We start from the raw sequence: 57671 nt of genomic DNA, 5'->3' as shown, positions 1-57671 counted from the left end.
TTCCAGTAGTCGGTACTTCGAAAGAGTTGGGTGAATCTATCCTAACACAGCTTTCGAAAGGCGATGTGAAAGCTAATTTGATTATTCATACACATACAAATCAAACATCTCAAAATGTAATTGCTGTAAAGAAGCCAGAGAATGTTGTCAATCCTGAAATAGTGTACATCACATCTCATTATGACAGTGTTGCCTATTCTCCAGGAGCAAATGATGACGGATCAGGGACTAGTACAATTCTTGAATTGGCGAGAATTTTAAAAAACTTCCCAACTGATAAGGAACTACGATTTGTTGCCTTTGGTGCAGAAGAGAGTGGTTTAGTCGGTTCAAATTACTACGTTCGCAATCTTCCTAAGGAGGATCTGGACAGGAGTTTGATTAACTTCCAGATGGAAATGCTGGGAGCGAAATATGAGCCTGCTTCATATCTTGCGGTCAATACGGTTGATGGAAAAGCAAATACTGCTTGGGATTACACAAATAATGCCTTTGATAAATTAGGCAAGGACAAAGAAAAGCTAATCCTTTTCAAAAGGGGATCATCTGATCACGTTCCATTCCATAATGCGGGTATTACTGCGGCTTGCTTTAATATGGGGACTGCAACCGGCGGATTGGAACCGGAATATCACACCTATCACGATACAATCGAAAATGTTAGTCCTGAAAGACTTCAATTTGCCGGAGACATCGTCAGCACAGCCATATTTGACTTCCTGATAGATCATAACAATCAGGAAAGAAATCTGGAAGAAGCATCTTAAGTCTTCAGACTTTGTTTGGTAAGGAAGGAGGAGTGAATGGTGCATATGATGAAAGGCTTTAGGGTCGGCGTAATGTCCATCCTTCTTGGAGTCGCTCTATTAAGTGGCGGAACCTATGCCTATTTCAGCGATAATAAAGTGTCGGATAATACATTTGCATCGGGAACATTGGACTTGTCTGTGAATCCAAATACACTGATCAATGTAAAAAACATGAAGCCAGGGGACTCCTTTCTTCGGAGTTTCACACTTAAAAACAATGGCACACTGGACATCAGCAAAGTGCTGATAGAAACAAACTACACTGTGATTGATGCAAAGGGAGACAACACGGAAGATTTCGGTGAGCATATTTCAGTCGAATTTTTACTGAACATGGACAAACAAAATCAACCAATCTATAAAACTACTCTGGCAAGCTTGAAAAGTATGTCACCAGATGCAGTAGCAAAAAACATCACCATTCCCGCAATTGGCAAAGGGGGACTTCCAATCGGGGCCAGTGACCGTCTTGTTGTAAAGTTTTCCTTTGTTGACAATGGAGAAGATCAAAACCAATTCCAAGGAGATGCACTTAATTTGGAGTGGAAATTCGTTGCCATACAGGCATTTGATGAGTAAAAGGGGCAGGGGATTCCTGCTCTTTTTTATGGTATAGGAAGTTATAAAATTCTATGCTTGTGTATAACTTATTTATCAGATTATGCTACGTCCAGCGCCTATCGACTAGCAGACATCGTGCCTCCTCCTACGATAAGTCAACATCGGCTCCGACGGACAGGAATCCTAGTGCCACCGAAGCCACAGGACGTGGCGGCTTGAGGCGGCCTTCGTCGCCGTGTTTCCTTTATCTCGTTGGAGTCACTCCAGTTTGTACGTCGATAAACAGGCGCCTGCGCTTTTGTTCTTTTTGGCAGACTTGAATTTTTTTAGTATTCCAAATGCAATTATTCGAATGGTTTTAAACTTTGTTCTAAACTTATGGTGAACATTATTAAGATAATATAGGATTCTTCAATATTTGTGAGTCTATCTCCAAATATTTATAGTCAATGAAAGGATTGGTGAAATTGCAGCTCGGGAGTGAAAAGATGACTAGCAATGTTATGAGCATATACAAGGCAAATAAGCTTTTGGAAATTAATAAGATATTAACCCAATCTTTAAAGTTAGAGGACATTCTTCAAAATGTGATTGATGCAGCAAGGGAGTTGATAGATGTTTCTGATGTACTCATTATTTACATGTACGATCCTGAAACGAATACGTTAAGATTTGCCAAGGGAGAAGGTGTTGATAAAGAGAGTTTAAAAAAAATCGCTTTTGCGCCGGGAGAGTCTATAACGGGGAAAATATTCCAGTTTAAAAAATCAAAGTTATTCACTTCTGAAAAGGAAATTGAAGAATATATGGAGAACATGACGGAATATAATTATCGTTATTATTATGAAGGTGTGAAAAGGCGGAAAATCAAAAGCATATTTTGTGTGCCAATTGTTAATAAAGACCGTTGTTTAGGTGTTGTAGCTGTCAATAATTATAACCAAAATGGTGTACTTACAAATGAAGATATGAATGTGATTGAGGTCATTGCAGGCCAAAGTGCAATTGCTATAGACAACTCCAATGTATACGCTCATTTAAAAGAAAAGAATACCTTATTAGAGCGGTCTATCAGTATACATAACCAATTTTATCAAATGATCATTGGTGGATATGGAGTTGAAAATGTGATCTCACTTCTAGAGAAGATCATTTCCTCCTCTGTTGTCTTTCATCCTCACATATCTACTGTAGCCGAGGCTGATACTTTTCCGATTAGAAGGGGAGACGATCTTTTAGGAATATTGAAATTAGAAAAACCGTTAGAATCCTTTTCGCAAATCGATCAAATTGCGATTGAACAAGCAAGTCTAACTATTGCTCTGGAACTTATTAAGGATAATGCAATTTATGAAAAAGAGATACATTTTAGAGAGGAAGTTTTTAATCAGTTGATGGAGGGACTTTCAGGACGTGATCTCCAACAGGCCTTACGGTATGTTAAATGGGATGAAAGGTGGATTGTTCAGTGCATTATATTAGAAGGTAAGCACTGCCCACTTTGGAAGGTAGATAGGCTGATTGATAAAGAAAGATTTGTCAAATCAATAGAGAGAATTGCTCAATCTACTGGTTTTTCTGGCTTAATATTTACACGTGCTTTCCAGTTGGTCATCGTTATTCCTAAATTGAAAGTGAACAGATCAAAAGAATTGATTGATAAAATTCAATCACAATGGAGTGAAAAAAAAGATATCCTTTATGGGATTGGAAGAGAAACAACGATTAAGGATTTATCCATTTCTTATGAGGAGGCGGTTCGCTCCATTAAATACGCTAAGCTTCATAACGTTCAGATAGTAGAATATGCCATGCTAGGAATTGAACGGCTTCTATATGAAGTGGACAAAGAGATTCTTGATACTTTTATGAATGATAAACTAGTTCAGCTCTATACTCTTGATGAAAGTTTCATTGACACTCTAATATTGTTTATTGAACAAAATAAAAACCATAAGAAAACAGCTAAACTATTACATATTCATGCAAATACGCTTTACTACCGTCTGAAAAAAATAGAAGAGGTTATGGAAATGGATTTTAACAATGAAAAGGATTGGCTTGATTTAGTTATCGCCATTCGTTTATATGTGTCAAGCAACAAAGAATTGGATTAAACTTTGTTGCTTGACACATTTATTTTAAGAAAATTAAAACTTAAGATGGGATGTAACACCACTTTCAAGGAGGAAAAGGTCAAAATGAGTGAAGTTTATTACAACTATATAAATGGGAAGTGGATTCCATCTTGTACAAATGAAACATACGCAAGCATTAATCCAGCTAATACAGAACAAGTTTTGGGATACTTTCAACAATCCAATGAGAAAGATGTAGAATTTGCCATTGATTCAGCTGAAAGCGCATTCAATGATTGGTCGAAAACGGCTGTTCCGACAAGGGGAGATGTACTGTTTAAGTTAATACAGTTACTGGAAGAACAGAGAGAAGATTTAGCAGCAATCATCACGAAGGAAGTTGGAAAATCTCTGCGTGAAGCAAAGGGGGAAGTTCAAAAGACAATTGAGGCGATGAAGCAGTTCAGCGGTGAAGCTACGAGGCTGACGGGGGAGACGGTACCTTCTCACAGCAGTGACATATTTGGTTATACGATTCGGGAGCCGCTAGGTGTAGTGGGGGTAATTGCTCCATATAATTTCCCGCTGGGGATAGGAATTTGGAAAATAGCACCAGCAATCATCGCAGGAAATACAGTTATTTTCAAACCGGCAAGCAATACATCATTAATCAGCGTGAAAATTATCGAATTGTTCGAAGAAGCAGGCGTTCCTGCTGGTGTCATCAATATGGTTACTGGTCCAGGTGGAGTGATTGGGCGCGCAATCGGGAACAATCCGAAAATAAAAGCCGTATCTTTTACTGGGTCCACAGATGTTGGACTGGCTTTGGGGAAGGCAGTCAGTACAAGAGGAGCTAAAATGCAGGCGGAAATGGGCGGTAAGAATCCCTCCATTATCTTGGAAGATGCCGATATTGATAAAACGGTTGAAAACTTGGTTATCAGTGGATTTTTGGACAACGGGCAGCGATGCACAGGTACCAGCCGAGTGATCGTACTTAAATCTATTGCAAAAGAATTAACGGAAAAGTTAGTGGCTAGAGCAAACGATTTGGTTATCGGTGATGGCTTTGGCGAAAATGTGGATAATGGTCCTGTTATAGATCAAGGACAATTAAACACCTATTTACACTATGTCAATTTGGCTATTGAGGAGGGGGCAGTTCTAGAATTTGGAGGAAAAAGGTTAACACAAGATGGTTTGGACAAAGGATATTTTGTAGCACCAACAGTATTTAGTCATGTAACTAAGGATATGAGTATATTCCGGGAAGAAATTTTTGGTCCTGTTATAGGAATCACGGCGGTAGATTCTTATGAAGAAGCACTAAAATTGGCGAATGAAAGTGACTTTGGACTTTCATCTACGATTTATACAAATGATTTAAATAAGGCATTTCACTTTGTGCGGAATATCGAATCAGGCGTAACACATGTAAATATACCTTCCAATTATTTTGAAAATCAATATCCGTTTGGAGGTAAGAAGGCTTCAAGCATTGGCCCTAGAGAACAAGGCTCTACCGCATTAGACTTTTGGACTGATTATAAAACGGTATATATTAAGCCTTAAAAGTTTAATTTACCTTCAATCAGCAGAAGTCTTCCACTTTTGTAAGGGGTGAGATGAATGCCTATTGATATTCCATTCAGTTAGAGTTCAAACCCCAGCTGCATAAAGCTAAAGTCTCCGGTGGATACGATAGATTATCAGAGGAAATGTATCGAGCGAAGCACGATAAAACCTGGCCGCGAATACGCCAAGATGCACTTGATTTTAAGAGTATAGGGCAGGGCTGTGAACTAAAAAGCAGCCTTGTCTAGTCGTTTAAAAAATTCTTCTTAGATGAGTGATGGAATGAAGAAAGGAAGAGGATTGTTGAGAAATATTGGAGTGGCAGGCTGTGGTCTGATGGGATCAGGCATTGTAAAAAACTTAATTAAAAAGGGTTACAGCGTATTTGTATATGATATTAACGAAACGGCCGTACAGAAATTGGCAGATATAGGTGCTACAGTAAAAGCGGATATTAGAACAATGGCAATTGAAGTGGATCTGCTTATTTTATCATTGCCCTCTCCAACTTTAATTGAAACATTAATGATTGATTCTGAACAGGGAGCATTTTCCGTTTTGAAAAAAGGAACATCGATTTTAGACATGAGTACAAATGATGTAAATTTGACAAGAAGATTATCTGACATAGCCAAGCTGTATGAGCTCGATTATTTTGATTGTCCTTTAAGCGGGGGACCTGAAGGAGCCAATGAAGGTACGCTCACAATCATGGTAGGGGGAAGCAAAGATAAGTATCCTAAGGTTTTACCTGTTTTAGAGACGGTTGGAGAAAAAATAGAGTACGTTGGCCCCAGCGGAGCCGGCCAAGTGGTGAAGCTATGCAATAATATGATTGTCGGGGGAATTATCTCTCTATTGAGTGAAGCTTTTTTAACGGGAGAAAGGGCAGGAGTTTCGAAACAAAAACTTGCGTCTATCATTCAAAAAGGATCCGGCCAAACAAAAGTGATGGAAGTGTTTGGGGCAAATTTGTTGGAAAATACTCCGGAAGAAGTAAAATTTTCTCTTTTTAATATGAAGAAGGATTTAACATTATACAGGAATTTGGCTGAAGATCGAGGCGTCCCGACTGTAGCAAGTGAATCGGCCCGCCAGATTTTTCAAATTGCAGAGTATTTACAGAAAGGCCCGCAAGATTCAACAGCGGTATATGATATCATTTCGCAATTGGCTGTGGAAGGGAAGAGCCAAATGTAAGTTGTGTAAAAAAGGGGGATAAACATGAGTGAAAATAATCATGCTGATTTTGGCCTTTGGAAAGATTGGCGCTTGCATGGGCTAGTATTAATAACAGTTATTATAACTGAACTTATCGGAACTTTCAGGATTCCGGTCGGCCCTGGAGTAATACTCTTACTTCCCATGTTGTATTCTTTGATTATTGGGTTGATATTGTATTTCACGCCACTAGTAAAAGAAAAGCAGTCGAAAAGTGCAGAACCTATTATTGTGCTTGGTGTAGCGTTGTTATTGGCAAAGATCGGAGTTGTTATCGGGCCGTCTCTACCTGATGTAATCGCAGCCGGACCTGCATTGGTTTTGCAGGAGCTTGGAAACTTGGGAACTATTTTTCTTGCTCTACCTATTGCTCTCTGGCTGGGGATGAAGCGAGAAGCTATTGGGATGACCCACTCCATTGGAAGAGAGCCAAATGTTGGATTGATTATGGACAAATTTGGCATCAGTTCTCCGGAAGGCAGGGGTGTGATGGCGATGTATATTTTTGGGACGGTATTTGGTGCCGCCTTTTTAGGGCTTATCTCGGGCTTGCTAGCAACCATTACCCCGTTAAGTCCACTATCTTTTGCGATGGCTTCGGGAGTGGGAAGCGGCAGTATGATGGCTGCAGCGAGCGGTTCACTGGTAGCAGCTTTTCCGGAAATAGAAGATCAAATTCTTGCTTTTGCGGGAGCCAGCAACTTGCTTTCTCTATCAACAGGCCTTTGGGTCAGCATTTTTATTGGCCTTCCTTTGACTGAAAAAATTTATTCGTGGATGACTCGTAAGAAGGGGGAAGTCTAATGCTGAAAAATATCCAGGAATGGATATTGTTGCTCGTCATTTTCGGTTTTACAGCATTATTGGGCAATTGGGCTGGATATAATATTTTACCAATGACGGCAATCCCTGGAATGATTATCCTTATATTGATTTGCCTAGCGGGTTTTATATTTAGGGAATTGATTCCGATTAATTTTCCCAGCATTGCATACATTTCGATCATTGGGGTGATTGTATCGATGCCGTGGATGCCAGGTTCTGAAAAAATTGTGGAGTGGACTGGAGAAGTCCAGCTTTTGGCGTTGGCCACACCTATTCTTGCTTATGCCGGTATTGCTATAGGCCGTTCTTGGACAGATTTTATGAAGCTTGGATGGAAAACGGTTATTGTAGCCAGTTTAGTGATGTTAGGAACTTTCCTCGGTTCTGCAATCATAGCTGAGGTTATTTTACGCTTCCAAGGAATTATTTAAGAGAGCAGGTTCCTATGTACGAAATCATCAGAAGGTTGAGGGGGGGAGCTTTTATTAGTAGATTAAAGGGCTACCCCCTTACCCTTCGTGTAAGCTCGCTTTCATAATCTTCAAATCGATATATAGTTGGCAGTTTTGATTGAAATCATCAAAGTCAATTTCGGTTAATTGGTTGATTTGATTCAATCGGTATTTCAATGTGTTTGTATGGATGAATAACTTTTCCGCAGCCTGCTTCAGCCGGCAGCTTTCCTCCAAATAGATCTCTAGTGTTTGCAGGAGATTCGTTTGGCTTTCTTCGTCCTTTTGCTTTAGCTTCAGCAAATCTTCGTTCTGGTCGCCCATTTTTTTCTGCTGTTGTAAAATTGTCTCTAAATAACGGAACAATCCAAGCTTTTTATATTCAAAAGATGAAAGCTCTTTAATACCGATAAATTTGGCAGTCTTTATCACTTCAATAGCTTCAAGATAGCTTTTTCTCATATGGATGACAGAAGTATACTGATTACTGATTCCAGTGTATACTTTTTCTTCGTTAAATTGTCCCAAAACAGATGTTACCAATGTGTTTGCGTGTATCTTCAAGTCTGTGGGTGACGATAAACTGCTTCCGATTAGAACAACTGCCATCAATTGATTAATAAAGACGTGGCTCGGCATTTTTAGTGTGTTGGCGAAAAGTCCTATTTTTTCAAGCAGTTCTCCAAAAGATTCTTCACTGGAGGGCCCGACTGTAAAAACAATGGAAATAAATGAGTCTGGAATAGGAATATTGACGTTGGCGGCTTCCCATTTGATTTGAGCTTCTGTTTGAAAAGTATCCTCCAAGATTTTTTTAAAAAATTCATTTTTTTGTTCATCTTTTTTTAACTTCAATTGCTTATTTTGATAGAGGAGTTTCCCAACATGAAAAGAGACATCCAGCAGAAAAGAGAGTTCATCCTCAGTCAGCGTCCGATCCGTTTCCTGCACCCAGATGAAACCAAAAACGCGGCTTTTATATTTAGCGCTTACAACAACACGTTGATTCAATCCGATATCTTCGATCTTTTCGACTCTGAAGGGTTCGGGTAGTGTCTTTAAGCGGTCCACAATTCCCTCATCCATGAATTTCTCCAATATAGGAATCGTCCAGCGCTTTGTAAAAATGGTTTGTTTGTTGGCTTCATCAAACTGATCAATATAAAAAGAGCTATACGCTAAAAGGGAAAATTGTTCATCTTCTATAACAACAGGTTTCTTTAAAAATTGACTGATCAATTCTGTTATTTCTTCTATATTCGTCAATGAAGTAATTTTCTCTAAGAGGCGCTCCATTCAAACTCCCCCCATCCAAAAATACAAGCGTTCAATGAAAAGTTTATCACACTTTCATTGAACGCTTCATGAAAATTCATTATTCCTTTAGGAGGCGTAAACTTTCATCAAATTCTTTGTCAATTTTTTCATTTGGTTTATAGGTGATTAGACTGACAATCACTGCAACGAGAAGGTTGATGATGAAGCCTGGTATGATTTCATATAACGCAGAGTCCAAGCTTTGCCAAACAAGCACGGTGACTGCTCCAGCGACCATTCCAGCAATTGCCCCCCAATTGGTCAATTTCCTCCAATATAGGCTTAATACAACGAGTGGTCCGAATGAAGCTCCAAACCCCGCCCATGCATGAGCGACAAGGTTTAGGATGGACTCTGTTTTATTGGAGCTGAGGATAAAGGCTATCAATGCCACGGCTAAAACTGCCATTCGTCCGAAAAAGACCAGCTCTTTGTCACTGGCATCACGACGGAAAAGTAATTTGTACAAGTCTTCAGTCAGAGCACTTGAAGTGACGATTAACTGTGATGAGATGGTACTCATGATGGCAGCAAGAATCGCCGCTAAGACAAAACCTGCGAATAATGGATGGAAAAGGATTTGACCAAGCTCGATAAAGACAGCTTCCTTATCATGGAGTGTGTGATTCGTCGTATGGAAATATGCGATCCCAATCAGGGCTGTCAGTACAGCTCCCAACAACGATATAATCATCCAGCTCATCCCAATCCGGCGCGCTACTTTTGTTTCTCTTACTGAATTGATAGCCATGAACCTTACAATGATATGGGGCTGCCCCACATAACCGAGACCCCAGGCAAGGAGGGAAATAATTCCGATAAAGGTTGTATCCCTGAAAAATGAGAAAACTTTAGGATCAATAGACTGAATCGTTTCAACTGTTTTTGCCGGACCGCCCGTATGCATGATGGCCAATGCGGGTACAATCAACAGTGCGACCAACATGATTAGGCCCTGTGCAAAGTCTGTCCAGCTAACAGCAAGGAAACCGCCAAAAAGTGTATAGGCCACAACAACGAGTGCAATGATGAGCAGCCCTTGCTGATAGCCGAATCCGAAAGAACTTTCAAAGAAAACTGCTCCTGCAACAAGACCCGAAGAAACATAAAAGGTAAAAAAGACCAAGATGACAAGGGCTGAAACGATTCGCAGTAGTTTGGTATTGTCTTTTAGCCGGTTTTCAAAAAAAGAAGGGATCGTAATAGAGTCATTGCTCACTTGAGTATAGGTACGCAGTCTCGGCGCAACAAAAATCCAATTTAAATAAGCGCCTGCTGTCAATCCAATGGCAATCCAGACACTGGTTAATCCGGTTGCATAGACGGCTCCCGGCAGACCCATAAGCAGCCAACCACTCATATCCGCTGCCCCGGCACTGAGTGCTGTAACGGCCGGTCCGAGAGATCGCCCGCCAAGCATATAGTCGGTCAGGTCGCCCGTCCTTCTAAAGGCGACCCATCCGATTACAAGCATGAGAATCATATATACAATAATCGTAACAAGCTTTAATGTCTCGTCAGTCATATCAAGTCATCTCCATTTCCATGACTATAACATGTCAGATGTAGTTTTTGCCTGCATATGAAGCAGTAAGTAATCAGGTCCTCCTGCCTTGGAATCCGTTCCTGACATATTGAAACCTCCAAAAGGTTGGTATCCGACAATTGCTCCAGTGCAGCCGCGGTTAAAATATAAATTTCCGACATGGAAGTCTTCACGTGCTTGCTCCAGGTGCAGGCGGTTGTTAGAAATGACGGCTCCCGTCAACCCATATTCCGTGTTATTGGCAAATTCCAATGCTTCATCAAAGTTTTTTGCTTTGGTGAAGGCAACAACTGGACCAAAAATCTCTTCCTGCATGATGCGTGCTTCAGGGGCAAGACCGGAAAAAATAGTTGGCCTGATGAAATAGCCTTTGGAATCATCGCCTTCTCCGCCAATCATCAATTCACCTTCACTTTTTCCAATTTCAATATATTTCATGATTTTATCAAAAGCATTTTGATCGTTTACAGGCCCCATAAAATTATTTTGATTAGAAGGATCACCAATAGTTAACTCTTTTGTCAGTTCAACTGCCCGATTTAATACTTCTTCATATACATCCTCAACAATAATAGCGCGGGAACATGCGGAGCATTTTTGACCAGAAAAACCGAAAGCTGAACTGACGATTGATTGGGCGGCAAGTTCCAAATCCGCTTCCTTATCAACGACAATCGTGTCTTTTCCTCCCATCTCAGCAATTACACGCTTCAACCAGATCTGCCCTTCGTTTACGATGGCAGCTCGTTCGTAAATGCGGGTTCCGACTTCTCTTGATCCTGTAAAACTGATAAAACGGGTTTTGGGATGGTCAACAAGAAAATCGCCGACTTCAGATCCGCTTCCTGGAATATAGTTGAGCACACCTTTCGGCAGTCCGGCTTCCTCCATTACCTCAACAAACTTGGCTGCAACAACAGGCGTCGTGGATGCCGGCTTTAAAAGTACCGTATTTCCTGAAACGATCGCTGCCACTGTTGTACCAGCCATGATGGCAAAGGCGAAATTCCATGGGGAAATAATGACACCGACGCCAAGTGGAATGTAGTCATAACGATTGTATTCCCCAGGTCTGCTTTCTACTTGTTTGCCATCTTTTAGCTCAAGCATTTGTCGCCCATAGTACTCCAAAAAGTCGATGCCTTCCGCTGTGTCAGCATCCGCTTCATTCCATGGCTTGCCCGCTTCCTTGACAAGCAGAGCAGAGAATTCATGTTTCCTGCGGCGAATGATAGCAGCAGCTTTGAAAAGGATATCTGCACGAATTTCCGGTTTCACTTTTTTCCAAGACTGGAAGGCTGTGAATGCACTATCCATCGCCTGCTCGGCTAGTTCCCGGTTTGCTTTAGAAACCTTTCCGACAATCTCTTCTTTATTGGCCGGGTTAATCGAAATGATTTTTTCATCCGTTGTAATTTTCTTACCGTCGATAATTAGTGGATATTCCATGCCAAGATAGTTTTCCACTAACTTAAGCCCTGCCTTGAATGCTTGTTTGTTCTCCTCTTTGGAAAAATCTGTGAATGGTTCATGCTTATAAGTGATCATACAATACAGCTCCTTATCAATATAAAATGATTAATTTTTTACGAAACCTTTAAAAGCGAATGAAATATTAGCTGGCCTTTCAGCTAGCCTTCTCATAAAATATCCGTACCAATCACGTCCGTAAGGAACGTAGACTCTCATCTTATATCCTTGTTTCACAAGTTCTAATTGAGTTTTGTTCCGCATGCCGTACAACATTTGGAATTCGAACTGATCACTTGGAATCTGTAATCTCGCAGCTAGCTCCTTTGTATACTCAATCATGTGATCGTCGTGAGTAGCGATTGCAATATACAATCCCAATTTAAAGCTTTGCTCGATCAATTTTTTATAATTTTGGTCCACATCTTTTTTATCTGGATAGGCTACAGTTTGGGGCTCTTTGTACGCTCCCTTGACGAGTCGTAAAAACGGTTTCATAGAACTTAATTCTTTCAGGTCTTGTTCTGTCCGATACAAATAGGCCTGCAAAACTGTGCTGATACAAGTGTATGACTGCCTGAACTGTTCAAATAGTTCAATTGTCGTTTCACATCGAGGCTCATCCTCCATATCAATTGTCACCATTACGCCGTGTTTTTCTGCTGTATCTAAAATTCTTTTCATATTATTGATAACGAGATCCCGATCGATATCAAGGCCGAGCGACGTCATTTTGACGGAGATATGGGAATCAAGCTTTTCTCTGCTAATCGTTTCAATTGTGGTAATAGCTTCTTCCGTCCTTTCAACGGCTGTTTTTTCTGAATGGACAAATTCTCCCAAATGGTCAACAGTGGTGGCTAGGCCTTTGCTGTTCAGTTCTTTAATGATTTGGACTGAGCTGGGAAAATTAGTGCCTGCAATGATCTTTCCTGTAACAATATTACCGCCTCTTTTTTTTGCCATCTCGTTTAGCCAATTGTTTTTGGAAAGAAATAAAAATAAGTTTCTTGTTACCGCTTCCATTCTATTCACCACCTTGGATATATTAGACTTAAATTCATTGTATAAATTTTGAATATATCTAGCATCGTCTGAAGAGAACAAACTTTGGGTATTTTTGTTGTTGGTTTAGAACAAAGGGGCTACAGGAAAGAGGAATGAAAGAGATAGCAAATGGTTTAGGGCTGGTGCTTTAGCAGAAGTCTCCCACTGTATATAGTGGGAATTTAATATTTCATTCAGTGAGGGGGCAAACTCCGGTTGCACAGGTAACGCCTCCGGCGGATGGCACAGATTTTATCGAGCGGATCGCGATAAAATCTGTGCCAAATACGCCAAGGTATATTTGATCATCATACTTCTTAAAAGATTGTGATCGTTTTTGAAGAAGGGCACTTATTGGACATGATCTTCAAGCCCTAAAAGTTTCGGGCATGACGACAGCAATCACTTCGCCTTTTGCACAAAGAACATTCCCCGCGAAGACTTCTACTGAAGTTTTCCACTTCTTTGGATGAATCTCCTCAACTAGGCCAAATGCGTTTAAAGCTGTCCCTTGTGGTGTAGGCTTCAGGTAGTCGACATGTAATGAGGCGGTGACAAACCGGGGAGCGGCATGCCCGCTCCCCGGTTCATGGCCATTTTTCCTATGTAAGGCAAGTGCCGCCGAGCCTGTTCCATGGCAGTCGACTAGCGAGGCAAGCAATCCGCCGTAAACAAACCCGGGAATCGCAGTGTGTTCTTGTTTTGGCTCATAAATGGTGAGTGTTTTGTCACCGTCCCATCCAGTACGAAAATGATGCCCTGCCTCATTTAAGCGCCCGCATCCAAAACAATGAGCGAATTCATCTGGATATTCATCTTGAATAGCATGAATAATTTTTTTCAATTTTTCGATTCCTCCTCTTTTTGATTTCATAATCTTCTATCTTTATCTATATTATAATAGACAAGCAGTTTTGTTTACAGAATAATCAAGATTCGATAAGCTTTTTATAAGAAAAATGAAGGAGTGACAAAGATTGAACTTGAATGATTGGTTTGAGAAAGGGCTGAGGCCTGAGGAGTACATAAGTGAATTAGAGCATCAAAAAGATGGTTTCTTACATATCTATGAAAACTTCCAGCTCCCAGCAGATGAGGATTTTTTTAATAAAGTAAAAGAGAAGAATCTGCGTGCTGTAGCTTTGGCCGAAGTTTGGTGTGGCCATTGTATGCTGAATGTTCCCGTTTTGCTTCGTTTGGCGGAAAAAGCAGGGATGGATGTTCGGTTGCTTCCGCGAGATCAGCATCTGGATTTGATGGAGCAATATTTAACAAATGGTAAACGGGTAATTCCGATTTTCATCTTCATTGATGAAAATGGCGAACAAGTTGGTAAATGGGGCCCAATTACGGAATCAACGAAAGCATTTGTCGACGAATACAGGAAAGAGCTACCACCTAAGGATGATGAGAGCTATGATGAAAAATTCAAAGCGATGGTAAAAATTGTTGCAAAAACGTTCAAAGAGAAGCCTCATTTCTGGGACAATTCTTATGAAAGCATGAAAAATATTTTGAATGAAGTGAAATAATAGCTGGGGCGGGGCAGGGGCTCCGCCCATTTCAGTTTAGGGCTGCAAATCCCTGGCAACTGCTCTGGTGATGTCTAAAAAACGTTGGACTGTCGAAGGCTGATAATGTTTTTGCAGTGTGACCAAGCTAAGCTTCGTTTCTAGTTTGGGTTCAGCCAATGGAACAAGCTTCGGGAGTTCTGGCCAGTGAATGCGGCTAAAATTATATGGTGCGAAGCTAATTCCCACACCTTTCATCACCATAAGGAGCATTGGAAAAACTTCCGTACCCCAATAAATAACGTTAGGCGTAAAGCCACTGTTGTTGCAGGCCTCCATAATCTCTTCGGCAATTCCGGAACCATGTGAAGATGTCGGAAGAATGAACTTTTCATCTCGCAGATCGGCAATGCTAATCGAGTTTTTTTCTAATAAGGGATGTCCAGGCGGTAACGCCAGTAATAAAGGCTCCGTCAAAAGGGTGGATATGTGGAGATCCTCCGCTTCGAAAATGGTTCGGACAATGCCGATATCAATTTTATGATTTCGCAATTCATTAAGAACGAATGATGAATTTCCTTCTTTGACACGCATGATAATATTCGGTGCTTCCTCACGGAGCTTTTTGACGGCATCGGGAATGATGAACAGATTGGCGGATGTGATGCACCCAGCGGTCACCGTCCCACGCATCCCGTCGTTATGTTCCGACAATTCCTTCACCATATTTTCAGTAGATGCAATCAGTTCCTTTCCCCGTTGATAGAGAAATTCACCGTCTCTCGTTAAAGTCAATCGGCGTCCAGAGCGGTCAAACAGTGATACTTTCAATTCTTTTTCAAGCTTTCCCATCATAATGCTCAAAGGGGGCTGCGTCATATTCATCGCTTCAGCAGCTTTGGAAACACTTCCTTCCTCCACTATTTTTATGAAACAACGCAAACGATGAAGGTCCATTTAATTTCTCCTCTTAATAAGTTAATGAAATATTATATGAAATATATCTAATTCCCAAATAGTATATATTTAAAATAATGCATACACTATAGTTTACATTTAAAATGAAAGTGTTTTCAATAAATTTGTACTCTTTTAACTTCATTCAGTAGAAGTCTTTCACTTAGTAAGTGAGATGAAATCATATAGGTAGTCCATTCAAATCCCAGTTGAATAAAGTTAAAATCTGGGCGCAAATACGCAAAGCACATTTGCTGGATTCATAAATCTAAAAAATAAGGGCAGGTTAGAAATGTCAATCTTAACGACATAACGGCTATATCCTATACAACAAGTCAAATTAAACAGCCAGTCACCTGTATAATATCGGTAACTGGCTGTTTTTATACAGAAGGTCAGTCCTGCTGGTTGCTTCTTGGCTGGATTTACGATGTCACGAACGGCTTTGATTTCTCCGTATGGCCGTCTTTTTTTACATATCCCTCAATAATTTCTCCTTTTTCCAAATATAAAATCCGATTTCCAAGCTTTTTTGCTTCCTCATGATTATGTGTAACCAAAATAATGGGGATGCGCCAAAGTTGGTGAATACGAATCAGTTCTTCGTGGCTCTTTTTCCTTGTTTCATCATCAAGTGCCGAAAAAGGTTCATCTAAAAGTAATGCGTCGGGTTCAGTAGCAATCGCTCTAGTGATGGCGGTGCGTTGTTTTTCTCCACCAGATATTTCAGATGGATATTTGGCGGCCAGATGTTCGATCCGAAGTTCCTTCATTAACTCTTGGGCAAACGCTTCGTTTTTCATGCCATAAGTGATATTTTTCCACACAGTCATATGCGGAAAAAGAGCGTAGTCTTGAAAGAGATAGCCAATTTTCCTTTTTTGGATGGGGATGATGGATTTGCCATTAAAAAGGTCTGTATTATTTAAACGAATGATCCCTGAATCGGGATGACTAAGTCCCGCAATATTATTGAGGATGGTTGTTTTGCCGGAGCCGGAAGGACCGAATAGCACGACAATTTCATTGTCGGCCGAAAAGTGTATATTCAGTTCAAAGTGAGATAGTTGTTTTTGAATATCAACAGTAAGCACAGTCATCCCTCCATCAGGACTTCGAATGTTTCATCATATTCCTTTTGCTCCACCAATTCAGCCATAAGATAGCACTGAAGCCAAGGGTAACAATAATGACCACCCAGAACTTGGCCAAATCCATATTTCCCGATTCCACGGCGAAATAAATGGCAAGCGGAATCGTATCCGTGACGTTTGGGATATAGCCAGCGATCATGAGCGTGGCACCAAACTCACCGAGGGCACGCGCGAAGGAAAGGACAGTCCCTGCCAGCAGGCCTGGCCAGGCAAGGGGAAAGGAAATGGTCCAAAACACTTTCCATTTCGAAGCACCCATCGTGTAGGCCGCGTTTTCTACGTTCGGATCATATTGTTGGAAGGCGGCAGCAGCACTTTGGTACATCAATGGAAAAGAAACGACAACCGCAGCAATTAATACCCCATACCAGGTGAAAACAATTTGGAAATCAAACCAGTCGAGTAATAGTTTTCCTATGAACCCGTTTTTTCCAAAAATATATAAGAGGCCGAAACCGACAACGGTAGGGGGAAGCACGAGCGGAAGCAAAATGATGGCTTCCACTGCACTTTTTCCATAAAAAGAGTTACGTCCGATGATCCTTGCAAGGACAACCCCTGTGATAAAGACAATCACCGTTGCGATAGCGGCCGTTTTAAATGAAAGTATAAGCGGAGAATAGTTCATAGTTCAATCATACCTTACAGCTTTTATTTCTTGAACCCGTATTTTTCCAAAATGCTTTGTGCTTCTTCCGCTTCCAGGAATTTCAGAAATTCTTCCGCTTCTTTTTCGTGTTTTGTATCCGCTAAGACGGCTCCTGGGTAGATGATCGGATCATGCAATGACTCGTCGATAGTTGATAAAACTTTGATTTTATCGGAGGTTACCGCATCACTTTCATAAACAAATCCAATGTCGGCGTTTCCAGTTTCAACATACGTCAAAACTTGGCGTACATCCTTAGCCAATACAAGCTTATCTTTCAGTTCATCCCATTTTTTTAGATTATGTAAAATTTCTTCTGTATACTCTCCAGCAGGGACACTTTCAGGATTCCCAATAGCAATCTGATCTAGATCGGCTGCAGAGATTTCATCAACTGATTTATAATTGATTTTGGAGTCTGCTCCTGTAATCAAGACGATTTTATTACCCGTTACGTTTTCTCTTGTCGAGGTATTGACAAGATCTTCTTTTTCAAGTGTGTCCATCCATTCTTGGTTGGCAGAAATGAAAATATCAACTGGGGCACCTTGCTGAATTTGCTGGGCTAGTGTACCTGACCCGCCTAGATTAAAAGTCAATTCAACTGGATGATCTTTTTCGTAAAGCTCTTTGATTTCTTCCAACGCGTCCGTCAGGCTAACTGCGGCGGAAACAGTCAATGGTGTTTTTTCTTCAGCTTTGTTGGATTTTTCCGCTGAATCCTGGTTGTTTGGTTCGCTTGTGTTATTGCTGCTACAGCCTGCAAAAAGCAATGAAGCAATGAGCAACATGAAAATTCCGAGTTTTTTCATCGTGATCCCCCTAAAAAGGAATTTCTAATTATATCTAATTATAACTAGTTATATCCAATTATAATTAGCCGGCTTATGTAAGTAAATGATAAAATGTAATTATTACGAATATTGAGGTGTTTTTTCTTGCACAACGAGTCTTTTACGACAGAGGAAATTGCTAAAGCATTAAAAGTTTCTAAGCTAACAGTGTACGATTTGATCAAAAAAGGTGAGCTGCAGGCTTTTAGGGTTGGACGGCAAATGCGAGTCGATGCGAAAGAACTGGAAAATTATAAATCACGAGGACAGGAAGTAAAGATCGCTCAAGGAGCGAAACCTAAAACGACGGATTCAGAAACAGTACGTCAAGTCGTGATCAGTGGACAGGACAGTAGTCTTGATATTTTGGCAAGGCAGATAGAAGCAAAATCAGACGATTTTCGACCACTACGCTCTTATGGAGGCAGCCTGGACAGTTTGATTGCGATGTATCTGGGAAAAACAGATGTGGTGAGTACCCACCTCCTTGATGGCGATACACTCCAGTACAATATCCCATATATAAGGAAATTGCTGGTCAGCCAATCATTTGTTGTTATTCACATGCTTCAACGTGAAGCGGGACTTTACGTAGCGAAAGGAAATCCGCATGGTTTTCAATCATGGAAAGATCTGGCTAAGCCGGGCATAAAGCTGATTAATCGGGAAAGAGGCGCAGGAGCGAGGGTTCTTCTGGATGAACAACTCCGGCTAAATGGTATACCTAGAAATCTAGTAAGTGGATATGAAGATATCCAAACGAGTCATTTGGGAGTGGCCAGTGTGATTGCTAATGGACGTTCGGATGTCGGAGTCGGCATTGCACAATCAGCCAAGGTTGCGAGTATTGACTTTATCCCACTTATGACAGAGAGCTATGATTTAGTCATTTTAAAAAAAGAAGACAATATTCAACTAATCAACATTGTGTCAGAGATATTAAACCATAACGAATTTCAAGAGGAACTGCGGTCGCTTGGGTATGGTGTGGAAAAAACAGGGGAGATCCTGTACGAGCAGTAAGGTGGAGGACTATTATGTGGATTTTAGCATTCTTGATTGGCTTATTTTCAGGAATCGTTTCTGGCATGGTGTCGGTAGGTGGAAGCATTATTGTTACGAGCATGTTGATGCTGATATCGGCCATTTTCCAATTGAAACTGAATATGAAACAGATTGTCACGACTACTGCTTTTTACACCCTCTTTACAACAATATCAGGAGCGGTTTATTTTTGGCTGCAAAAACTGGTTGTCAATAAAATTGTTGTTTTCTTTGGTATACCTGCAGTGATATCCAGCTTAATTTCATCTTTGATGGCTAACTCACTCAGCGACAATGTGCTGCAAGGAATTTTTGCTTTTTTTGCGCTGTTAGCTGCTGTAGCGATTATTCTGCCGAGCAGTGGAAAAAGCATTGATACAGAAAATGGATTTCCCTATTTCATTTCTATTTTGCTCAGCGTTATCGTCGGGGCAGTTGGAGGCATGATTGGTGTTGCAGCGGGATTTCTATACATGCCCATCTTCCTAAGGCTATTCGGTTTAACGGTCAGGCAGGCAGTCGGCACTGGCATGGTTGTAGGGGGGCTGCTTTGTGTTGGGACTATTTTGGGTAAATTGAGTTGGGGATATATCCGGATGGATGTCATCGTACCGCTTGGAATCAGTGGTGTTATAGGTGCCTTGATCGGAGGAAAGTTAACGGCATTAATAAGCGAAAAATCATTGAATTTTTTTATGTGCCTGATTATAATGGCCATTGCGGTTCAGACGATAGCTGTATTCCTAGTAGATTCACTAATGGTTTCGCTGCCAATAGTTTTGGTGTCAACATTGGTAGTGGCAGTAGTTTTTGTTTGGCTTATTTTTAAATTTCATAATATGAGTGTAAAAACCAATCATTAAGTAGAGACGGGAAAGAGTAATTTTTATTAGGAACAAGTCATTATTAAACGGTTTTCGATGTGTGAATTTCGCGGGTTCGATGATGTATTTTACGAACCCGCGAAAGATAGATGCTTCTTAAGCTTTTCCAAAGGCATCATTTTACAGGGATGTCGATTTTTTCGTCATAGCGTTTCAAATAATGCATTCCTTTTATTACTAATGACTCTGGTTCGCTCTTTGTCTTGAATAGCAGTGTACGAACTTTCATGAGGCGTCCATGTTCTTGCTCTTCTTCGGTTTGATTTAGGGTAGTTGATAAAGGGATGTTGCCATTTTTCGTTTCAACGTACACATCATCCAGCATGACATCTTTATCTGTGGCTATCGTAATTTCCAATCCTTCTGAAGTAAACGTGACCTCTTGAATGAGCATTTCCTTTCCAGCGATTGTGACCGGTTCAAAGTTTGAAGAATCCAGTTTAATCTTCTCTTCAAGTAGTTTGTATCCGGCGAAATGTTTCACGACCAGCTCTAATGAATCCAGATTTTGGGGCAATGTATCAAATCGAACATCAAATTTGTTTCCAAGTAAACCAGATTGATATTCGCCTCCCACCATTGGCACCTGTGTTCCATTGGCGATTAATTCGATGCCATCCAGTGCTGTGCTAACTCTGTCAAAGTTTTTAACGTTCATTTTTCCTTTTATCACTGTTAAGGTAGGAGAGGCTGTAATTGAATTGAAGCTAATCGTCCCTTTATCGACTTTTATCGTTTTATTTATCTTTTGCTTAAGCTCAGCCTGCATTGCTTTGTTCGGCTTATAAGGAAAGGAAATCCTCTTTTCCTTCATCTGCTCTTTGTCCCAGTAGTGTAATGTCAATTTCTTTGAAAAAGGGCTGACAGGTTCAAATGACATCGTCCCTTTAATTTCTGTCCCGTCATCACTAACGATGAATGTACTGCTCTCCATATTGGAGTCTGTCAAAAGCCCGGTTATGGCTGTGGGTTGAAAAAGGTCGCTTGTGTCAACATCCAATCCTTTTTGGTTGCCCAATGTATAATACATAACGAGCTGGTTGGAATCTGTTAGGATACCATTAATAGTAAGATCTGTTCCATCATCAAGAACAGTCTTTTTTTCAATGACTTGCCCTAGCCCTTTGTCGTTCAGCTCCTTTAAAGTTCCGCTCATTACTTCATCAAATCCAAACAGTTTTTTTCCATAATACGCTAATGCATTAAATTGGTATCCGGTAGCAACGATAAAAATTAGGGAGATGATCGCCAGTTTTAGAAGAGGAGAGCGCTGCAACCTTTTGGGTGGGGCAGAATGTAAAAAGTTTTTTAACCTTGCTTCCAATTCTTCTGGTGCGGTGATGGTACTCAGGCGTCTTTTTTCTTCATTCAGCTTTTTTTCAATATCATTCATTTGAATCACCCCCAAAAAGTTCCCGCAGTTTTTTCAAACCTTCGAAAATCCTTGATTTGACAGTGCCGATTGAAACATTAGTTATTTCAGCTATTGTTTTGTAATCAAGATCGTGCAAATATTTCAGCTGGATGGTTTCTCTTTGATGTTCGTTCAGATGTTCCAGCATTTGTTGGATATCCAAACGTTGTTCGCTGTTTACATGGGGAACCTGGTGAGAATGTTGTTCATCTGGCATACTCTCCAGCGGGATCACTTTCCTTTGTTTGTTGAGCATGGATTTACAAAGGTTCACTAATATGGTCTTGCTCCAGCTGTAAAAAGCTTCAGCTTTTTTTAGGTTTCCAATTTTTTCGTATAGGATCAAGATCATTTCTTCCATGGCATCCATTGCATCATGCTCATTTTTCATGTACGACAAAGCAAGCCTGTAGTAAGCATCCTTTTCGGCCATAATCAATTGAAGCAGTGCTTCCTTATCTCCCTTTTTTGCCATTTTCACCAACCGACCAGCATTCATGCCCTCACCTCACTCATCTATAAGAGAAATAATAGATACAAAAAGTTCATTTTTTATAAAAAAATTTTGAAAGGAACTACCCTAAGTAAAACAATCAAATTTCGACATAAAGTCTGTAGATGATTCAATCATTCAATCATACTTTTGAGGTCAAATGGACGTAAAGTCCATGAAAACAGTAACTGTGATGTTTCTGAGTTTAAATATCTGAAAAAGTTTATCTTGGAAGCTGTACCCTTTCTTCTTGCTAGTACTGGCTTCGCGAAAATAACTCGAATTTTAGGGGGAGTGTCATGTGGAATGAAGGAGGAAAACGTAAGGATCTCTGCACCACGCTCGGGAATTTGGTTTTCGGCATTTTTTCATCTTAAAGAATTTCTTATTTCAAAAATGAAATATTAGAATTTCATTTTTGAAATATTTATGGATGAAGAGAGAAGAAATATCGGAGGATACCACGTTTCGTTGTTGGCATGAATATTGCGATATAGATAACAATATAGAGTAAATGAGAGGTGAGTGGCTAATGACGCGTTATGAATATGGCGGAGATGAATTTATTTTTGTCGAACTGTCAGAAGAGATGAGCCTAGAAGTGAACTTCCAGGCGATGGCAATAACAAAACGATTAAAAGAGGAGCAGCTCTCAGGTATTTTGGATATTTGCCCTTCAAATGCTTCTTATATGGTTCGGTTTGAACCTGAAAAAATTCATCCGGACGAGCTGATTTCAAAGCTGAAAGAGTTGGAGCAGACGACATCTATTGATGATTTTGAACTGTCTTCACGAATGGTTGACGTCCCTGTTTTGTTTGAGGATCCATGGACCCATGAGGCGTTGATGCGATTTAGAGATCGGCATCAGGACCCCAACTCAACGGATTTGGAATATACGGCACGAATCAATGGATTTGATTCAACAGATGCTTTGATTGATGCCATGACGGGAGCTCCCTATCTCGTCACGATGATTGGTTTTGTCCCTGGTCTTCCATGGTGCTATCAGATGGTGCCGCGTGACCAGCAGATTGAAGCACCGAAATATGTTCGGCCTAGAACTTTCACACCTGAAAGGGCTTTCGGTCTTGGAGGAGCTTTCTCCGTGATTTATCCGGTAGATGGAGCCGGAGGCTACCAATTATTTGGAATTGCTGCCGCGCCAATCTTTGAAAAAGACAGCAAGCTATACGACTTCCAGGATACGATGACATTTCCTAAACAAGGTGACATCTTCAGGTACCGGAGTGTAACACGGGAAGAGTACGATTCCATCAGGGAAGAGGTAGAGAAAGGAACTTTTCGCTATTTAACAAAGGAGATCAGTTTTACTCCAAAACAAGTGCTCGAAAATCCGAAAACGTTTTCCGAAGAAGTGCTAAGGAGGCTATACTCATGATCAAAGTGAAAAATCCGGGTTTGCAAACAACCATTCAGGATGTTGGGCGGATTGGATATTATGAGGTGGGAATGCCTCCTTCTGGAGCAATGGACCAATTTTCTTACAAAGTGGGGAATGTCCTTGTTGGTAATGATGATAGAGCAGCATCATTGGAAATTACATACATGGGGCCTATTCTTGAATTTGAGAGGGATGCTGTTATTGCGCTAACAGGGGGAGAGATTCCGCCAAAAATCAATGGGAGACCGGTTCCTATGTGGGAGACATTGTCAATCAAAGCTGGGGACACACTCTCGTTTGATTTTGTAAAAGGCGGTGCAAGGGTCTATTTGGCGGTACAAGGTGGGATTGATGTCCCGGTGATTATGGAATCAAGAGCAACCTATACTTTATGCGGCATAGGCGGATTGGATGGGCGTGCTTTGCAAGCAGGCGATGAGCTAAAAATTGGGGATGACGTCAGAAGTGAAGTAAAAGTCGGAACTCGTGTCCCTGAGGAGTTAATTCCCACATACTCTAAAAAACATGAAATTCGGGTCGTTGTGGGGCTGTGCAGCTACCGTTTAACTGAAGAAAGTAAGGAACGTTTCTTTTCATTGGATTGGACTATTACACCTGAAGCCAACCGGGTTGGTTATCGTTTCAAAGGAGAGCGCCTGAATTTTGTGGAAAGAGAGCAGCCATTTGGAGCCGGAAGCAATCCTTCCAATGTGGTGGATTTGGGTTATCCAATCGGTTCCATTCAGGTACCGGATGGTGTCGAGCCGATTGCTTTGTTAAATGATGCTGTTACTGGAGGCGGATATGCGACTATTGCTACAATTATCAGCCCGGATCTGAATAAAATGGCTCAGGCGAAGACGAATGAAAAAGTACGCTTTATCTCTGTCAGTATTGATGAAGCACTTGAAGCAAGAAAAGCTGAGAAGGAAAAAATCAAGCAAATAAGAGAACAAATTATATCGCAGCAGGAGGCATAACAATGGAAGAGAACAAAACAATTATTTCACCTATTCCAGGAGTATTTTACAGAAAACCATCCCCGGATCAAGAGGTATTTGTTAATGAGGGAGATTCAGTCAAGGCAGGAGATGTGATTGGGCTAGTTGAGGTCATGAAAAATTACTATGAGATCAAGGCTGAGGCAGATGGCGTGATCGAATCGTTTTTGGTTGAGGAAGAGCAACTTTTGGATGCCGGACAAGAAATCGCCAAATTGAAATGAGTAATCAATTAGATTTTGAAAAGGAGAAGTGCCTGTGTTTTTTAAAAGAGTATTAATAGCCAATAGAGGAGAAATCGCCCGCAGGATCATACGGACATGTCAGCGTCTCGGCATAGAAACGGTTGCTGTTTATTCGGAAGCGGATGCAGAGATGCCATTCGTTAAAGAAGCGACAATTGCCGTTTGTGTAGGTCCAGCTCAGGCGAAGAAAAGCTATCTTGATATTGACAACATTATCCAAGCCGCTAAGGAAACAAATGCAGACGCTATTCATCCGGGCTATGGATTTTTATCAGAAAACGCCACATTTGTGCGTCGTTGCGAGGAAGAAGGAATCACATTCATTGGACCAACAGCCAAGTCGATAGAGTTAATGGGCAGCAAACTGGAAGCGCGCTCACAGATGCAGAAGGCTGGGGTTCCGGTTGTACCTGGGTCAGAAGGCCGGCTGAATTCGATTGAAGAAGCAGTGAATCTTGCTGAGGAAATCGGTTATCCACTTATGCTAAAAGCTAGTGCAGGCGGGGGCGGCATCGGGATGCAGCTCGTTCATAACGCTGATGAACTAGCAAAAGCTTTTGATTCTACGAAACAGCGGGCTGAATCGTTTTTCGGAGATGGGGATCTGTTCTTGGAAAAATGGATAAGCAATCCTCGTCATATCGAAGTGCAAATTGCTGCGGACAAACAAGGAAACGTGATTCACCTATTTGAACGGGAGTGTTCAGTCCAGCGAAGGAACCAGAAAGTTGTCGAGGAGAGTCCTTCGCCGTATTTGGATGAACAACGAAGGGAAGAGCTGCTGCAGACTGCAATCCGCGGTGTACAGCATATCGGATATACGAATGTTGGTACGATGGAATTCATTTTCGATGGGGAGAAAAACTTTTACTTTCTTGAAATGAATACACGTCTTCAGGTTGAACACCCTGTCACAGAGGAGATTACGGGCTTGGACCTTGTAGAACTTCAGCTTCAGCTTGCTGCGGGAGAGAAACTTCCTTTTCAGCAGTCAAATATCACAAAGAACGGGCACTCTATCGAATGCCGTCTGTATGCTGAAGATCCAAACACATATTTTCCTTCTCCAGGAACAATTAAACGATTGGTTTTACCAGAACATACCCGACTTGATTTCGCTATTGAAGAAGGAAGTCAGGTATCGCCTTTTTATGACCCAATGATTGGAAAAATCATCATTCACGGCGGTGACAGAAATCAGGCCATCAAGAAAATGAAAGAAGCCTTGGAACAGTTGAAGGTAGATGGTATCACTACCAATCTGTTATTGCTCCAGGACATCATGGAAAGTGGAAGCTTTAACAAAGGGGAGTACACAACGAAATTTCTTGATGAATTCCAGAAGCAACGAAAGTAGGTGCAAAGATGTATAAAGTGGATTTAAACTGCGATATGGGTGAGAGCTTCGCTCTTTATGAGCTGGGCAACGATGAAGAAATGATGAAGTATATTACCTCTGCCAACATTGCCTGCGGTTTCCATGCCGGAGATCCGCAAGTGATGAGAAGGACCGTTGAGCTGGCAAAAGAGCACGGAGTGGGGATCGGAGCCCACCCGGGCTTTCCAGATCTTCTTGGATTTGGGCGGCGCTATATGACATGCACTGCTCAAGAAGTGAAGGACTATATTACGTATCAGACTGGAGCACTGAGAGAATTTGCGAGAGCGTTGCAGGTGGATATTCAGCATTGCAAGCCTCATGGAGCACTGTTTATGAAAGCGATGGAAGACAAGCAGCTTGCACGGGCAGTTTTGGAGGCTATTCACGAGGTGAATCCAGAAACGATTGTTTTTGCCTTAAATCATTCTGAGGTATGGGAAGAAGCACAAAAAATGGGAATCCCTGTTGCACTTGAAACATATTCAGACCGTGAACATACTGAAAGCGGATCAATCGTGCTGACTAGAAGGGGACCGACAATCCAGGATTATGATGAAATGGCCCAACGGGTTGTACGTATGGTTAAAGAAGGGACTGTTATTACCGATGATGGAAAAGAGGCTTTTGTCAAGGCGCAGACAGTTTGTATCCATGGAGATACCCCCGGTGCCTCTGAGCTTGCGAAAACGATTGTTTCAGCATTGAAGGCGAATGATGTAGAGATTGTTCCAGTCAGGGGAGTCATCAGCTAATCTAGTGTGACCATGGCTTAGTAGGGGAGCTGCTGAAATGCTTGGTTAACAGGAGCTAATTAATAGGCCCTCTGAGGTTTGACTAACTATATAAGTTGAACGCAGCTTTTCTTCTCCTGTTGCGCAAGTTGGGATTCAGTTCCGTACAATCAAAGATTCTTCGATCAAAGCGATACAGCTTATAAAAATACTGTCTGGGAAACGAAAGTACCATCCGAATGTAGGCATATACTGTCGAGAATTCAAAAAATACTATCCGAAATCTGATAATACTGTCCGGGATTCAAAAATACTATCCGAAACCTAGAAAATCTGATACACCTGTTTCAAATTCATCTTCTATATAGAGCAAGTCTTTTGTTCAAGCTAACTAGATCTTTAGATTAGTAAAAAAGTTGGAGGCACAAAACTAATTTTTTCTATGTTTTGTGCCTTGAACAAAAAAGAAAGGAATGACTTAAATTTCATGAAAATAGAAAACTCTCATACTTTTAAAGGTGTCTCTGTCGAAATGCTTTGGAATACATTACAGAATAAGGAGGTGTTGCGGGGGGCTTTGCCGGGATGCAAATCTTTTGAAGAAATAGAAGAGGATGTATACGATGCTGAACTTGGTATTAATGTAGGCCCGATTAAGGGGGTGTTTACGGCTGAAGTCCGACAGGTGGAAAAAAGAGAACCAGAGTTTTATAAACTAATTGTTCATGGAAAAGGAAAGCCTGGTGAAATAAATGCAAGCGCTAACATGGAAGTGAAGGATTCAGAGGCGGGAGCTATTCTAACTTGCAGTGCAGATGTGAGTGTGACTGGAATGCTGGCTTCTGTCGGCCAACGTGTCATGGGGGGAGTAGCCAAGCTGTTATTGGGACAGTTCTTCAAGGATATTGAAAAAGAAACGAAAAAAATTATAAACCTGTAACAGACCATATTTATATGTAGGAGGAGCGGTTTATGACAAATAATAAAATGGAAGTGCATATGACCGTCAATGGCCGGGAGAGAAAAGCAAGCGCTGAACCAAGAGTGCTGCTTGCTCATTTTTTGCGCGACGAGCTTGGACTGACCGGCACACATATCGGCTGCGATACAAGTCAATGCGGGGCCTGTACAGTGATGGTTGACGGTGCTGCTGTGAAATCCTGTACGATGCTCGCGGTGCAGGCGGATGGGGCTGAAGTGACGACTGTAGAAGGAATCGGGACAATCGATCATCTGCACCCTATTCAGCAGGGCTTTTGGGAAGAACATGGACTTCAATGCGGTTACTGTACTTCTGGAGTCATGATGGCGATGATCGGGCTGTTAAACGAAAATCCAAAGCCGACAGAGGCAGAAATTCGCGAAGGGCTGGAAGGAGTCATTTGCAGGTGTACAGGGTATCAATTTATCGTTAAGGCAGTTCAAAAAGCTGTACAGATTATAGAAGAATCTGGTCAGTCAATTCCAGCCAAAGTAACTGTAGGGGAGGTGCGTTCATCATGACAACAGTCGTCGGAACTAGTCTGAAAAGGAAAGAGGATCCGAAGCTGCTGACGGGAAGCGGATATTTCTCTGACGATATCCAATTGCCGGGAATGCTTCATGCTGTCATTTTAAGAAGCCCTCATGCACATGCGAAGATAAAGAATATCCATCTGGATGAGGCTTTGCAATCCCCAGGAGTAGTGAAAATTTACACAGGTAAGGATTTGGAAGGGAAGATTGGTAGAATTCCTTCTTCGTGGCTTGTACCAGACTGTAATTTAAAAGAGGCTCCTCAATACTCGCTTGCGATTGACCGTGTCCGGTATGTAGGTGATGGTGTTGCCATGCTCATTGCGGAAGATAAGTATGCTGCTCGTGATGCCCTTGATTTGATCGAGGTCGAATATGAAGTGCTATCTCCTTCTGTTCATCAAAAAAAGGCAATGGCGGAAGGCGCTCCACTTGTTCATGATGATATAGACAATAATATCGCATTTCATTGGAAAGCGGGTGAAATTCCAGAAGAGGTTATTCAATCGGCGGAAGTGGTTGTAAAGGAGAGTTTTCATGTACAGCGGGTAGCCCCGAGCCCGATGGAAACACGGGCAGCGATAGGCCAATATCATCCTGCGACAGGAGAGCTGACATTATATTGCACGTCGCAGAATCCGCATATCCATAGAATGGTTCTTTCGGACGTCCTTGGAATTTCGGAAGCTAAGCTCCAGGTCATTGTTCCTGATATGGGCGGAGGATTCGGAGGGAAAATCGGTGTATACCCAGATGAGGCACTCATCGGCTTCGCTGCACGTGATTTGCATCAGCCTGTTAAATGGATTGAGCAGCGCAATGAACATTTTATGGCTTCGAACCATGGCAGGGATGAAATCATCGAGGTGGAGCTGTCAGGAGACCGTGATGGAAAACTGACCGGGATTAGTGTGACAAATATTGCCAACATGGGAGCATATCTTTCTACGATGGGGCCAGGGGTTCCAACCATTGATTTTGGTTTGATGATTACAGGTGCCTACGATATTCCACATGCATCGTGCGAAACATTCGGTGTATACACTAACACAACCCCGACGGATGCATACCGTGGAGCTGGGAAACCTGAAGCAACTTACCAGATTGAACGAATCATGGATCTTTTTGCTAGGGAGATTGGCATGGATCCACTGGAATTGAGGAAAAAGAACTTCGCACCAAAAGAAGCTTTTCCATATACAAATGCTCAAGGACTTGTCTATGACAGCGGTGATTATGAAAAGCCGTTGAAAAAGGCGTTGGAAATCGTCGATTATGAAAAGCTCCGAAAAGAGCAAGGAGAGCTTCGCAAGGATGGTAAGCTCATCGGCATCGGGTTATCTACATACGTGGAGCTGTGCGGATTTGGTCCATCAGCAGTTGCAGGAGCAATTGGATTCCAAGGAGGCGTTTGGGAAAATTCGACTGTCCGAGTTCATCCGTCAGGAAAAGTGACTGTTTTTGCTGGAACTTCTCCGCATGGGCAAGGGCATGCAACAACGTTTGGTCAAGTAGTTTCGGACAAGCTGGGTATACCGATGGACGATATTGAATTCGTTTTCAATGATACGAAAGCTGTTTCTATGGGGTGGGGAACTTATGGATCTCGTTCGACAGCTGTAGGAGGAGGCGCGGTTTCGATGGCTGCCGACCGAGTGGTTGGCAAGGCGAAAAAGATTGCAGCTCACGAACTTGAGGTATCTACCGAAGACTTAGAATTTGAAAATGGCGTATTTAAAGTAAAAGGCGTCCCTGGCCGTGAGCGCACTTTCCAAGAAATTGCCAAAGCAGCCAACTATGCATGGAATCTGCCGGAGGGTATGGAGCCTTCTTTGGAGGGACAAGCCTTCTTTGATCCGGAAAACTTCGTTTATCCGTTCGGCACGCATATTGTGATTGTTGAAATTGATCAGGATACAGGGGAAATCGACCTTAAACGGTATATCGCTGTTGATGATGTTGGACGTGTCATTAATCCTCTTACGGCATCTGGACAAGTGCATGGGGGAATCGCCCAGGGAGTGGGGCAGGCCATGTGGGAAGGAATCGTATACAACGACGAAGGTCAGTTAATGTCCGGTACCTTTATGGATTATACAATGCCAAAAGCACGTTTTTTCCCTGAAATTGAAAATTCATTCACAGAAACTATGTCTCCTGTAAACCCGTTGGGCTCGAAAGGGGTTGGGGAAACCGGAACAACTGCTTCTATTCCAGCTGTTATGAATGCAGTAGTGGATGCACTCACGCCATTTGGCATCACGGATATTGATATGCCGCTTACTTCAGAAAAAGTATGGCGGGCAATCCAAAAGGGGAGGGAACAGGCATGATTCCAGCTAAATTTGATTATGTTCGTGCCAATTCGGTTGAACAGGCAATTCAATTGCTCCAAGAAAGCGACGGGGAAGGAAAGTTAATTGCTGGTGGGCACAGTTTGCTCCCTTTGATGAAGTTTAGGCTGACAGAGCCTGGGACTTTGATTGATATTAGCCGTATTTCTAAGTTGAAAGGTGTACGCAAAGCTGAAGACCGTATCGTCGTTGGAGCGATGACCACACATCGGGAGGCGGCTACCAACCTGATAATTAAAGAGTATATTCCGGTTTTGGCTGAAGCTGCGCGCCAGGTTGGCGATATTCAAATTAGAAATCGTGGAACAGTCGGAGGTAATATCGCACATGCTGATCCAGCGGCGGATTTGCCTGCGGCCGCAATTGTTCTTGATGCACAACTGACGATTCAAGGGGAGGACGGAGAAGAAACAATGGACCTTGACAGCTTCATCATCGGGCCATTGATTACAATGATGCCGGAGAATGGCATCGTAACAAATGTGACATTTGCGATTCCTCCTTCACATACGAAATCGACCTATCTGAAGTATTTCCACCCCGCATCGGGCTATCCTGTAGTCGGTGTTGCTGTTGTAGCAGGCACAGACAATGACAAGAAAATTGATTATATCAAGATAGGTATCACCGGAGCGGGAGATATAGTGTTCCGGGCGGAAACAGTCGAACAGGCGTTAATGGGACAAATTCCATCAGAAGCTGTCATCGATTCGGCGGCAGGACTTGCTGCCGAAAACGCAGATATGGGAAGTGATCTATTCGCATCAGAAGAATATAGAGAACAACTATGTAAAATTTACACAGCGCGCGCTTTAAAATCAATCTTACTTTAAAAATAATATGTGGGGAGGCTGCGCTCCCCACTGAGATTATCGAGCGAAACGGAGAAGAATCGTGCGCACGTCAAGATTATCGAGCGAAAAAGTGAAGAATCGTGCGAATGTCTGGATTATTGAGCGAAAAGGCGGAGAAACGTGCGCACGTCAAGATTATCGAGCGAAACGGAGAAGAAACGTGCGAATGTCGAGATTATCGAGCGAAAAGGCGAATAATCGTGCGCACGTCAAGATTATCGAGCGAAACGGAGAAGAAACGTGCGAATGTCGAGATTATCGAGCGAAAAGGCGAATAATCGTGCGCACGTCAAGATTATCGAGCGAAACGGAGAAGAAACGTGCGAATGTCGAGATTATCGAGCGAACAGGCGAATAATCGTGCGAATGTCTGGATTATCGAGCGAAAAAGTGAAGGATCGTGCGAATGTCGAGGTTATTGTGCGAACAGGCGAATAATCGTGCGAACGCCGAGATTATTGAGCGAAACAGCGAATAATCGTGCGAACGCCGAGGTTATTGTGCGAACAGGCGAATAATCGTGCGAATGTCTGGATTATCGAGCGAAAAAGTGAATAATCGTGCGAATGTCTGGATTATCGAGCGAAAAAGTGAAGAATCGTGCGAACATCGAGATTATTGTGCGAAAAGGCGAATAATCGTGCGAACGCCGAGATTATCGAGCGAAAAAGTGAAGAATCGTGCGAACGCCGAGATTATTGAGCGAAACAGCGAATAATCGTGCGAACGCCGAGATTATCGAGCGAAAAGGCGAAGGATCGTGCGAATGTCGAGATTATCGAGCGAACAGGTGAAGAAACGTTCGAACATCGAGATTATTGAGCGAAACAGCGAAAAAACGTGCGAACATCGAGATTATCGAGTGAAAAAGTGAATAATCGTGCGAATGTCTGGATTATCGAGCGAAAAAGTGAATAATCGTGCGAATGTCTGGATTATCGAGCGAAAAAGTGAATAATCGTGCGAATGTCGAGGTTATCGAGCGAAAAGGCGAAGAAACTGTTCGAACCCCGAGCTTATCGTGCAAATCCCGAAAAAATCATTCAAACAACTAATATTTCTAGCACGCTTAAAAAGGATTGCTTTTTACAATTTTTCCAAATGAGGTGGTTCTTATTAGCTGTCATGCACAATCAATCGAAGTAGCGTTTAAAAAACAAGGCTATATTACGGATCAAGCTATGTTGACAGCATTACATCTTGTTACAGCATTGAATAAGCCCCTGTTAATTGAAGGGCCAGCAGGTGTAGGCAAGACGGAGCTTGCCAAGGTGCTGGCGAAATCTTTGGATACCCGGCTGATTCGGTTGCAATGTTATGAGGGGCTTGATGTGAATTCAGCTTTATATGAATGGAATTACGCTAAACAAATGCTTCATATTCGTTTGACTGAAAACAGCGATGTCTCTTTGGATGAGAGAGAGGCGGCCATTTTCAGTAAGCCATTCCTTCTTACGCGTCCCATTCTTGATGCTTTGACGGATGAGCATTCATCGCCCGTTCTTTTGATTGATGAGGTGGATCGCGCAGATGAGGAGTTTGAAGCTTTTTTACTGGAGGCACTTGCTGAATTTCAAATTACCATTCCTGAATTAGGGACTATTCGTGCGAAGCATCCACCATACGTTATTTTGACGTCGAATCGGACGCGGGAGCTGAGTGATGCGCTTCGCAGACGCTGTTTGTATCATTGGGTTACTTATCCCGATGTGGAAAAAGAGTCTGCTATTCTGCACGCACGAATTCCCAATATCAATGATCAGTTAACGCAGCAGATCGTAAATATGATGCAGCTTGTCCGCAGGATGCCGCTCTCGAAAATTCCCGGGATAGCCGAAAGTCTCGATTGGGCATTTGCCTTGATGGCTATAAATCAAAGTGATCTGGACAAAGATGCAGTGCTTCAAACGCTCGGTTGCTTTATCAAGGACCAGGAAGATTGGGAAACGCTTGAAAAAGAGATCAATGAAGGAAACCTTCTGTCACTGGCCAAGTTCTGAAGGGAGTCTGGCATGCTGATACGTACACTTTCCAACCATATACTCAAATTTTGTCTCCATTTACGGGGCCTGGGCTTTTTAATCGGTCCGCAGGAAACGATGGACAGCATCCGAGCAGTCGAGACAATCGATATTTTTAACAGGGAGCAATTTCAGGCGTGTTTACGCCTTGTTCTCTGCTCAAGCATGGAGGAACAAGCAATTTTTGATCATGCGTTCAAAGAGTTCTTTTTGAACATAAAAGAAAATAGAGTAAGTAAAGAAATGCTTCATTATCTGAGTGATGAAGAACAAAGTGGAAGAAAAGAAACATACGCTCAGAAAGAGGAACTGGATCATGAAAAAGCAGTAGAGCGTAAGCAGGGTAAAGCGCCTTTTGGAAAAACGGGAACGACATTAAAAGACAATGAATTTATTGGTGAAGAGCGGAATTTGTCATGGGTCGCTTCAAAAATGGCATTTAACCAGTCGAATGAATTTCAAGCTTACATTCCACCAGATGAACTGGGAGATATGGAAGCAGCGGCGAAAATGTTTATAAGAAAAATAGAATTGAAAAGAGCGCAATCCTATCAGGCGGCGAAAAAAGGCCGCAGGCTCGATTTTCGAAGAACAATTCGAGGAAGCCTGCAAACAGGTGGATATCCTGTGCGTTTATATTGGAAAAAACGAAAAAGGCAGGGGGCTAAGTTTGTTCTTTTATGCGATGCCAGCCGTTCCATGTCCTCGTATGCTCACTGTTTTCTGCAGTTTGCATATGCATTGTCAAAATACACAAGGCATGTGGAGGTTTTTCTTTTTTCTACAAAAATTAAAAGGGTTACGGATCAGTTGCTAGAGCGCCGTATCGACCTTCCGGTATTGAAGCAGCTGGGAGATTCCTGGGGAGGGGGGACGTGCATTGGTGAATCTATCTATTCCTTTGTACAGGATTATGGATTGCGATTGCTTCATCAAGATATGGTGGTTCTGATTGCCAGCGACGGTCTGGATGCAGGGGACATTACCCATATAACGTGGGCAATGGGGGAAATACAAAGAAAGACATCCGCTGTTATTTGGTTAAATCCATTGCTGAAAATTGATGGATATGAACCGACAGCCCGCGGAATGAAGGCGGCGCTTAAATATGTTGATCTTTTTGATAGAGCCTCTGATGCACAATCATTTCTAAAACTGGCTAAAAAGATCAAGATTAGGAGGTAAAGAGCCATGACTGAAAATGAGAAAATCATAGAAACTATCATCGAAGCCCGGGAAAAAAGAATAGGGGCTGCCCTTGCAACGGTAGTTAGAGTACATGGGTCGGCCTACCGGCGAGAGGGAGCTAAAATGCTCATTGATGAAAATGAAAATCGGATCGGCATGGTTTCGGGCGGTTGTTTGGAAACAGATGTTGCAGAAGTGGCGAAGCAGGTGATTAGTTCTGGTATCCCTACCTTAAAAACATATGATATGGATGAAAATCTTGTTTGGGGGCTGGGGCTTGGCTGCCCGGGAACAGTCGACATTTATATTGAACCAATTCCCCAACAGGAAGATCCAGCTTTTGACCTTTGGCTATCTACGATAAAAGAAGAACAGCCCTGCGTTTTGGCAACCATTTTACAGGAAGGTGGGAGCGGAGCGCATGTGTTCATTCCAAAAAAAGGGGCACCGGTGGGAGAATTTTCAGATTCAAACGTTCAAGCACAGGCCATTACGATTGCACACCAAAAGATGAACGAAAAGAATCCGAAATCCTTTTCCCGGCCTTTTGCTGAAGAGAGTGGGAATGAGCTTGATATTTTCATTGACGTATATACACCGCCTTCTAATCTTGTTATTTTTGGCGCTGGTCATGATGCTATTCCAGTAGCTAAATATGCAGTCTCTCTTGGATGGAAAACAACTGTAGTTGATCCAAGGCCTTTCTATAATAGTCAGGAAAGATTTCCAGGGGCGGAAAGGATTTTGACTGATATTACAAAATTTAAGGAAGAAGTAAAAATTAGTCCGCATACATATATCATCGTCATGAACCATCATATTGACAGGGATCGGGAAACGCTGAAGTTTGTCTTACCTTCTCCAGCTCCTTATATTGGGATTCTCGGTCCGCACAAACGACGGGCCCGAATGATTGAAGCGATCCAAGAGGAAGGAATCCAGTTTACGGAGAAACAGCTTAAACGGATGCACAGCCCCATTGGTCTTGATATCGGTTCGGAAACGCCCGAGGAGATTGCCATTAGCATCATGGCAGAAATCATTGCGGTACAAAAAGGGCATGCAGGCGGGTTTTTGCAGAATTCAAAAATGATCCACCAAAGTGCAACTATTAGCTCATGATGGAAGGGATGATTATGATACAGACGAGTGCTATCATACTTGCTGCAGGTACTTCTTCTAGAATGGGCAGAGCCAAGCAATTATTGCCTTTGGGAGGTCGTCCCATATTGGCACATATCATTGATCGAGCGCTTGGTGAGGACTTTACCGAAATCATCGCTGTCATTGGCCACGAGGCAGATGCGATTCAGCGAGCAATTACTGTTCAGGATGTCCGGTTTCGCTGGGTAGTGAATAAAGATTACAGATCGGGGCAAGGAGCCTCGTTAAAATGTGGTTTAAGCCAAATGAATGAACACCATTCAAGCGTAATGGTGTTTCTTGCTGATCTTCCTTTTCTTTCTCAAGAAACAGTTCACGATATATATGAACGGGGAACTCTCATGCTTCAAGAAACAGATGTCCCATTTGTGCTCCGGCCAAGTTTTCAAGGGACTGCGGGTCATCCCGTGTTTTTTGGTCATGTAAATGCGGAATGGTTCCAGCAGATTGACGGTGATCAGGGAGCAAAAGTAATGATGGAGCAATTTTCAATTAGGAAAAGATTCCCTGTTGAGGATCAGGGGATTTTATACGATATTGATACTCCTGAAGGTTACGAGAGGGCCGGGAGATTTTATCGGCAAACTTGATAAAAAAACAGTATAATAGAAGAAAATCTCTTCTCGAACAGGGGGGATCTCTTGATTCTTTGGAAAGACATACTGAAACCGATTGCAGCAGTGGTCAAACACAATTATTCGATTAAGTCGGTTATTCAAAAGCTTACAAGTGCGCAAACTGATATCGCTTTTGTTGAGAAGCAAGGTGCATTGATCGGTTACATTACAAATGGTTTTTTACTTGAGCAAATTGGGACAGGGAAAAGTCTTAATGAACAAGTTCAATATAAGGATGATATTTTGAAGGTTCCTGACTCGCTTCAGGTCGAATTTTTTCATAATGTGACGGTGGTCATCGGGGTAAATTCAAGCGGTGGTGTCTCCGGATACAGTACTGTCGAACATGCCCGCTATCAAATGAACGAGCGTCAATTGGTGCATTTAAATGAGATTATTCATGGTGCGGGAGTTGGGATCATCAGAACAAATAGCCAATATGAAATTGAATTCATGAACGAAACCGCGGAAAGATTTTTGGGGATGCCAGGGTCTTTCCTTTTATCCCGCAATTATCAAACTCTGTTGACAATGGAGAAAGATTTGCGGAGGGTACTGGATGGAGAAACACTTGTAAGTGTGAACAGCACAATCAATTTTAAGCAAATGAGCGGTAATTTTTACCCGCTGAAAATTGATGGGACAATCACAGGTCTTGTACACATGTTCTTCCTTCGGGAAGAATTCGAAGAGGCTGTCCAGGAAGTGGACTTTGTCCGGCATCTGTATTCCGATTTGCAGGCAGTATATGACTCCTCCAATGAGCAGATTTTGGTCACCGATGAAAATGGGACAATCCTGCGGGTAGCTGGAAAGTTTTTAAAAAATTTCTGGAAAGCGAAGGAAGCAGAGCAGATTATTGGAAAGAAAATTGAAGATTTTACTAGGCGGAATATTTTTCAGCCGAATATTTTTGATATATGCGTGAAGCAGCAGAAGAAAGTGACATCCATTCAGGAGTCCGCTGACCAAACTAGATTTTGGTCAGTTGCTACACCGGTATATCATGAAGGAAAGCTGGAAAAGGTGGTTATTCTATCTCGGGATATCACTTCAACTGCACCAGCTCATACTGAAACAGAGCAAAATACGCAATCAGTTAAGACGGAGAAAAAAAAGATAGTTTATCGTTCCGGTAAAATATCTGCGTTGCTAAGCAATTTGCGGAGAGCGGCTAAGATGAATTCAACGATTCTCCTTGAAGGGGAATCAGGCGCTGGTAAAGAAGTGTTCGCGCACGAAATTCACTTTGCCAGCCTTCGGAAGGATTCTCCGTTTATCCGAGTCAATTGCGGGGCCATCCCAGAGCAATTAATTGAAAGCGAGCTGTTCGGGTATGAAAAAGGAGCATTTACCGGAGCTGACCGCAGAGGGAAGGCAGGCTTGTTCGAGCTTGCTCATAAAGGAACAATTTTTCTTGATGAAATCGGGGATCTTCCGCTGAATATGCAGGTAAAACTGCTTCGCGTTATACAGGAACGGGAGGTTGCGCGGATTGGTGGTACGGAAACAATCCCGATAGATGTGCGCATTATCGCTGCCACGAACAGGGATTTGAAAGAAATGGTGGCTGATGGTGAGTTTCGTGAGGATCTCTTTTACCGTTTGAATGTTATTCCTATTCGCATTCCTCCGCTGCGTGAAAGGAAGGAAGATATTTTTCCGCTAGCGGTATATTTTCTCGAACAGTTTAAGCAGATGTATAACATAGAAAAGAGCTATACGCCTGATGCCATCTCTGTGCTGGAAATGTACGGGTGGCCTGGGAACATCCGAGAGCTTGAAAACATAGTTGAAAGATTAATCGTTTTTAGCCAGGAAGAATGGATTGACCGCGAGATTGTTTTGAAGGTTCTATATGGTGATGAGGAAACTAAGAAAAAACAGCCGCTCGTATTGGAAGTGATGCCGCTTAAAGAGGCAGTGGCTGAGCTTGAAACACAGTTGATTGAACTGGGGATGAAGAAGTACGGAACGGCTGCAAAAGTATCGGAAATTTTGGGTGTAAGCCCAGCCACCATCAGCAGGCGAATGAAAAAGATCAAAAAATAGAGGTGGAGACGTTGTTTACATTGCCTGAAACGAATTTTAATTTTGGCGGTGACGAATATATATATGCGGAAATTTCCCGTGATATGAGGGTGGAAAGCAATTTTAAGGCATTGGCAATTACCGCTGAACTGAGAAAAAGAAATATTCCGGGCATTACGGACATTGCTTCTTCCAACGCCTCTTATTTGGTTCGCTACAATCCTGATATCATTTCCGCTCGGGATCTGCTGGACTATTTAAGGGAAATTGATCTGACGAAAAGCGATCCGAAGGAATTGAATCTATCTGTACGAATGGTCGAGATTCCTATCTGGTATGATGATCCGATTACAAGGGATTACTCAGAACGGTTTAAAAATAGGCATGATTCCCCAAAAGAAACAAATTTTGAATATGTCATGCGGGTAAACGGCTTCAAAAGTAAAGAAGCTTTTATTGAAAGACATTCCTGTACGCCCTATTTAATAACAATGGTTGGTTTTCTACCAGGAACTGCGTGGCATTTTCCGCTCGGTATCCAACCGAAGGAGATGATTCAATCCCCGAAATATGCAAGTCCTCGGACGGATACGCCTGCACGCAGTATCGGAATTGGAGGAGTATTCAATGTCATCTATCCTGTAAACGGTCCGGGAAGCTACCAGCTTATTGGCATGTCCGCTGTTCCTGTTGTTGATCACGAAAAATTTTTACCAGAGCTGGAATCATATTTTTTGGCAAGAGCGGGTGACATTTGGAAATATCGATCCATTGATGAATTCGAATACATGCGAATACGCGAGGAAGTGGAGGCAGGAACCTATAAATATCGGATGAAAAATATAGATCTGTCCCCTTTGGAATATGCTGAAAAAGGAAATGAATACATCCGTGAATTGACAGGAGACTTTTAACATGATAGAAATCAATGAATCGGGGCTATGGACTACCGTACAGGATCTAGGAAGGCTGGGAAACTATCATTTAGGGGTGCCTCCGTCTGGGGCGGCGGATAAATTTTCATTCATGGTCGGGAATCTTCTTGTTGGTAATCCTGTCGATTTTGCAGGATTTGAAATGACTGTGTTCGGTGGAAGCATGACATTTCAGAAAAATACAGTGATTGCTTTGACTGGAGCTCCGATGGAAGCTTTACTGAATGGGAGTCCAATGGAGTTCTGGAAGGCAATTTCAGTCCAAGAGGGCGATGATCTTACCTTGAAGGGATGCCTGGAGGGCGTGAAGTCTTATTTGTGTGTGTCAGGAGGAATCAATGTCCCGGAAGTGCTGGGCAGCCGCTCAACCTATGAATTAAGTAAGATTGGCGGATACCAAGGCAGAAAGCTAATCAAAGGCGATAGGGTGAACATTAATGAACCTTTGCCTGGAGTTCTCAAGCAGGCAGGAAAATCTGTACCGTTGGAATTTATCCCAAACTTCAAGCGTTCACAGGAAATCAGAGTAACAATGGGAATTAAAGGGCATATGATTAGCGACGAAGGCTTAAAAGCATTCTTGAATTCTGAATGGACAGTTTCGCCTGAATCGAATCGGGTCGCTTATCGATATACAGGGGCAAAAGTATCTTTTATCGAGGAAGAACCCCCATTTGGAGCTGGAAGCAGCTTTACAAATGTAGTAGATTTTGCCTATCCAATCGGCGGAATTATGTTCCCAAATGAAGAAGAATTGATTGTCCTACAAAATGATGCCACGACCGGCGGGGGCTTTGCTACAATTGGAACAGTCATCAGCCAGGACCTTGATCTGGTCGCGCAATCTCGACCGCTTTCCACCTGTCGGTTTGTGGCGATCACACTGGATCAAGCCATTGAAGCGAGAAAAGAAAGAAACGAAAAGCTGGCAAGGCTAGAAGAAATACTAAAGCGATAAGCAAATAATGTATAAATAGGGTGATGATGATGGGAAAATGTAATATTGATCATTCTCAAGAGAGTGTAGTGGCAAAGCTTGAAAGCCAGGCAGAGTTTCTACCGGGAAGTCTGACCGGAGGGCTGGAACAATTTCTAAAAAGCGAGAGACCGCAGGAAACGTTAAATGAAGTATTCCACTTATTGAAAAAATATGATTTAGCTTCCGAGGAAGAAAGAAAAGAAAGGGATTCGAAGCTGAAACAGTATATAAAATAAAAAACGAGCAGCCCTAGTTTTATGGGCTGTTCGTTTCGTTCATGGAAGGAATTCCAAACTCCTGCGTCATTTCTTCAATTACTTCCTGCAATATATTCAGAAACATGATAACAGCATCTTTTTGGACGCTATTCTTCATTGTCACTAGATTGAGGGTCGTGGTGATAGCAGGAGAGCAAAGCTCCACCAATGGTGGAAGTTCGACCCCAACACTTTTTATGACAGATTTAGGAGGAAATGCAATTCCCATCCCAGCTTTGACCATCCCCAGCATAGGAAGTGTTTCAGTCCCCCAATAAACGATATTTGGACTTATACCTCTTTTTTTACATTCCATAATGATAGTGTCCGAAATATTATATTCATAGGAAGAGTGGTGAAGGAGAAAGTTTTCATCCTGTAATTCTTCTAACGCTACAGATTTTTTCCCTGCAAGCGGATGGCCTGAAGGCAATGCCACCATTACAGGTTCTGTAAACAGTTTTGTTGTAATTAAATCGTTTCTATTATAAACATTCCGCACCATTCCGATATCAAGCTTATGAAAACGCAGATGATCAAGAATGTAAGGGGGAGATCCTTCCTTCACGTGAGTCACGATATTAATAGAACGATCATTCATGCGCTTGATTACCTCAGGGATCAATGAAAAATTAGCCACTGCTGCACATCCGATAGAAACTGTTCCGCGGTGATCCTGCTGATATTCCCGTGCCTCTTGGAGAATAGCTTCCGAGCTTGCTAGAAGCTCGATTCCACGCTGGTAGACCAATTGGCCGGAGTCAGTTAAATATAGGCGTTTCCCTTCCCGTCTGAATAGTTGAATCCCTATCTCATCCTCGAACTTTTTCAACAGCATACTTAATGGAGGCTGAGTCATATTAAGGACTTTAGCAGCTTTTGAAACGGTTCCGTTCTCAACAACAGCAATAAAATACTTCAGTTTTTGAATGTCCATAACAACCACCTATATATGTAAAATATATATTTATTAGTTTTATTATATATTTTACATTTATAAAAATTCAAGATACTATTTATATTGCAAATTCTTATATGAAACTAAATTGAAAACGTTATCTTTTAAACTATATTCAGCAGAAATCATTCCACTTCTGTAAATGGTGAGATGGATGCATATTGGATTCCATTCAGTAGGGTTTAAACCCCGGCTGAATAAAATCTGGGCGCAAATACGCCAAGGCGAATTTGATACGATAGAATGGAGGAGTGAATAATGGATCATTTGTCCATGTGGGAGGCAACAGCCGGTGAGCGAAAAACACGGTCAACACTTGTAGATGAGAAGCATTGTGATGTGGTGATTATCGGCGGTGGTTTTTCGGGTCTGTCTACTTCCTATCATTTGCAAAAAATGGGACATCAAACGATTGTGTTGGAAAAAAATGCGGTAGGATATGGAGCCAGTGGAAGAAACGGTGGTGAGCTGCTTACTGGATATCACGGGCCAATGGAAGCATTCGCGCAGAAAAAAGGCTTCGAAACGGCACAGCTAATGTGGGAGCTGTCCCTTGATTCCATTGATTTAGTAGAGAGTATATCCAAAGAAAATGGAATAGCTTGTGATTTAGTCAGACAAGGTGATATCCGTCCAGCTTACAAAGCTTCCCATTTGGATAGCTTCAAAAGAGATCAGGAATACCTAGCGGAAAAGCTGAACTTTCACGAAATATCAGTTATTGACCGACCTGAAATGAAAGCAGAATTGAACACGGATTTTTATCATGGAGCTCGAATCAATGAAAGGGGAGCTCATTTTCATCCGCTCAAATTTGCACTCGGTCTTGCGGATGCCGTAGAAGATCTGGGCGGGGTTATTTATGAAAACTCTGAAGCTACGAACATTCAAAAGGACGCTGCGAACAAGGTTATTGTTGCAACGACTAAGGGAAGGGTCATAGCTGATGAAGTGGTTGTTGTGACAAATGCCTATGCAGGAAATTTGAGTAAGACGTTAAAGAAATCGGTCATTCCTGTTGATAGTATCATGATTGCAACCGAGCCATTGACACAAGAGTTCATGGAAAATCTAATACCTCAAAATCGAGCTGTCTCTGATTCAAAGAACTTACTATACTACTTTAGAAGAACCGCTGATAATCGAATGGCCTTTGGCGGTTCCGGACGAGCTTTTAGCAAGCGAGCCCAGAAGCTGTTGTTTGATCGTTTAAGAGAAGGGATGATCACAGTTTTTCCACAATTGAAGGATGCACGTGTTGAGTACCGCTGGGGAGGAAAAGTCGGGTTTACTCAGGATTTTCTTCCATACATTGGACAGTTGGAGGACGGAACCCATTTCGCTTTCGGATATTGTGGAAAGGGAGCGGCGATGGCCGTGATGGCAGGTAAAGTTCTCGCCGAAACTATTAGTCATCCCGAGCGTGTGAATAATCCGCTTAAAAAAGAAAACCTGCGTCCGATCCCTTTTCATAGCCAACATGCCAAGGGTGTGGGGCTCATGAAATTTTACATGGCACTTCAAGATAAGTACGGGAAATGAGCTTGCGGCTTTTTTCTTTATAGAGTAAAAAATATAAACTGAGATGAAATATTTTTTATTCGGTTTTTCTATGCCTAGCAGCGACGTACAGGAAGTACAAGTGCAGGCGAAGCGACAGGACGTCGCTGCTTGAGCTAGCCGACGTACAGGAAGTACAAGTGCAGGCGCAAAACTAACTGCGTGAAGCGTACTCAATAAAGCTTTCCAGCGAAGTAATTGAAATGTGGTGGCTAAGGAACTCTCTTATCAAAGTTCGCCTTGTGCTTGTCTCCTAAGGCTGCTCACCTTTCGCTTTTCCTAGATAAAATCTTTCATGTCTGCATAACAGCTTTGTCCTATAATAGTAGATGAGAGGGGCTGAACATAACATGAATTTTGAAATCATTATTGTCGGAGCAGGCTCCATGGGAATGGCTGCGGGCTATTTTCTGGCAAGTCAAGGCAGAAAGGTATTGCTAATTGATGCTTTCGATCCACCGCATACGGAAGGGGCTCATCATGGGGAGACAAGGATCATCCGCCATGCCTATGGCGAGGGGGAAAATTATGTGCCCATGGCGCTCAGAGCGCAGGAACTCTGGCAGGATCTTGAAGAAAAATCAAATAGAAGGCTGTTTCTCCAAACTGGTGTTTTAAATGTTGGAGACGCGGAATCTGAATTTATTCAAAATGTCAAAAAGAGTGCGGAAACGTATTCGCTCCCAGTTGAAGTTTTAACAGCGTCAGAAATGAATGAAAGATGGCCTGGTTTCCAATTCTCAAATGATTTCGTCGGCTGTTTTGAAAAAAATTCCGGAGTACTTATGGTCGAAGAATGTGTACGAGCTTACCGCGAACTGGCTGAGAAAAACGGAGCAGTCCTGAGGACAAATACAAGCGTAAAAGCAATCAAAGCAAGTGAATCTTCGGTTATTGTAAAAACAGACAACGAAACATTTACAGGGGAAAAATTAATTATCACAGCAGGAAGGGGGTCAGACCCCATTCTTTCGGCTTTGGGATTGGAGTTGCCGCTTCAGTCGATGAGAAAAACCTTCTCTTGGTTCGACTCTGACGAAGCTGTTTATCGTGCTGATGTTTTTCCAGCTTTTGCGGTCAATTATCCTAACTCTGACGAATTGTATTATGGCTTTCCGAGCATCGATGGGGCCGGAGTGAAAATCGGCCGCCACGACGAGGGGCAGCCTGTAAAGTCTGGTGAAGTATTGGCTGACTATGGAACTTTTCCGGAAGATGAACAGGATGTAAAGAAGTTTGCTTCCAAGTTCATGTCTCAAAAGCTGCCACTGAAATTCGGAAAAACATGCGTCTACACAAATTCTCCCGACAGCGACTTTATCATTGACAGGCATCCAGAATTGAATCATGTCATCTTCGCCTGCGGATTTTCCGGGCATGGTTTCAAATTTGCCAGTGCCGTCGGAGAAATACTGAGCCAATTGGCAGTGGATGGAAAAAGTAAACAGGACATCTCGGATTTTTCAATAGATAGGTTTTAAAAAGATAATAGAAACCGAAAAGAACTGACTAAATTAGTTGGTTCTTTTTTGTTCTTTTTGTAGGTTTTGACAAAGAATTGATGGGAGCATATTAAACATCCAGCTTTGTTAAAAACAATTATGCATAGAAGCTATAACAAACGACGTCTATTAGACCCATTAACTCCTGTTTAGTACTTTTTAAAAAAACTTCTCCAATAAGTGAAATTATTCGAAGCTTATACTCGTTATATTAGTTGAAACATAAAAACGCGGCATGCGCATGGTCGTTTGAGGCAGGAGGTCACAATGCAAGAGGAAATTCAGTGGGTCCAAGAAGTGCTATCTGGAAACAAACAGGCCTACTCACACATTATTAATAAATATAAAAATCAGTTATATGCCACGATTCTGGGAATGACGAGAAATCCGCATGATGCACAAGATTTAGTACAAGAAGCGTTGATTAAAGTGTATTACCAGCTTGGTAAATATGATAACAGAGGGTCGTTTGCCAGTTGGATTTATCGCGTGGCAATCAATCATTGTATGGATGAATTTCGAAAGAAACGTCACATAGAGGTTAGGATGACTGAAGGATCGATGGAGAAGAACCTCGAACATCCAGAAGTTATTTTTCTAAAGAAGGAGAAAAACAAGCAGTTAGAGTTGCTAATGGATACTTTGCCAGAGGATGAACGGATGATTATCCTATTACGATATGTCAATGAGTTGAGCTATGAAGAGATCAGCGAACTTGTGGATGTGCCTGTTTCAACCGTTCGCAATAAACTTCATCGAGCTAAGAAAAAAATGAGAAATACAATTAAACGGGAAGGAGGCTATTTTAATGAAGTGTCCAACTGTAGATGAACTTTCACGTTATGTAGATGATTTAGTAACTGGGCATGAATCTGTTAATATAGACGACCATCTGGAAGGATGCATCGAATGCAAACGTGTCGTTAAAGCACTCATGGAGGAACAGCAATTTATAAAAGAAACATTGCAAACACCGACACTACCGGATGATTTTGATTCACTTGTTCTTAATAAGATCAAACCATATGAAAAGAAAACGTTTCTACGGAAAAGAGTTTATTGGAAACCTATAGCAATTCTAGCAGCAGGTCTTTTGTTAGCAGTTGGTCTAACTGTTACAGTAAATCCGACTCTTGCTCAATGGATTGGTGGATTGTTCTCCACTGAGGGTGTTGATGAAGGGTTAAGAATGGCGACGGAAGCAGGATTTTCAGAACGTGTCGATCGTGAAGTAACCGATCAAGGGGTTACTTTTAAAGTTGAAGATGTTATTGCGGATTCTTCTCGGGTCGCTCTATCCTATGAAATTCTCAATAAAAATGGAAAATCACAAAACATTGACTTAGGTTTATTGGATGAAGGAAACGAAGTACGAGCAACGGATTCTCTTGGTAATCCCCTTGAACTTACAGACATGGCTTTAACAAATGCAACCGATTATGGGTTAATCGAATTTTCATTAAGCGAACATCAAGAATTGAATAACATTATTGTCAATTTTAATTTAACTAGACTAAATGGAAAAAAGGGGAGCTGGAAGCTGGACGTCCCTGTTGATTTAAAAGAGAGTCTTAAAGCGACAAAAACTATACCATTCCAAGATGTAAAAACGAATCAGCATGGCGTCATGATCGACATGCAGAAAGTTCGATTTACACCTTCTTCTTTTGAGTTATTGTACGAAACGGATTTTACAAAGGAAGAAAAAATAAAATTAGAGAAAAACATTGGAAAGCTCGAAAAGCAATATGGAAAAGAAATAGCAAATGATATGCGTAATAGTTATGGAAACGATATTAAATATCATATCGAAAATGAGGAGATGAAAACCGTTTATAATAATGGTTCTGATAATGAATTGGGCCTTTTACAAGCTTCCGGACAATTCATGGAAGACCTCGGTCATATCGCATGGAATGATTCATTTATCCCAATAGAAGATGATCATGAGCTCACTTTTGTATTAGATGGGATATATAAAACAGAGCCGTCAGATTTTTCTATTACAATGAAGCCGAAAGAGTTGAAGAAGAAACCTGTCTCATTTGAATACGAAGGGAATTTTATGACGATCAAAAAAGTAAAATTAAAGAAAAATGAGTTTCAAATTGAGATCGAAGGTTACAGAGAAGTGACAGGTTCTGATTTAGCTCATTGGGTCTTAGTGGATGATAAAGGAAAGGCATACACTACTTATCGAAACGGAGGTGTTTCTAATGATGTAAATGACTTGGCAACAACCACTCTATTTTCTTATGGTGTTAATGAAGTACCTAAAGAATTAACGTTACACCTTATTTCCGCGATCCGTTATTATGAAGTCAAAGATAAATGGAAGGTACCATTATATTAATCTTAAGGAGGCTGTTAAAGCTGTAATAGGTTAAAATGTCGTACAACTTTCCAATTGATAAATCGCAGTTGATGAGTGAAAATAATTTAAGATAATCAGATAAAAAAGGTTACCAACTCGCAAAGTGCGGAGGGGGTAACCTTCTTTACATGTTGCTCGTTCCTCTTTTTTAAGCCATTCCACTCACGAATTTTTCAATTTTCTTTCCTTTCGAGTTCCTTTCCATCTTCATGCATCTGATAACCTTTTGACCGAAAATCCAAAACCCAGCACTTACTTTAACAGATTAAAAGGTTGATGCTATAAAGAAAAAACGCGTTGAAGCGTGTGTTTGCACGGTTTTTTCATTTATATTAAGCTGACAATTAATAAGGCAATTTTTAACTTCATTCACAGAAGTCTCCTACTTCTGTAAGTGGTGAGAGGAATGTCTATGGATATTCCATTAAGTGGGGAACAAAACTCGACTGAATGAAGTTAAAGCCTCCGGCGATGCCACAGAGTTTCAGAGGAAATTTATCGGGCGCAAATACGTCAAGGTGCATTTGATAAAATGCTCTAAAAAGTAAAGGAGCGATGAACAATGACAATAACGGAGACAAGGCAATTTGATGCAGAATTACAGTTTCCTATGCTTCAGATTGTGGATCATAAAGGAAATCTTGTAGATGACACGTATAAGAGTGAGATGACGGAGGAAATGGTTCAACGGTTTTACCGGCAGCTTAAGACGATGCGGTTATTTGACAGAAAAGCGGTCAATCTTCAGCGCCAAGGACGTTTAGGCACTTATCCGCCTTTTGAAGGGCAAGAAGCGGCACAAGTTGGAAGCGCTTTAGCTCTTGATGACAAGGATTGGATGTTCCCTACTTACAGAGATCATGCAGCAATTATCACTTTTGGACAATCTTACAATATTTTATCTAACTGGAATGGCCGCATTGAGGGGAACGTACCGCCGAAAGGAAAGAAAATTCTTCCACCGTCTGTTCCGATTGCTACACAGCTTCCACTTGCAGCAGGTGCAGCCATGGCAGCGAAGTTTCAAGGTCATACTACAGCATCGATTGCCTATTTCGGTGATGGAGCCACATCAGAGGGAGATTTTCATGAGGGGATGAATTTTGCAAGCGTATTCAAAGCACCGGTTGTATTTTTTAATCAGAATAATGGTTATGCGATTTCTGTTCCTATTGAAAAGCAGATGAATTCAAAAACGATTGCCCAAAAATCTGTAGCTTATGATATGCCGGGCGTCCGTATTGATGGGAATGATATTTTCATTGTTTACTTTGAGACGAAAAAAGCATTGGAGAGAGCGCGAAGCGGTAAAGGTCCAACTCTAATTGAATCGGTTACATGGAGGTATGGTGCCCATACGACTGCAGACGATCCAAAGAAATACCGCGATCAACAGAAGAGTGAAGAGCGCAGAGAATATGACCCGGTTACGCGGCTAGAGCTTTTTATGAAGAAAAATGGCTATTGGGACGACGCTTGGGCCCAAAAAATTGAAGAAGAGGCTACGGAAGAAATTGAAGCGGCTGTTAAAGTGATGGAAACGATGCCTGCTCCGGATGTTAACGATCTTTATGACCACATATTTGAACAGGCGCCATGGCCTATTGCAGAACATAAGCAACAATATCTGAAACATTTGAGAGGTGAGAATTAGGATGCTTGCAACTTCGACGAAACCAATGACATTGATTCAAGCAGTTACAGACGGGCTGCGGACGATGTTGAAAGAAAATGAGAACGTACTTGTTTTGGGGGAAGACGTTGGAAAAAACGGGGGAGTGTTCAGAGCAACGGATGGGCTTCAAGAGGAATTTGGCGAAGAACGCGTCATTGATACACCATTGAGTGAGGCCGGAATCATCGGTACCTCTATCGGAATGGCGATGTATGGGATGAAGCCGGTAGCTGAGATCCAATTTTTAGGCTTCGTTTATCCGGCCTATGAACAGATTATGACTCACGCAACACGAATGCGTTATCGCTCCATGGGGGAATTTACAGTACCGATGGTAATCCGTGCACCATATGGAGCAGGTGTCCGCGCCCCAGAGATCCATTCGGACAGTGTGGAAGCTCTATTTACCCATATGCCCGGAATCAAAGTGGTTTGCCCATCCAATCCATATGACGCCAAGGGGCTGCTTATATCCGCGATTGAAGATCCGGACCCGGTTCTGTTCCTTGAGTCTCTTCGCCTGTACCGCTCGGTAAGAGGAGAGGTCCCTGAAGGAAAATATGCTGTGGAAATCGGAAAAGGAGCCCGCTTAAAAAAAGGGCAGGATGTCACGATTATCTCATGGGGAGCAATGATTCCGGTTGCTATGAAAGCTGCGGAAGAAGCGGAGAAAACAGGTATCACCTGTGATGTAATTGATTTGAGGACTTTATATCCGATTGATAAAGAGATTATCGCCGAATCTGTCCAAAAGACAGGGCGCTGTGTCATTGTTCATGAAGCGCACGGAACGGGCGGACTTGGAAATGATATTGTTTCAATGATCAATGATACATCTTTCTTATACATGAAAGCTCCAATTGAACGAGTGACTGGAGCCGATGTCCATGTTCCATTCTGGGCTTTGGAAGAACATTACTTGCCTACCCCTGCACGTGTCAAAGAAGCAATTGACAAAGTCATCAATTTTTAAGGAGGGATTTGAATGATCGAAGTAAAATTGCATGATATCGGTGAAGGGATGACAGAAGGGGATATCATTTCATACCTGGTGAAAGCAGGAGACAATGTCAGTGTTGACCAGCCGCTTGTCGAGGTTCAGACGGAGAAAATGGTGGCAGAACTAACATCGCCGGCGAATGGCACTGTGAAAGAAATTCTGATTGATACAGGAAGAACGATTTCTGTCGGCACAACTATTTTGACGATTTCTTCAGACCAGCAAGATGCAGATCCTGCTCCTGCGAAGGAAGAAGCTGCAACAAGCGTTGCATCGGATGCGCCGCTGCAAAAATCGATGATCATGGAAAGGCAAAAGACTGATCCGCTTTCCAATAGAGTAAAAGCAGCTCCATATACTAGGAAAATTGCTAGGGAAAATGATGTTGATATCACACTTGTAGAAGGAACGGGACGTGCCGGCCGAATTACAGTTGAAGACGTTCTCCGCTATGTGGAAGCAAAAGATAATGGTCACACAACAAACATCGCACATACCGAAGTGCCAGCTGTTGAAACAGGAGCGGTGAGTCCGCCTGAGGAGTCATTTGATACGATTCCATTTAAAGGCCGCCGGAAGCAGATTGCGATGAAAATGAGCCAGTCACTCTTTACCATCCCGCATGTCTGCCATTATGAAGAGGTTGACATGACCGAGCTTCTCAATTTCCGTAAAGAACTGAAAGCAATGGATGAAAACATTTCAGCAGCAGCATTCTTTATTAAGGCGCTGGCTATCGCGTTAAAAGATTATCCTATTTTCAATGCCAAATTAGACGAAGAGAACGAAGTGATCCGTCTTGAAAAATCGGTTCATATGGGAATCGCAGCGGATGCGGAAGAAGGCCTGATTGTTCCAGTCATTCGTGATGCAGAGAAGAAATCTTTGCGAGCTATCCATCAGGAAATGAAGGAATTGACACAAAAAGCAAAAGAGAACAAGCTGACAGTGCGCGAAATCACAGGCAGCACTTTTACGATCAGCAATGTTGGCCCAATGGGAAGCATTGGTGCAACACCAATCATCAATTATCCTGAAACAGGACTTATGGCATTCCATAAAACGAAAAAGATGCCTGTCGTCAATGAGAATGATGAAATCGTGATTCGCTCCATGATGAACGTGACGATGACATTTGACCACCGAGTCGCTGACGGCGGAACAGCCATTGCTTTTACAAACCGATTTAAATCCCTAATTGAAGATCCTAAAAAATTAATGTTGGAGCTTGTCTAACTAGATAGATTGAATGGAGGAAACAGAAATGGCAAAACAGCTTGAAAAGTCATCAATTGGAAATGAGGACGTTTTTCAAAAAATAGCAAATCACGAGCAGGTTGTGTTCTGCAATGACCCCGCCACTGGCCTACAGGCCATTATCGCTATCCACGATACAACCCTAGGCCCTGCTCTGGGTGGAACCCGCATGTATCCCTATAAAAATGTGGATGAAGCACTAGAAGACGTACTTCGTCTAGCAGAAGGAATGACGTATAAATGCGCAGCCGCCGATATTGATTTCGGCGGCGGGAAAGCTGTTATTATTGGAGATCCAGAAAAGGATAAATCCCCGGCATTGTTCCGTGCTTTTGGTCAGTTTGTGGATTCGTTGAATGGGCGATTTTATACGGGAACGGATATGGGAACCACGATGGATGATTTTGTGCATGCACAGAAAGAGACTAATTTCATTAATGGAATTCCTGAAGAATATGGTGGAAGCGGCGATTCATCGATTCCGACTGCCCAAGGAGTCATCTATGCGCTGAAGGCTACAAACCAGTATTTGTTTGGAAACGATAGCCTTTCAGGTAAAACATATGCTATTCAAGGACTGGGAAAAGTAGGCTATAAAGTAGCAGAGCAACTTTTAAAAGCTGGCGCCGATTTATTTGTGACGGATATACATGAAAATGTCCTTGATTCCATTAAGCAAAAGTCAGAAGAGCTTGGAGGTTCAGTGACCATTGTAAAAAGTGATGACATTTATAGCGTGCAAGCGGATATATTCGTTCCATGTGCGATGGGTGGAATTATCAATGATGAAACAATTCCAAAGTTAAAGGTTAAGGCGGTTGTTGGATCAGCCAATAACCAGCTCAAAGACTTTTGCCATGCCAATGTACTAAACGAGAAAGGTATTCTCTACGCACCTGATTATATTGTTAATGCGGGCGGCTTGATTCAGGTTGCTGATGAACTTTATGGACCGAATAAAGAGCGGGTCTTACTCAAAACGAAAGAAATTTACCGTTCACTCCTGGAAATTTTCAATCAGACTGCCCTTGACTGCATTACAACAGTAGAGGCCGCAAATAGGAAATGTCAAAAGACGATGGAGGGTCAGCGAATCCGTAATAGTTTCTTTTCTAGGGGACGCAGACCGAAATGGAACGTAAAAGAGTAATATTGAAAGCGTAAACATAAAAGGAATAAGCACCTGTTCATCTACGCACAGACTAAGCTGAAATGTGGAAGACGTTCGTTTGGATGCTATAGAACATCTATTTCTACTAGGGCCCTTAGTCTAATTTGATGCTTTTTTAATAGGGAAGAGGAGTTGAACAAATGAATAAATATGAAACGGTTGATCTGAAGGAGGTAGCGAATAATGGGGCCACTCCCCCAAATTGCGATCTAACCTTGCAAATCCAGCCTGTTCATGCAAAGGATGGAAAATCAAAAGGAATTTGGGAAGTAGATGAGAAATTCTTGAATGGGATTGGTGTCACAATGGGCGGATACCTTGCTTCAGCGGCTGATATCATGATGGCATATGCCATTTCGTCGCAGTTGAAAGAAGACCAGACATTTGCTTCTATTGATCTGCACACAACTTTTCATCGCCCGGTTTTTCCTGGAACGGTAGAGGTTTACGCATCGGTTGAAAGATTGGGGAAAAAAGTGGCTTATCTGACAGCAGAATTGGTTCAGAATGATAAAAAGGTTGGGAACGCTGTTTCTTCTGTCATGATCATTGAAAAATAGTGAAGATTTTGGAAAGATATCAATTGAACTTAAAGAGACGAATGAAGTGTATAATAGATAGATCAGTTCATTCGTTGCACTAAAATACGGAGGTCTTCATTCTTCATGAGTTCTCAAAAACAACAATTAAACATATACTATGCTGTGGCTCCAATTGTAATCCTCACTATTTTGGCGGCGCTGACTATCTTCAAGTGGGATGCAGGTATGTTCATTCCTTTGTTGGGGGGTATTGTGGCAAGTGCGATTGTCGGGTTGATGGCAGGATTTAAATGGGCAGAATTGGAGAAATTCATTGCTCAAGGTGTCGCCAGGGCCTTGCCTGCCATTTTCATCCTTTTCCTTATCGGTGTCATCGTAGGTACATGGATTTTAAGTGGCGTGATTCCAACTATCATTTACTATGGACTCGGAATACTCAGCCCGAAAATTTTCCTTCCGGCAGTCGCTCTTATTACAGGAATTGTTTCCATGACGCTTGGAAGCTCATTTACTTCTCTCGCAACAGTTGGACTTGCCCTAATGGCTATTGGATCGGGCTTAGGTTTTCCAGCACCTATCGTTGCAGGGGCGGTCATATCCGGTGCCTTTTTGGGAGACAAGCTTTCGCCGTTATCAGATACAACCAATATTGCACCGGTCATGGCAGATACAGATTTATTTAGTCATATCCGCCATATGATGTGGGATACGATTCCGGCATTTGTCCTTTCCCTCATCCTCTATTGGGTGGTGGGTCTGAATTACTCCACCGGAACTGCATCTGATGGGAAAGTCCAAGAGATCATGCAGGGGCTGGACAAGTTGTTTCTTATCAACCCGCTGCTTCTCATTTTGCCCTTGCTTACTTTGTATATTGTTTATAAACGGCTTCCTGCTGTACCTTCGCTCATTTTCATCATCGCATTGGGAGCCTTGGCAGCCCTGTTCGTACAGGGAAGTAATATCACACAAATCGTCAATGTCATGACGGATGGCTACAAAGTTGATTCCGGAATTAAAACAATCGATTCATTGCTCAACCGTGGAGGAATCACCTCTATGCTGCCAACCATCGGTCTTGTCGTTTTGGCGACTGGCTTGGGCGGAATACTGGACGGTACTGGAGCATTCAGGCGAATTATCGAGACAGTGGCAAGTAAAATCAAGAGCACTGGTTCTCTGATTCTATCGACTATTGCCTCAACTTTCTTAGTTGGATTGGCAAGCGGAGAACAATATTTGTCAATTATCCTTCCGGCTAGAACTTTTAGGGATAAATATAAAGAGCGGGGGCTGGACACAAAAAATCTTTCCAGGTGCGTGGAAGCGGCTGGAACAGTCGGTATCAACTTGATTCCCTGGAGCGTAACGTCAGTTTTTGCTTCCCAGGTGTTAGGAGTTAGTCCAATGGACTTTATCCCATTCATTTTCTTCGCTTTTCTTGTCCCTATTATCAACATTCTCTATGGATATTTGGATATTTCTATTGCAAGGAAGGATTATTCTCAAGAAGGATTTTCCAAGCAGGGACCTGCTAAAGAGTCAACACTTAAAAGCATCATGTAACAGCGTCTAAAAGCCACTTACCAGCATTTCGAAGTAAGTGGCTTTTTTGATTGGTTCAAGAGTATCAGAATAATTTACCACATCTATGGAATTTGTCATTTTTGCTTCAAATACAATGTAGAACAAAAGGGTAAATGTTATACAAATTGTATAACTTAGTAAATGTAACTTCTTACAGGGTGATAATTGTATGGTGTTTTTGCACAAAATATAATGGTTTTACATTTAAAAAATGCAAAGGCATTTACTTAATGAAAATGACATCTCGTTTATCCTTTCTAAGGATAGACATCTTTTTGTTTTCAGAGAAAGTTATGGAAGAAATATGATACTATTTAGATAACGCTTTCATTTCAAGGAATAAAAGGAGGGGATTTCTTTGCACAATGCAAAGAAAAAAGAATGTCAGTCGATCAACAGTCTGTCTCTTAAAAACATTTTTGAAGCACGAAAAAGAGTATATCAAATTGTAAAGCCTACTCCGTTTATCCATTCCATTCCTTTATCAGAAAGCCATACTTCACAAGTCTTTATCAAACTTGAAAATTATCATGAAATAGGTGCCTTCAAAGTAAGAGGGGCTGCCAATAAAATATTAAAACTTTCCAATAAGGAAAAAAAGAGGGGAATCGCCACTTTTTCAACGGGGAATCATGGGCTAGCCGTCGCCTTTGTTGCTAAAAAGCTGGGAATCGAGGCCACTGTCTGTATTTCACCAAGAGTTCCAAAGGCAAAGGTGAATGCTATCCGACGAGCAGGGGCTAAGGTTGAAATTGTTGGTAACAGCCAGGACGACGCTGAAAAACATTGCCATAAGCTTGAACAAATCAATGGACTGACTGTGATCAAGCCGTTTGATGATCCTGATATTATAGCAGGTCAGGGCATTATTGGTCTCGAAATGGCTGAAGAGGTTCCCGACCTGGATGCGGTAGTGATTCCATTGTCTGGCGGAGGATTGTTTGCAGGAGTTGCGCTTGCGCTGAAGTCTTATAATCCGTCTATTCAAGTGATCGGCGTTTCAATGGAGCGTTCACCTGTTATGTATGAAAGCATCAAAGCAGGAAAGCCGGTCGTTTTACAGGAGCAGCCTACTCTCGCAGACAGTTTGCTTGGCGGGATCGGATTGCACAATGAATATACTTTTAAAAGCGTCAAGCAATATGCTGACGAGCTAATTCTTGTTTCTGAAGATGAAATAGCCGAAGCTATGGGATTCATGGCTGGCGAGCACCGGATGATTGTAGAAGGGGCAGCAGCTACGGGAGTTGCTGCGATTTTACAGAAAAAGCTTCCGACGGAGTTGTCCAAAGTAGGGACAATCATTACGGGGAACAATGTTGATCTCTCTATTATTTCAAAAGTTATACAAGACTACAAGATTCATCAGACAGGGGTGGGTGGATATTGAACTTGTCTTTGGAGGATGTATTCAAGTTTCCTATTTTTGAAACAGCTAAAATCATTTCGGGTAAAAAAGAACTTCAAAAGAAAACAGTTGAATGGGTTTCGGTTATTGAGAGCCCTGTTGAAAATTTTGTGCGTGAAAACGAGCTGGTTCTTAGTACGGGGATAGGCTGCTATACAGATCCGCATTTATTTTTTGATTTTGTAAAGGACGTCTACGAATCAGGTGCTTCTGCGCTGGCTATTGCCACCGGTCATTATATTTACAGGATTCCGGAGGAGATCATTGATTTTGCGGAAGCAAACAAGTTTGTGATGATCGATTTGCCATGGGAAATCAGGTTTGCTGATATTATTCACGAAGTGACGAGCGCAATTAACAGGTTGCAACAAGACGAGCTGATCCGATTGAAGGAAGTGCAGCAGGACTTGATAGAGATGTTTTTAACAAAGAAGCCTTTTTTGTCCATTGTTTCTTTCATTGAAAAAGAACTGGGATTGCCGCTGCTTGTTATGAATAACAGGGGGAACGTGGCAGGGGGTTCCGCTCAGATAAGGGATGTCCGCCGGATGTGGAATGATATGAAGAAGAGCGAGGAAGTGGAAGAATCACACCATCCGATCTTTTCAAAAATGAAGCGGGCCGAGACAAAGGATGCTCAGTTATTTCATATGAAAATCCAGTCAAGTGAGCAAAATCAGGGGGATTTTTTTATCGTGGCTCCGCCCTCTTACAAAATGAAGCTGAGGGAAGCCAATCTAATAGAACAGGCGGTCATGGTATGTGCATTATGGCTTACAAGCGAAAATGCTATAGCTGAAAATAAAAATATATTGCAGCAGGATTTTGTTAGAGGTCTTTTAAAAGAGGAGGAACTCTCCGAACAGTTGGTGAGAGAAAAGGCCAAAGCTCTTCGATTGGATGTAGATTTGCCGTATGAATGTCTGATTGGATATCCTGAGAATTTGGAGTCCCTGTTTTACCAAGAGCAGAACAATAATATACAAACGAAGAATTCCTGGCTTGAAAATATGATGGCGTATATTGAAATGGAGCTGGTTGATGCAGCGCAATCCATCCATCGCCAGATAATATATGTCCAGGAAGGTGACAAGATGATCGTTTTTTTACAGACAAATGAAGCTATTACCCCATCCTCTTCAAATGGAACGGTTAACCAGTTTCTTGATTTAGTTGATCGGAGATTGAACAAGCTCCTTCCGGGCGTCGTCGTTTCATGGGGGATAGGAAAACACCGGGATGGGATCATGTCTTTTTATAGAAGCTTTCATAAAGCGGCATCGGCTTTGGAAGTGGGCAGGAAACAAAAAGGGATTGGCAAGCGGTATCACTTTGACAATTCGATGATCAGTCGGCTGATATTAACCTTATGTAAGAACGAAGAGGTGCAGGAAATTACAATGACAACTATTTCACCTTTGGTAGAATACGATGAAAAAAGGGAAATGGATCTGATCAATACCTTCATTGTCTATAATGAAAATGCCAGCAATGTGAGCCAGGCGGCACGCGTTCTTAACCTGCACAGACAATCTCTTTTATACCGGTTAAGGAAGATTGAATCATTGACTAATCTCTCTTTAACGAATCCAGATGATGTATTCTTGCTGGATTTCAGTATTAAAATTTGGATCAGTAGTGGAAACAGAGGAATGGATCAACAAATCATATAGTTTGATGTAGCGAACCAGCCTAAATCCGAGGCTGGTTCGCTTGTTGCTTTTGAGTAAAATACTGAAATAATCAAATTGTATAAAGACAGGCAATAAAAGTTCATACAGTTTTTATAATGTTTTTTGCTTATTGAATAATTATAATAAATAAAAATGTAAACGCATACATAAATTTAATTATTTGAAAGGAGTGCTTTCAGACAGGCTGTTCGGAAAATGATGGATAAGCATTATAAGGGGGAGCTTGAAATGAAAAAATGGTCAATGATGTTCATTGTTGGTTTATTGATATTGCTGACTGCATGCGGAAATAGCAGCGATAGTTCAAATGGAGGAAAAAGCGATGGAGATTCAAATGCGCAAACATCCACGCTTGATCGCCTGAAAAAAGAAGGCAAGGTGAAGCTTGGTGTAGCAAATGAAAAACCGTATGGCTATAAAAC

General features: G+C 41.9%; 51 protein-coding genes and 1 pseudogene (1 of these 52 running past the window's edge). 40 read left to right on the top strand and 12 right to left on the bottom strand.

The features are described from left to right. The 7 genes from H9631_RS03550 to H9631_RS03520 form a co-directional block, all read left to right on the top strand. A protein-coding gene (locus H9631_RS03550; RefSeq protein ID WP_191810012.1) for a M28 family peptidase crosses the window boundary here: on the top strand, positions 1-767 show its 3' end. Its footprint begins 859 nt before the window's first position; 767 of the gene's 1626 nt are visible here — the last part of the coding sequence; its start codon lies beyond the left edge, outside the window; the stop codon is at positions 765-767. 39 nt (positions 768-806) lie between these two features. Next, the gene (locus H9631_RS03545) at positions 807-1388 is read left to right on the top strand and encodes a TasA family protein (protein ID WP_404801710.1); all 582 of its coding nucleotides are present in this window, start codon (positions 807-809) and stop codon (positions 1386-1388) included. Positions 1389-1858: 470 nt separating this feature from the next. Next, a complete protein-coding gene (locus tag H9631_RS03540; RefSeq protein ID WP_191810008.1) occupies positions 1859-3487 on the top strand; it encodes a helix-turn-helix domain-containing protein in 1629 nt (542 codons plus the stop codon). Between the two features lie 84 nt (positions 3488-3571). Then, the gene (locus H9631_RS03535) at positions 3572-5023 is read left to right on the top strand and encodes an aldehyde dehydrogenase family protein (RefSeq protein WP_191810006.1); all 1452 of its coding nucleotides are present in this window, start codon (positions 3572-3574) and stop codon (positions 5021-5023) included. A gap of 285 nt (positions 5024-5308) precedes the next feature. Next, complete coding sequence (locus tag H9631_RS03530; RefSeq protein ID WP_191810004.1) at positions 5309-6226, top strand: NAD(P)-dependent oxidoreductase; 918 nt, start codon at positions 5309-5311, stop codon at positions 6224-6226. A 24-nt stretch (positions 6227-6250) separates the two neighbouring features. After that, a complete protein-coding gene (locus H9631_RS03525) occupies positions 6251-7051 on the top strand; it encodes a DUF3100 domain-containing protein (protein WP_191810002.1) in 801 nt (266 codons plus the stop codon). Then, positions 7051-7503: a hypothetical protein gene (locus tag H9631_RS03520; RefSeq protein WP_191810000.1), complete on the top strand. Its 453-nt coding sequence runs from the start codon at positions 7051-7053 to the stop codon at positions 7501-7503. The genes H9631_RS03525 and H9631_RS03520 overlap by 1 nt, the downstream gene beginning before the upstream one ends. A gap of 78 nt (positions 7504-7581) precedes the next feature. Here H9631_RS03520 and H9631_RS03515 read toward each other — a convergent pair whose 3' ends face one another. The 5 genes from H9631_RS03515 to H9631_RS03495 all read right to left on the bottom strand — a co-directional run bounded on the left by H9631_RS03515 (position 7582) and on the right by H9631_RS03495 (position 13778). Further along, entirely contained in the window at positions 7582-8820 is a 1239-nt protein-coding gene (locus H9631_RS03515; RefSeq protein WP_191809998.1) for a PucR family transcriptional regulator, read from the bottom strand. A 79-nt stretch (positions 8821-8899) separates the two neighbouring features. Beyond that, on the bottom strand, positions 8900-10366 hold the full coding sequence (putP, locus tag H9631_RS03510) for a sodium/proline symporter PutP (protein WP_191809996.1): 1467 nt from the start codon (positions 10364-10366) through the stop codon (positions 8900-8902). Positions 10367-10390: 24 nt separating this feature from the next. Beyond that, positions 10391-11935, bottom strand: a complete 1545-nt coding sequence (gene pruA / locus H9631_RS03505) for an L-glutamate gamma-semialdehyde dehydrogenase (RefSeq protein WP_191809995.1) — start codon at positions 11933-11935, stop codon at positions 10391-10393. 30 nt (positions 11936-11965) lie between these two features. After that, positions 11966-12883 carry a proline dehydrogenase family protein gene (locus H9631_RS03500; RefSeq protein ID WP_191809993.1) on the bottom strand — a complete coding sequence of 306 codons (918 nt, stop codon included), beginning with the start codon at positions 12881-12883 and terminating at the stop codon, positions 11966-11968. Positions 12884-13271: 388 nt separating this feature from the next. Then, positions 13272-13778: a PaaI family thioesterase gene (locus tag H9631_RS03495; RefSeq protein ID WP_191809991.1), complete on the bottom strand. Its 507-nt coding sequence runs from the start codon at positions 13776-13778 to the stop codon at positions 13272-13274. A gap of 103 nt (positions 13779-13881) precedes the next feature. Between H9631_RS03495 and H9631_RS03490 the strand changes: the two genes are divergently transcribed. After that, complete coding sequence (locus tag H9631_RS03490; RefSeq protein WP_191809989.1) at positions 13882-14436, top strand: thioredoxin family protein; 555 nt, start codon at positions 13882-13884, stop codon at positions 14434-14436. A 36-nt stretch (positions 14437-14472) separates the two neighbouring features. On the opposite strand, the gene H9631_RS03485 is transcribed toward H9631_RS03490, so the two are convergent. From H9631_RS03485 to modA, 4 genes are all read right to left on the bottom strand, one after another. After that, a complete protein-coding gene (locus H9631_RS03485) occupies positions 14473-15372 on the bottom strand; it encodes a LysR family transcriptional regulator (RefSeq protein WP_191809987.1) in 900 nt (299 codons plus the stop codon). A gap of 425 nt (positions 15373-15797) precedes the next feature. After that, positions 15798-16466 (bottom strand): sulfate/molybdate ABC transporter ATP-binding protein, encoded by a 669-nt coding sequence (locus H9631_RS03480; protein WP_191809985.1) that lies wholly within the window; start codon positions 16464-16466, stop codon positions 15798-15800. Positions 16467-16479: 13 nt separating this feature from the next. After that, positions 16480-17154, bottom strand: coding sequence for a molybdate ABC transporter permease subunit (gene modB / locus H9631_RS03475; protein WP_191809983.1), 675 nt, complete (start codon positions 17152-17154; stop codon positions 16480-16482). Positions 17155-17177: 23 nt separating this feature from the next. Continuing rightward, positions 17178-17987: a molybdate ABC transporter substrate-binding protein gene (gene modA / locus H9631_RS03470; protein ID WP_191809981.1), complete on the bottom strand. Its 810-nt coding sequence runs from the start codon at positions 17985-17987 to the stop codon at positions 17178-17180. 126 nt (positions 17988-18113) lie between these two features. Here modA and H9631_RS03465 point away from each other — a divergent pair, with 126 nt between their 5' ends. Next, entirely contained in the window at positions 18114-19031 is a 918-nt protein-coding gene (locus H9631_RS03465) for a helix-turn-helix transcriptional regulator (RefSeq protein ID WP_191809979.1), read from the top strand. 14 nt (positions 19032-19045) lie between these two features. Then, on the top strand, positions 19046-19915 hold the full coding sequence (locus H9631_RS03460) for a sulfite exporter TauE/SafE family protein (RefSeq protein WP_191809977.1): 870 nt from the start codon (positions 19046-19048) through the stop codon (positions 19913-19915). 136 nt (positions 19916-20051) lie between these two features. On the opposite strand, the gene H9631_RS03455 is transcribed toward H9631_RS03460, so the two are convergent. Both H9631_RS03455 and H9631_RS03450 read right to left on the bottom strand, forming a co-directional pair. Continuing rightward, positions 20052-21329, bottom strand: coding sequence for a DUF4179 domain-containing protein (locus tag H9631_RS03455; protein WP_191809975.1), 1278 nt, complete (start codon positions 21327-21329; stop codon positions 20052-20054). Next, entirely contained in the window at positions 21322-21849 is a 528-nt protein-coding gene (locus tag H9631_RS03450; protein WP_191809973.1) for an RNA polymerase sigma factor, read from the bottom strand. Before H9631_RS03450 ends, H9631_RS03455 begins: the two co-directional genes overlap by 8 nt. Positions 21850-22375: 526 nt before the next feature. Here H9631_RS03450 and H9631_RS03445 point away from each other — a divergent pair. The 17 genes from H9631_RS03445 (at position 22376) to H9631_RS03365 (ending at position 40500) form a co-directional block, all read left to right on the top strand. Next, the gene (locus tag H9631_RS03445) at positions 22376-23245 is read left to right on the top strand and encodes a 5-oxoprolinase subunit B family protein (RefSeq protein ID WP_191809971.1); all 870 of its coding nucleotides are present in this window, start codon (positions 22376-22378) and stop codon (positions 23243-23245) included. Beyond that, positions 23242-24228, top strand: a complete 987-nt coding sequence (locus tag H9631_RS03440) for a 5-oxoprolinase subunit C family protein (RefSeq protein ID WP_191809969.1) — start codon at positions 23242-23244, stop codon at positions 24226-24228. Before H9631_RS03445 ends, H9631_RS03440 begins: the two co-directional genes overlap by 4 nt. 2 nt (positions 24229-24230) lie before the next feature. Continuing rightward, entirely contained in the window at positions 24231-24473 is a 243-nt protein-coding gene (locus H9631_RS03435) for an acetyl-CoA carboxylase (protein WP_191809967.1), read from the top strand. 34 nt (positions 24474-24507) lie between these two features. After that, positions 24508-25851 (top strand): acetyl-CoA carboxylase biotin carboxylase subunit, encoded by a 1344-nt coding sequence (locus H9631_RS03430; protein WP_191809965.1) that lies wholly within the window; start codon positions 24508-24510, stop codon positions 25849-25851. A gap of 8 nt (positions 25852-25859) precedes the next feature. Continuing rightward, entirely contained in the window at positions 25860-26627 is a 768-nt protein-coding gene (locus tag H9631_RS03425; protein ID WP_191809963.1) for a LamB/YcsF family protein, read from the top strand. A gap of 511 nt (positions 26628-27138) precedes the next feature. Further along, the gene (locus H9631_RS03420; protein ID WP_263600692.1) at positions 27139-27546 is read left to right on the top strand and encodes a CoxG family protein; all 408 of its coding nucleotides are present in this window, start codon (positions 27139-27141) and stop codon (positions 27544-27546) included. A gap of 32 nt (positions 27547-27578) precedes the next feature. Further along, positions 27579-28109, top strand: coding sequence for a (2Fe-2S)-binding protein (locus H9631_RS03415; RefSeq protein ID WP_191809959.1), 531 nt, complete (start codon positions 27579-27581; stop codon positions 28107-28109). Next, a complete protein-coding gene (locus H9631_RS03410) occupies positions 28106-30454 on the top strand; it encodes a xanthine dehydrogenase family protein molybdopterin-binding subunit (protein ID WP_191809957.1) in 2349 nt (782 codons plus the stop codon). Before H9631_RS03415 ends, H9631_RS03410 begins: the two co-directional genes overlap by 4 nt. Further along, the gene (locus H9631_RS03405) at positions 30451-31308 is read left to right on the top strand and encodes an FAD binding domain-containing protein (protein WP_191809955.1); all 858 of its coding nucleotides are present in this window, start codon (positions 30451-30453) and stop codon (positions 31306-31308) included. Before H9631_RS03410 ends, H9631_RS03405 begins: the two co-directional genes overlap by 4 nt. Positions 31309-32408: 1100 nt before the next feature. Further along, a complete protein-coding gene (locus tag H9631_RS03400; RefSeq protein ID WP_318246764.1) occupies positions 32409-33329 on the top strand; it encodes an AAA family ATPase in 921 nt (306 codons plus the stop codon). Positions 33330-33341: 12 nt separating this feature from the next. Then, on the top strand, positions 33342-34535 hold the full coding sequence (locus H9631_RS03395) for a vWA domain-containing protein (RefSeq protein WP_191809953.1): 1194 nt from the start codon (positions 33342-33344) through the stop codon (positions 34533-34535). 6 nt (positions 34536-34541) lie between these two features. After that, positions 34542-35660: an XdhC family protein gene (locus H9631_RS03390; RefSeq protein ID WP_191809951.1), complete on the top strand. Its 1119-nt coding sequence runs from the start codon at positions 34542-34544 to the stop codon at positions 35658-35660. 14 nt (positions 35661-35674) lie between these two features. Further along, a complete protein-coding gene (locus H9631_RS03385; protein ID WP_191809949.1) occupies positions 35675-36292 on the top strand; it encodes a nucleotidyltransferase family protein in 618 nt (205 codons plus the stop codon). Between the two features lie 51 nt (positions 36293-36343). Further along, on the top strand, positions 36344-38371 hold the full coding sequence (locus tag H9631_RS03380) for a sigma 54-interacting transcriptional regulator (RefSeq protein ID WP_191809948.1): 2028 nt from the start codon (positions 36344-36346) through the stop codon (positions 38369-38371). A gap of 2 nt (positions 38372-38373) precedes the next feature. After that, positions 38374-39264: a 5-oxoprolinase subunit B family protein gene (locus H9631_RS03375; RefSeq protein WP_404801708.1), complete on the top strand. Its 891-nt coding sequence runs from the start codon at positions 38374-38376 to the stop codon at positions 39262-39264. A 1-nt stretch (position 39265) separates the two neighbouring features. Further along, a complete protein-coding gene (locus H9631_RS03370) occupies positions 39266-40243 on the top strand; it encodes a 5-oxoprolinase subunit C family protein (protein ID WP_191809944.1) in 978 nt (325 codons plus the stop codon). Between the two features lie 29 nt (positions 40244-40272). Then, a complete protein-coding gene (locus tag H9631_RS03365) occupies positions 40273-40500 on the top strand; it encodes a group-specific protein (RefSeq protein WP_191809942.1) in 228 nt (75 codons plus the stop codon). A 19-nt stretch (positions 40501-40519) separates the two neighbouring features. On the opposite strand, the gene H9631_RS03360 is transcribed toward H9631_RS03365, so the two are convergent. Then, positions 40520-41458 carry a LysR family transcriptional regulator gene (locus tag H9631_RS03360; RefSeq protein ID WP_191809940.1) on the bottom strand — a complete coding sequence of 313 codons (939 nt, stop codon included), beginning with the start codon at positions 41456-41458 and terminating at the stop codon, positions 40520-40522. Positions 41459-41737: 279 nt separating this feature from the next. On the opposite strand from H9631_RS03360, the gene H9631_RS03355 reads away from it, so the two are divergent. The 13 genes and pseudogenes from H9631_RS03355 to H9631_RS03295 form a co-directional block, all read left to right on the top strand. After that, positions 41738-43021 (top strand): NAD(P)/FAD-dependent oxidoreductase, encoded by a 1284-nt coding sequence (locus H9631_RS03355; protein WP_191809938.1) that lies wholly within the window; start codon positions 41738-41740, stop codon positions 43019-43021. Between the two features lie 368 nt (positions 43022-43389). Continuing rightward, positions 43390-44520: an N-methyl-L-tryptophan oxidase gene (solA, locus tag H9631_RS03350; protein ID WP_191809936.1), complete on the top strand. Its 1131-nt coding sequence runs from the start codon at positions 43390-43392 to the stop codon at positions 44518-44520. Positions 44521-44808: 288 nt separating this feature from the next. After that, a complete protein-coding gene (locus tag H9631_RS03345; protein ID WP_191809935.1) occupies positions 44809-45372 on the top strand; it encodes an RNA polymerase sigma factor in 564 nt (187 codons plus the stop codon). Next, entirely contained in the window at positions 45350-46894 is a 1545-nt protein-coding gene (locus H9631_RS03340; RefSeq protein ID WP_191809933.1) for a DUF4179 domain-containing protein, read from the top strand. The genes H9631_RS03345 and H9631_RS03340 overlap by 23 nt, the downstream gene beginning before the upstream one ends. A gap of 583 nt (positions 46895-47477) precedes the next feature. Then, positions 47478-48569, top strand: coding sequence for a pyruvate dehydrogenase (acetyl-transferring) E1 component subunit alpha (gene pdhA / locus H9631_RS03335; RefSeq protein WP_191809931.1), 1092 nt, complete (start codon positions 47478-47480; stop codon positions 48567-48569). Between the two features lies 1 nt (position 48570). Next, entirely contained in the window at positions 48571-49563 is a 993-nt protein-coding gene (locus H9631_RS03330) for an alpha-ketoacid dehydrogenase subunit beta (RefSeq protein WP_191809929.1), read from the top strand. Positions 49564-49575: 12 nt separating this feature from the next. Further along, complete coding sequence (locus tag H9631_RS03325; RefSeq protein WP_191809928.1) at positions 49576-50826, top strand: dihydrolipoamide acetyltransferase family protein; 1251 nt, start codon at positions 49576-49578, stop codon at positions 50824-50826. A 28-nt stretch (positions 50827-50854) separates the two neighbouring features. Continuing rightward, the gene (locus H9631_RS03320; protein WP_191809926.1) at positions 50855-51997 is read left to right on the top strand and encodes a Leu/Phe/Val dehydrogenase; all 1143 of its coding nucleotides are present in this window, start codon (positions 50855-50857) and stop codon (positions 51995-51997) included. Positions 51998-52158: 161 nt separating this feature from the next. Further along, positions 52159-52578 carry a PaaI family thioesterase gene (locus H9631_RS03315; RefSeq protein WP_191809924.1) on the top strand — a complete coding sequence of 140 codons (420 nt, stop codon included), beginning with the start codon at positions 52159-52161 and terminating at the stop codon, positions 52576-52578. Positions 52579-52683: 105 nt separating this feature from the next. After that, positions 52684-54126, top strand: a complete 1443-nt coding sequence (gene nhaC / locus H9631_RS03310) for a Na+/H+ antiporter NhaC (protein WP_191809922.1) — start codon at positions 52684-52686, stop codon at positions 54124-54126. Between the two features lie 379 nt (positions 54127-54505). Next, positions 54506-55537, top strand: a complete 1032-nt coding sequence (eutB, locus tag H9631_RS03305) for a hydroxyectoine utilization dehydratase EutB (RefSeq protein WP_191809920.1) — start codon at positions 54506-54508, stop codon at positions 55535-55537. Further along, positions 55534-57228 (top strand): PucR family transcriptional regulator, encoded by a 1695-nt coding sequence (locus tag H9631_RS03300; RefSeq protein ID WP_191809918.1) that lies wholly within the window; start codon positions 55534-55536, stop codon positions 57226-57228. The genes eutB and H9631_RS03300 overlap by 4 nt, the downstream gene beginning before the upstream one ends. A gap of 249 nt (positions 57229-57477) precedes the next feature. Next, positions 57478-57671, top strand: a pseudogene (locus H9631_RS03295) (ectoine/hydroxyectoine ABC transporter substrate-binding protein EhuB); the annotation flags it as partial.

It is taken from the genome of Bacillus norwichensis, assembly GCF_014836955.1.
Classification (GTDB): domain Bacteria; phylum Bacillota; class Bacilli; order Bacillales; family Bacillaceae_C; genus Siminovitchia; species Siminovitchia norwichensis.
This window is presented reverse-complemented; position numbering and strand designations above follow the sequence as displayed.

Bases quoted from the DNA above. Each gene is read 5' to 3' on its own strand.
- H9631_RS03540 (WP_191810008.1), top strand. From the start codon at position 1,859: ATGACTAGCAATGTTATGAGCATATACAAGGCAAATAAGCTTTTGGAA.
- H9631_RS03535 (WP_191810006.1), top strand. From the start codon at position 3,572: ATGAGTGAAGTTTATTACAACTATATAAATGGGAAGTGGATTCCATCT.
- H9631_RS03530 (WP_191810004.1), top strand. From the start codon at position 5,309: ATGAAGAAAGGAAGAGGATTGTTGAGAAATATTGGAGTGGCAGGCTGT.
- H9631_RS03525 (WP_191810002.1), top strand. From the start codon at position 6,251: ATGAGTGAAAATAATCATGCTGATTTTGGCCTTTGGAAAGATTGGCGC.
- H9631_RS03520 (WP_191810000.1), top strand. From the start codon at position 7,051: ATGCTGAAAAATATCCAGGAATGGATATTGTTGCTCGTCATTTTCGGT.
- H9631_RS03515 (WP_191809998.1), bottom strand. From the start codon at position 8,820: ATGGAGCGCCTCTTAGAGAAAATTACTTCATTGACGAATATAGAAGAA.
- putP (WP_191809996.1), bottom strand. From the start codon at position 10,366: ATGACTGACGAGACATTAAAGCTTGTTACGATTATTGTATATATGATT.
- pruA (WP_191809995.1), bottom strand. From the start codon at position 11,935: ATGATCACTTATAAGCATGAACCATTCACAGATTTTTCCAAAGAGGAG.
- H9631_RS03500 (WP_191809993.1), bottom strand. From the start codon at position 12,883: ATGGAAGCGGTAACAAGAAACTTATTTTTATTTCTTTCCAAAAACAAT.
- H9631_RS03495 (WP_191809991.1), bottom strand. From the start codon at position 13,778: ATGAAATCAAAAAGAGGAGGAATCGAAAAATTGAAAAAAATTATTCAT.
- H9631_RS03485 (WP_191809987.1), bottom strand. From the start codon at position 15,372: ATGGACCTTCATCGTTTGCGTTGTTTCATAAAAATAGTGGAGGAAGGA.
- modB (WP_191809983.1), bottom strand. From the start codon at position 17,154: ATGAACTATTCTCCGCTTATACTTTCATTTAAAACGGCCGCTATCGCA.
- modA (WP_191809981.1), bottom strand. From the start codon at position 17,987: ATGAAAAAACTCGGAATTTTCATGTTGCTCATTGCTTCATTGCTTTTT.
- H9631_RS03460 (WP_191809977.1), top strand. From the start codon at position 19,046: ATGTGGATTTTAGCATTCTTGATTGGCTTATTTTCAGGAATCGTTTCT.
- H9631_RS03455 (WP_191809975.1), bottom strand. From the start codon at position 21,329: ATGAATGATATTGAAAAAAAGCTGAATGAAGAAAAAAGACGCCTGAGT.
- H9631_RS03450 (WP_191809973.1), bottom strand. From the start codon at position 21,849: ATGAATGCTGGTCGGTTGGTGAAAATGGCAAAAAAGGGAGATAAGGAA.
- H9631_RS03445 (WP_191809971.1), top strand. From the start codon at position 22,376: ATGACGCGTTATGAATATGGCGGAGATGAATTTATTTTTGTCGAACTG.
- H9631_RS03440 (WP_191809969.1), top strand. From the start codon at position 23,242: ATGATCAAAGTGAAAAATCCGGGTTTGCAAACAACCATTCAGGATGTT.
- H9631_RS03435 (WP_191809967.1), top strand. From the start codon at position 24,231: ATGGAAGAGAACAAAACAATTATTTCACCTATTCCAGGAGTATTTTAC.
- H9631_RS03425 (WP_191809963.1), top strand. From the start codon at position 25,860: ATGTATAAAGTGGATTTAAACTGCGATATGGGTGAGAGCTTCGCTCTT.
- H9631_RS03420 (WP_263600692.1), top strand. From the start codon at position 27,139: ATGCTTTGGAATACATTACAGAATAAGGAGGTGTTGCGGGGGGCTTTG.
- H9631_RS03415 (WP_191809959.1), top strand. From the start codon at position 27,579: ATGACAAATAATAAAATGGAAGTGCATATGACCGTCAATGGCCGGGAG.
- H9631_RS03410 (WP_191809957.1), top strand. From the start codon at position 28,106: ATGACAACAGTCGTCGGAACTAGTCTGAAAAGGAAAGAGGATCCGAAG.
- H9631_RS03405 (WP_191809955.1), top strand. From the start codon at position 30,451: ATGATTCCAGCTAAATTTGATTATGTTCGTGCCAATTCGGTTGAACAG.
- H9631_RS03395 (WP_191809953.1), top strand. From the start codon at position 33,342: ATGCTGATACGTACACTTTCCAACCATATACTCAAATTTTGTCTCCAT.
- H9631_RS03390 (WP_191809951.1), top strand. From the start codon at position 34,542: ATGACTGAAAATGAGAAAATCATAGAAACTATCATCGAAGCCCGGGAA.
- H9631_RS03385 (WP_191809949.1), top strand. From the start codon at position 35,675: ATGATACAGACGAGTGCTATCATACTTGCTGCAGGTACTTCTTCTAGA.
- H9631_RS03370 (WP_191809944.1), top strand. From the start codon at position 39,266: ATGATAGAAATCAATGAATCGGGGCTATGGACTACCGTACAGGATCTA.
- H9631_RS03365 (WP_191809942.1), top strand. From the start codon at position 40,273: ATGGGAAAATGTAATATTGATCATTCTCAAGAGAGTGTAGTGGCAAAG.
- H9631_RS03360 (WP_191809940.1), bottom strand. From the start codon at position 41,458: ATGGACATTCAAAAACTGAAGTATTTTATTGCTGTTGTTGAGAACGGA.
- H9631_RS03355 (WP_191809938.1), top strand. From the start codon at position 41,738: ATGGATCATTTGTCCATGTGGGAGGCAACAGCCGGTGAGCGAAAAACA.
- solA (WP_191809936.1), top strand. From the start codon at position 43,390: ATGAATTTTGAAATCATTATTGTCGGAGCAGGCTCCATGGGAATGGCT.
- H9631_RS03345 (WP_191809935.1), top strand. From the start codon at position 44,809: ATGCAAGAGGAAATTCAGTGGGTCCAAGAAGTGCTATCTGGAAACAAA.
- H9631_RS03340 (WP_191809933.1), top strand. From the start codon at position 45,350: ATGAAGTGTCCAACTGTAGATGAACTTTCACGTTATGTAGATGATTTA.
- pdhA (WP_191809931.1), top strand. From the start codon at position 47,478: ATGACAATAACGGAGACAAGGCAATTTGATGCAGAATTACAGTTTCCT.
- H9631_RS03330 (WP_191809929.1), top strand. From the start codon at position 48,571: ATGCTTGCAACTTCGACGAAACCAATGACATTGATTCAAGCAGTTACA.
- H9631_RS03325 (WP_191809928.1), top strand. From the start codon at position 49,576: ATGATCGAAGTAAAATTGCATGATATCGGTGAAGGGATGACAGAAGGG.
- H9631_RS03320 (WP_191809926.1), top strand. From the start codon at position 50,855: ATGGCAAAACAGCTTGAAAAGTCATCAATTGGAAATGAGGACGTTTTT.
- H9631_RS03315 (WP_191809924.1), top strand. From the start codon at position 52,159: ATGAATAAATATGAAACGGTTGATCTGAAGGAGGTAGCGAATAATGGG.
- nhaC (WP_191809922.1), top strand. From the start codon at position 52,684: ATGAGTTCTCAAAAACAACAATTAAACATATACTATGCTGTGGCTCCA.